This is a genomic window from Microbacterium paraoxydans (assembly GCF_018224615.1).
In the GTDB taxonomy this organism is placed as follows: domain Bacteria; phylum Actinomycetota; class Actinomycetes; order Actinomycetales; family Microbacteriaceae; genus Microbacterium; species Microbacterium paraoxydans_B.
Window position 1 is genome coordinate 337,724 of sequence record NZ_JAGTUK010000001.1, and the last position, 55,801, is coordinate 393,524.

The following is a 55,801-nucleotide window of genomic DNA, read 5'->3' on the forward strand; positions in this document are numbered from 1 at the left end:
CTGCTCGCGCGGTACCGGCCGCACGCCGACGTCTCGCGGTTCCGTGAGCGGGCCGAGGCCACACAGGAGCTGCTGCTGCGCATGTGGGACGCCGAGGCGGAGCGGTTCCGCGCCGTCGGTGGCGGCGAGACGCTGCACAGTGACACGGTCGTCGGGTTGATGCCGCTGCTCACGGGCACGCTGCCGACGTCGATCGCCGAGGCGTTGCGCGCGACTGTCGACGACCCGGAGCGGTTCGCGCTGCCCTGGGGGCTGCCCACCGTCGCGGCGTCCGATCCCGACTTCTCGGACGAGCGGATGTGGCGCGGCCCGGTGTGGGTCAACACGAGCATGCTCGTGGCGGAAGGACTGGAGGCCTCGGGCTACCCGGAGCGGGCGCGGGCGCTGCGCGAGCAGACCGTCGCGCTGGTGATCCACGGCGGCGGTCCCCACGAGTACTTCCACCCGCACACGGGCCAGAAGGCGCGGACGGCGACGACCGCCTTCGGCTGGTCGGCTGCGCTGTTCGTCGACCTCGCCGTGACGCTCTCGCGGTGAGCCGTGCGCGGGTCAGGCGGTGAAGTAGCTGCTGGTGGCGTTGTCGAGGATGCGCTGCATGCCGTTGGTCCAGTTCGCCTTGAGCGCCGTGACCGCGGCGGGCACGTCGCCGGCAGCGAGGTGCGTGGCGATCTCGGCGTGCTCGGCCGCGACCCGCTCCACCTTCACGTCTTCGGGGACCAGCAGCGACTCGTAGCGGTGGAACGAGCTGCGCACGCTCTCGATCACCGACAGCAGCCGGGCGTTGGGGCAGGCCGAGAGCATGACGCTGTGCCACTCGTCGTCTTTCGTGATCACGAGCTGGTGTTCGACGAGCTCGTCGGCGAAGGCGTCGGCCATGTCCTTCAGGCGGGCGCCGATCGCGCGGAGCTCGTCGGGCGGGCTGAGTTCCAGCGCGAGGCTCTCCAGCGCCGCCATGACGGGGGCGAGGTCGCGGAACTCGGAGGCGCTGAGGGGGACGAAGCGGAAGCCCTTGCCGTTCTCGCTCTCGATCTGCCCTTCGGACTCGAGGGCGATGAGCGCTTCGCGCAGTGGCGTGCGGCTGACCCCGAGCTCGGTGGCGAGCTGCACCTCGTTGATGCCCTCGCCGGGCTGCACGAGACCGGCACGCATGCGGGCCAGCAGCTCCTCGCGAACCTGCGAGCGCAGGTTCTTGCGTTCGATCGCCATGCCCTTCCTTCCCCTCTGCCGCCTGCCCGTCAGCCTATGGGTTGACGGGGTTCCGGCCGCGATCTAGTGTGTTGTATACAGAATACAGCGGGCCGCCGAAATGCGCCAGAGCGACCAGAAACCGACTCAGAGAGGAGCTGCCGTGCCCGATCCCCGCGCCGAGCAGCCGATCCGCCGCGTGCGCCTGGACGCGCTCGCCTTCGGCGGCGACTACAACCCCGACCAGTGGTCGGAGGAGACCTGGCACGAGGACATCCGCCTGATGCGCGAGGCCGGCGTCAACCTGGTGAGCCTGCCGATCTTCAGCTGGCCGCAGCTCGAACCGGAGCCCGGCGTGTACGACTGGGGCTGGCTCGACCGCATCATCGACCTGCTGTGGGACGCCGGCATCGCGATCGACCTCGCCACCGCGACCGCCACGCCTCCGTCCTGGCTGCTGCGCGCCCACCCCGAGATGGCTCCGTGGGACGCCGACGGCCACCGGCTCGAGTTCGGCTCCCGGCAGACCTACTGCCCGTCCTCGCCCATCTGGCGCGAGAACGTCGCCCGCATGGCCAGGGCCGTGGCCGAACGCTACGGCGAGCACCCGGGACTGGCGATGTGGCACATCTCGAACGAGTACGGCGACCACACCCCACGCTGCTGGTGCCCCGAATCGGCCCGCCACTTCCGCCGCTGGCTGCAGAACCGCTACGGCGACCTCGACGGGCTCAACGAGGCCTGGGGTGTGAACGTGTGGGGACAGCGCTACACCTCCTGGGAGCACATCGAGACGCCCAAGCGAGCCCCCGGCCCCGTCAACCCCACCAAGCTGCTCGACTTCGAGCGCTTCTCCTCCGACGCGCTGCTGGAGCTCTTCCAGCTCGAGATCGACGTGCTGCGCGAGGTCACCCCCGACATCGCGGTGACCACGAACTTCATGAGCATGTTCCGCGACCTGAACTACTGGGACTTCGCCGCCGTGGAAGACGTCGTGACCGACGACGCCTACCCCGACCCCGCCGACCCCACCTCGCACGTCGGTGCCGCCCTGAACTACGGGCTCATGCGAGCGCTCAAGGGCGGACGGCCCTGGCTGCTGCTGGAATCCTCCGCGAGCGCCACGAGCTGGCGCGACGTGAACGTGCCCAAGGCCCCGGGCAAGATCCGTGTCGAGAGCCTGCAGGCCGTGGCCCACGGGTCGGACGCGGTGATGTTCTTCCAGTGGCGCCAGGCCAGGTACGGCCAGGAGAAGTTCCACTCGTCGATGCTCGGTCACCGCGGCGAGCGGTCGCGCAGCTTCCGCGAGACCAAGGCCCTGGGCCTGGAACTGCAGAAGCTGGAGGCCGTCCGCGGCACCCGGGTGCGCTCGCGCGTGGGACTCGTCGTCGACTGGGACTCGTGGTGGGGGTCCAGCGCCGCCGAGTCGCTGCCCTCCCAGCGCCTGCAGTGGGCGCAGCAGGCCCGCGCCTGGCACCGCGGGCTCTACGCGCTCGGGCACCCGGTCGACGCCGTGCGCGCGGACGGCCCGTTCGACGCCTACGACGTGGTCGTGGTGCCCAACCTCTACATCGCCGAACCCGAGCAGGCGGCCGCGCTGACCGCGTTCGCCGAGCGCGGCGGACACGTCGTGGTCGGCCCGTTCTCCGCAGTGGTGGACCGCACCGAGAAGGTGCACCCCGGGGGAGCGCCGGGACCGCTGCGTCCGCTGCTCGGCGTCGAGGTGGACGAGCAGTGGCCCCTCGCCGACGGCTGCACCGAGCGCATCGCCTACCGCGGGGAGCAGCTGACCGTGCCGAGCTGGAGCGAGTGGATCGAGGTCGACGATGACGTCGACGTGCGCGGTGTCTACGCGACCGGCGAGCTGCGCGGGCTGCCCGCCGTGACCCGCCGCCCGGTCGGCCGCGGATCGGCCTGGTACGTCAGCGCCATGCTCGACCACGACGGCATGCTCCCCCTGTTCCGCGACGTGCTGCACACCGCGGGGCTGCCCGCGCGCGACCGCGTCGCCCTCGACGTGGAGGTGGTCACGCGTGCCGACGACACCACCGACTACACCTTCTGCCTCAACCACGGCCGCGCCCCCGTCGCTCTGGAGATCCCCGGCACCGCCATCGACCTCCTCACCGGCGAACGGCACACCGGCCGCCTCGACCTCGACCGCTACGGCGTGGCCGTGCTCGCCGCGCCCCGGTCGGACCGCATCCCCACCGCCACCCCGATCCCCGTGAAGGAGGACGCATGACCGAGCCGTTCGTGCATCCGTACATCCCCAACACCGCCCCGGCCTCACGCGCCGCCATGCTCGCGGCCGTCGGTGCCGCGTCCGTCGACGAGTTCTACGCCGACGTGCCGGAGGCGCTGCGGCTCGGGCGGCCGCTCGACCTTCCCGCCCCGTACGTCGCGGAGCAGGACCTGGCGTCGCACGTGCGTGGGCTGCTCGCGAAGAACCGCTCCACGCAGGAGCGCCTCAGCTTCCTCGGCGCGGGCACCTACAACCACTACGTGCCCGCGGTGGTCGACGAGGTGATCGGGCGCAGCGAGTTCCTCACGGCGTACGCGGGGGAGCCGTACGAGGACCACGGGCGCTTCCAGGCGCTGTTCCAGTACCAGTCGCTCATGGCCGAGCTGCTGGAGATGGACGTGGTGAACGTGCCGACGTACGACGGCTACCAGGCGACCGCCACCGGGCTGGCGATGGCCGGACGGCTCACCGGACGCGCCCGCGTGCTCGTGGCCAGCGACGTGCTGCCCGCCAAGGTGTCGAAAGTGCACGACTTCGTCCGCGCGCACCTCACGCTCGAGCACCTGCCCACGCGCAACGGCACCGCGGACGTGGATGCCGTGCGCGCCGCCCTCGGCGACGACGTGGCCGCGGTCTGGGTGGAGACCCCCAGCGCCACGGGTGCCGTGGAGTCGGCGCTCGGCGAGATCGCCGACGCCGCCCACGCTGCGGGCGCGGTGCTCGTGGTGGGGACCGACCCGATCGGGTACGGCGTGCTCGCACCGCCCGCGCTCGCCGGAGCCGACATCGTCACCGGCGACATCCAGTCGCTCGGCCTGCACCAGTGGTTCGGCGGCGCCCACGGCGGCTTCATCGCGGTGCACGACGACCCGGCGTTCGTGATGGAGATGCCGTCGCGCCTGTTCGGCCTGGCCACGACCGACGTGCCGGGCGAGTACGGCTTCGGCGACGTCGCCTACGACCGCACCTCCTTCGCCCACCGTGAGGAGGGGAAGGAGTGGGTCGGCACCGCCGCCGCCCTGTGGGGCATCGCCGCCGGGGTGTATCTGTCGCTGATGGGTCCCGCCGGCATGGCCGAGCTGGGCGAGGTGCTCCTCGCCCGCACCCGCTACGCGCAGCGGGCGCTCGCCGCGCTGCCCGGTGTCTCGCTCGACGACGACGCCGTGCACCTGCGCGAGTTCACCGTGACCCTGCCCGTCCCCGCCGCCGACGTCGTGACCGCGCTCCGTGCCCGGGGCATCGAGCCGGGGGTCGTGGTGGGCGCGCACCGCCTGCTCGTGTGCGTGACCGAGCTCACGTCGCAGCACGACATCGACCGCCTGGCCTCCGCGCTCGCCGCCGTCGTGGCCCCCGAACTCGCCGAGGAGACGAAGTGACCCTTCCCGTCGCACCCAAGCCCGCCCTCCGCCGCTTCCAGCAGGCCCGCTGGGACGAGCCGATCGTCTTCGAGCTGTCCACCCCTGGCGAGCGCGGCGTGCTCGTCTCCGCCGTGGAGCCCGGCGTGCGCGCCGAGGTGGGCGACGTGGTCGCCGTGCTTCCCGACGCGCTGCGCCGCCCGGCCCCGCCCGCGCTGCCCGAGATGGGGCAGATGCGGGTGCTGAAGCACTACCTCCGCCTGTCGCAGGAGAACCTCGGTGCCGACTTCAACGTCGACATCGGGCAGGGCACCTGCACCATGAAGTACGCCCCGAAGATCAACGACCAGCTCGCCGGCACTCCGCAACTGACCGCGATGCACCCGCATCAGGACCCCGCCGATGCGCAGGGCGTGCTGGAGATCGTGTGGCGCCTGGAGCGGATGCTCGCGGAGATCTCCGGCATGGACGAGGTGTCGCTGCACACGCAGGGCGGCTCGGCGGCCATCTGGTCCAACATCGCGATGATCCGCGCCTACCACGAGGCCAACGGCGAGGCCGAGCAGCGCCGCGAGGTCATCACGACGATCTTCAGCCACCCGTCGAACGCCGCCGCCGCCAAGGCCGCCGGGTACGAGGTCATCACGGTGTACCCCGACGCCGACGGCTACCCCTCGCTCGACGCACTGCAGGCCGCGCTCTCGCCCCGCACGGCCGCGATCATGGTGACCAACCCGGAGGACACCGGCATCTACAATCCGGCGATCCGGGAGTGGGTCGACGCCGCGCACGCCGTGGGCGCCCTCGCGTCGTACGACCAGGCCAACGCGAACGGCATCCTCGGGATCACGAGGGCCCGCGACGCCGGCTTCGACGTGTGCCACTTCAACCTGCACAAGACCTTCGGCACGCCCCACGGCTGCGGCGGGCCGGGCTCGGGCGCCAACGCCGTGAGCGCCGCGCTCGCGCCGTTCCTGCCGGGGCCGCGCGTGGTGCGCGCCGACGACGGGACGTTCGCCGTGGCGGAGGCCGGGCCGCAGTCGATCGGCGCGGTCGGACCGTTCTTCGGCGTGATCCCCGCGCTCGTCAAGGCCTACTCGTGGATCATGGCGCTCGGCGCGGACGGGCTGCTGGCCGCCGCCGAGACCGCCGTGCTCAACAACAACTACCTGATGGCGAAGGTGCTCGCGATCCCCGGGGCCTCGGCGCCGTACGCGACCGGCCGCCGTCGCATCGAGCAGGTGCGCTACTCGTGGGAGGAGCTGCACCGCGAGACCGGTGTCACGTCGGAGGAGATCGGCGTGCGGATGACCGACTTCGGCATGCACTACTGGACGAGCCACCACCCCTACGTGGTGCCGCAGCCGTTCACGCTGGAGCCGACCGAGTCGTACTCGATGGCCGAGCTCGACGAATACGCCGCGACGCTGGCCGAGGTCGCGCGCGAGGCCAGGGAGACGCCGGAGGTCGTGCGCACCGCCCCCCACAACCAGACCGTGCACCACACGCACCACGACGACCTCGACGACCCGGAGCGGTGGGCCATCACGTGGCGCGCCTACCGTCGCAAGTACCCGTCGGCGGGCGCGGGGCAGAGCGTCGCCGCGGAGGCCGCCGCGTCGTGATCGGACTCGTCGTCAACCCGGTCGCCGGTGTCGGCGGGCCCGCGGGGCTCGCGGGCTCGGACGGCACAGCGGTGCAGCGCCGCGCGGTCGAGCGCGGGGCCGCGTCGCGCGCGGGGGAGCGGGCCGTGCTCGCCCTCGCGACCCTGGCGGCGCGGCACCCGGGGCTTGAGGTCGTGACGGCCGCGGGGCTCATGGGCGCCGAGGCCGTGCGCGCGGCGGGGCTCGTGCCGCGCGTGGTGTGGCCGGACCGCCCGGCGAGCGACCACGACGACGACCGTGCGACGGACGCCGACGACACGACGCGGGCGGTGGCGGCCCTGGCGAGGGCCGGGGTGGAGCTGATCCTCGTGGTCGGCGGAGACGGCACCCTCCGCGACGCCTGCGCCGGACTCGCCGGGCTCGGGGTGCCGGTGCCCGCGGTGCTCGGCGTGCCGGCCGGGGTGAAGATGTATTCGCCCGTGTTCGCGGTGAGCCCCCGTTCCGCTGGCGCGGTCGCCGCCGACTGGATCGACCACGGCGGACTGCCCGCCGCCGAGCGGGAGGTGCTCGACATCGATGAGTCGGCGCTGCGCCACGCGCGGGTCGAGCCCACGCTGTACGGGATGCTGCGCGTTCCCTTCCGCACCGGACGCACGCAGGCGCGCAAGGCGGCCACCCCCGCGTCGGAGTTCGCCGCGGTGCAGGCTGCCGCCCGGGGCGCCGTCGCCCGCCTGCGCCCGGGCGTGCGGTACCTGCTGGGCCCCGGCGGCACGACCGCGGAGGTCGCGCGGCAGCTCGGCTTGGAGACCACACCGCTCGGCGTGGACGTGGTGCTCGACGGTGTCGTCGTGGCCCGCGGCGCGAGCGAGCAGGAGCTCCTCGCCGAGGTGGCCCGGGGTCCCGCGCAGGCGGTGGTGACCGTGATCGGCGGGCAGGGCTTCCTGCTCGGCCGCGGCAACCAGCAGCTCTCCGCGGCCGTGCTCCGGGCGCTCGGCGACGACCCGCTGCTCGTGGTCGCCCCGGAGCAGAAGCTGCTCGACCTCCACGGCCGCCCGCTGATCGTCGACACCGGCGACCCCGAGCTGGACGCGCGACTGCGCGGTCACGTCCGCGTGGTGACCGGCGTCGCCACCCACAGCCTGTACCCCGTCTCCGCCCCCGAGCTCACGCTCGCCTGACCCGAAAGGACCCCCATGCGACTCTCGAACAAGAACGCCATCGTCACCGGAGGCGCCGGCGGCATCGGCCGTGCCACCTCGCTCGCGCTCGCCGCCGAGGGGGCAGCGGTCGCCGTGGTCGATCTGAACGCCGAGGCCGCCGAGGCCGTGGCGGCCGAGATCCGCGCGGCCGGTGGGCGTGCCGTGGCCGTCACCGCCGACGTGTCGCAGGAGCCGGACATCGAGCGGGTCGTCGCCACGACGGTCGCCGAGTTCGGCGGCGTCGACGTGGTGTTCAACAACGCCGGCATCATCCGCCGGCAGACCGCGGTCGAGATCGACGTGGACGAGTGGGACCTGGTGTTCGGCGTGAACGTGCGCTCCATTTTCCTCATGTGCAAGCACGTCGTGCCGATCATGGAGGCCGCGGGCGGCGGGTCGATCATCAACACCGGTTCGGGCTGGGGCCTCAAGGGCGGCGGGCGGGCGCTGTCCTACTGCGCCTCCAAGGGTGCCGTGGTGAACATGACCCGCGCGCTCGCGATCGACCACGGGCCCGCCGGCATCCGCGTGAACTCGGTCAACCCGGGCGACGTCAACACGGGGATGCTGCGGGAGGAGGCGCGACAGCTGGCGCAGGACACGAGCTCCTTCCTCGCCGAGGCCGCCGACCGCCCGCTGCGGCGCATGGGCGAGCCGGCCGAGGTCGCGCAGGCCGTGGTGTGGCTCGCGAGCGACGACTCCTCCTACGTCACGGGCTCGGCGCTGGTCGTCGACGGCGGCGGCATCGCCTGAGCCGCGGGCGGTCGCGCCGGGGGAGCGGGGTCGGCACCCAGGAGTCTCGCGTAAAATCGGCCCAATGACCGATGCCCCCGACGCCACCCCCGACCTGGGCCCCGGCATCGACCCCGACGACCTCGCCACCACGCTCCGCGTGCTGCGCGAACTGCACCTGATCGACAACGAGCACCCCGACTTCGTGGCCGTGCGCCAGGCGACCGCGGCGATGTTCAAAGACGTCAAGCGCGTGCGCCGCAAGCAGATCCGCGACGCGATCGCCGAGGCCGACAAGGCCGTGGTGGCCCGCACCGCGACGGGCGCTCCCGACCGCATCGACGACGAGACCCGCGGCAACGACCTCTCCTCGAGCGTGGTGGACGCCCCGATCGCCGGCGAGCTGCTCAAGCCACGCAACTGCTACATCTGCAAGCAGCCGTACACCCTGGTCGACGCGTTCTACCACCAGCTGTGCCCGGACTGCGCACGCTTCAGCCACGGCAAGCGCAACGCCCGCACCGACCTCACGGGCAAGCGCGCCCTGCTCACGGGCGGGCGCGCGAAGATCGGCATGCACATCGCGCTGCGGCTGCTGCGCGACGGCGCCCACACGACCATCACGACGCGGTTCCCGCGCGACGCGGTGCGCCGCTTCTCGGCTCTGCCCGATGCGGGCGACTGGCTGCACCGGCTGCGCGTGGTGGGCATCGACCTGCGCGACCCCGCCCAGGTGATCGGGCTCGCCGACTCGGTCGCAGCGCAGGGGCCGCTCGACATCCTGATCAACAACGCCGCGCAGACCGTCCGCCGCTCCCCCGGGGCGTACTCGCTTCTCGCGGACGCCGAGCTGCAGCCGCTGCCCGACGGCCCGCTGCCCGAGATGGAGACGTTCGGGCACACCGCCGACCCCCACCCGCAGGCGCTGCAGGCCTCGGTCGATGCGCACCCGCTGCTGTCGGTCGCGGCGCTCGGTGGCACGGTCGCGGAGCAGGGCGGACAGGCGCTCACGGCGGAAGACCTGGCGCGCCTGGCGATGGCCCCCGGGTCGTCGTCGCTGGAGAAGCACGCCGACGGCACCGCGATCGACGCGGGCGGCCTCGTGCCCGACGTGAACCGCGTCAACAGCTGGGTGCAGTCGGTCGATCAGGTCGATCCGCTGGAGATGCTCGAGGTGCAGCTGGCGAACACGACCGCGCCGTTCCTGCTGATCAGTCGGCTGCGCGCATCGATGGCCGCGTCCTCGGCGCACCGGAAGTACGTGGTGAACGTGTCGGCGATGGAGGGGCAGTTCTCGCGCCGTTACAAGGGCCCCGGTCACCCGCACACCAACATGGCCAAGGCCGCGCTGAACATGCTGACGCGCACGAGTGCGGGCGAGATGCTGGAGAAGGACGGCATCCTCATGACCGCCGTCGACACCGGGTGGATCACCGACGAGCGTCCGCACTACACGAAGGTGCGGCTGGCGGAGGAAGGCTTCCACGCCCCGCTCGACCTGGTCGACGGTGCCGCGCGCGTGTACGACCCGATCGTGCGCGGCGAGGCGGGCGAGGACATCTACGGCGTCTTCCTGAAGGACTACCGGCCCAGCCCCTGGTGACGCGTCAGGCCCAGATGTCGGCGAGGGCGACCGGGGCGCTCGTGACCGTGCCGTACCCGGAGACGACGGCGACCGCGCGGATCTGCGAGTATGCGGCGATCACGACCCGGGGAAGCGTGCTCGCGAAGTAGCCGGACGAGTTGGTCGACTGGCCCGTGTAGATGGCCTCCCACCCGGCGCCGGTGTCGCCCTGGAAGTCGAAGGGCTGCGTGAGGTCGCCTGCGCCGCTGCGGGAGAAGGTGACCGTCCCCCACGCGTAGTCCTGGTCGAGGGCGAAGGCGTTCAGGGCCAGCTCCGGGGTGCCGAGCGAGGCGGCCGCCGCGGGGGTCGCGGTGGAGAACGCGATGACCGGTGTGACCCACGCGGCGTGGATCATCGTCCGGCGTGACATGACACCGCGTGCGGGCGGCTCCTCGGTGGTCATGTCGAAAGACTAGCGGGCGGGGGTGCCGAGGTTGGCGGAGGCCCAGCGGCCGAGGTCGTCGAGGATCGGCAGGAGCCCGGTGCCGCTGGCGGTGAGTGCGTAGGAGACCGCGATCGGGGGACCGGCGTCGACGGTGCGCGCCACGAGCCCGGCTTCGGCGAGCTCGGCGAGGCGGTCGGAGAGCACGGTGTCGCTGATGCCGCCGACGGCTCGACGCAGCGTGACGAAGGTGGCCGGGCCGCCGCCGAGCGCCGAGACGATCATGCCGTTCCATCTTTTCCCGAGCACGCTGAAGGCGAGGGTGACGGCGGCGTCGCACACCTGGCGCTCTTCGTCGTTCTCGGCCATGCCCCCATCCTACCCGTGCTACGTTAACCGATGTCGCTCCGAAAAAACTAGCGACTACGAAAACGAGAGGTAGGCTCATGTCCCTGTTCCGTCTGGATGCCAGCATCCTTCCCGCGTCGTCTGCCAGCCGCGCGCTCGCCGACCTCGTCGAGGCCGAGTGGACGGCATCCCACCCCGACTCCACCGTCACCCGCCGCGACCTGGCCGCCGACCCGGTGCCCGCGACCGCGTGGGCGGACGCCGTCACCGGCGGATTCGTCGACGAAGCCCAGCGCACCCCGGCGCAGCAGGAGGCCCGTGCGCTCGCGACCCGCTTCGCCGACGAGCTCATCGGCGCCGACGCGCTGCTGTTCGCCGTGCCGCTCTACAACTACGGCGTCTCGCAGCACTTCAAGACCTGGTTCGACCTCGCCTACACCGACCCCCGCATCGACCCCACCGGCACGGCGCTGAACGGCAAGCCGGCCACCCTCGTCACGGTGCTCGGCGGCAACTACGCCCCCGGCTCGCCCAAGGAGGGCTGGGACCACTCGACCGGCTGGCTGCGGCGCGTGCTGGAAGACGTGTGGGGGCTCGACCTGCGCGTCGTGCAGCGTCCGTTCACCCTGGTGGGCGTGAACCCTGCGCTCGACGCGTTCGCCGACACCGCCCGCGAGCTCAAGGAGAACGCCGAGGCCGACGCCCGCACGTACGGCCGCGAGCTCGCCGCCACCCGCACGCCCCGCGTGGCCTGAGCCGCGCGTCGTCCGGTCCGGGCCCGTGCGGCGCGGACCGGACGGCCGCGACCTCAGCCGACCGGCGAGGGCAGTGGCGCGGGGTACGGGAACCACACCGTCACCACCAGGCCGCCGTCTTCCCGCGGTGTGAGCACGAGCGTGCCGCCGTGCGTCTCGGTGATGCGTTGCACGATCGCCAGCCCGAGCCCCGCGCCGGCGTGGTCGTCGCGCCTGCGCTCGGCGCCGCGCTGGAACGGCTCGACGAGCGTCGCGACCCTGCTCGGCGACAGCCGTTCGCCCGTGTTCTCCACCACGAGCGCCACCGCGTGCGGCATCGCGTGCGTCCGCACCGCCACGGCACCGCCCGAGGGAAGGTTGTGCACGATCGCGTTGAGCACCAGGTTCGTGACCAGCTGGGGCAGCAGCGCGCTCGACCCCAGCACGGGCGCCGCGACCCCGCCCACCTCGAGCGTGACCCCGCGCCGGTCGGCCAGCGGCAGCAGCGCCTCCACCGACCCCTCGGCCAGCAGCGACAGATCCACCAGCTCGCGCGGGAACGTGCGGCGCTCGGCGCGGCTCAGCAGCAGCAGCGCCTCGGTGAGCTCGATCGCGCGGGTGTTCACCTCGCGCAGCCGCCCGATCAGCTCGTCCACGTCGCGGTCGGGGTCGTCGCGGGCCACCTCCAGCAGTGTCTGGGAGATCGCGAGCGGGGTGCGCAGCTCGTGCGAGGCGTTCGCGGCGAACCGCTGCTGCTCGGCCACGTGCGCCTCCAGCTGCTCGAGCATGCCGTCGAACACGTCGGCGAGGTCGCGGAACTCGTCGCGCGGACCCTCCAGCCGCACCCGGTGCGACAACGACCCCTGGGCCGCGAGCCTTGCCGCGTCGCCGATGCGGTCGAGCGGTGCGAGCATGCGCCCGGCCAGCAGCCACCCGCCGCCGAAGCCGATCCCGAGCAGCGCCAGCATGACGGTCGCCGCGACCGGCACGAACGCCCGGATCAGGTCGGACCGGTTCGGCACGCGGATGTCGGCGACGATCTGCACGTCGGGCACGTAGCGCAGCAGGAACAGCGCGACGGCGGCGAGCAGCAGCACCCCGGACAGCACCACGATCCCGGCATAGCTGAGCGTGAGCTTGAGCCGGGCGCTCATGCCGCGGCGCCTAGGCATCCGCGTCGGCTCCGATCCGGTACCCCACGCCCGGCACCGTGAGGATGATCGCGGGTTCGCCGAGGCGCTTGCGCAGCGACGACACCGTGATGCGCACGGCGTTCGTGAACGGGTCGGCGTTCTCGTCCCACGCCCGCTCCAGCAGCTCCTCGGCGCTCACGACACCGCCCTGCGCGTCGACCAGCACCTCCAGCACGGCGAACTGCTTGCGCGTGAGCGCCACGTACCGGTCGTCGCGGTACACCTCGCGGCGGAACGGGTCGAGCCGCAGTCCCGCGACCTCCAGCACGGGCGGCCTCGACCTCTGGCGGCGGCGGTCGAGCGCGCGCAGCCGCAGTACCAGCTCGCGCATCTCGAACGGCTTGGTCAGGTAGTCGTCCGCGCCGATCTCGAACCCGGTCGCCTTGTCGTCGAGCCGGTCGGCGGCGGTGAGCATGAGGATCGGGATGCCGCTGCCGGAGGCCACGATCCAGCGGGCGATGTCGTCGCCGGAGGGGCCGGGCACGTCGCGGTCGAGCACGGCGATGTCGTAGGCGTTGATCGTGAGCAGTTCGAGCGCGGTGTCGCCGTCGCCCGCGATGTCGGCGGCGATCGCCTCCAGGCGCAGCCCGTCGCGGACCGCCTCGGCGAGGTAGGGCTCGTCCTCGACGATCAGCACACGCATGGCTGCGATCCTACGCACCGCGGTATATCGGCGACGTATGAAAAAGCGCATACGCCCCGGCAACCGCGCCCCTCCTTCACTGGAGGCATGAACACCCGCACCACCCCCCGACCGCCGCGGTCGCGCCGCCGTCGCCTCGGCGCCGCACTGCTGACCCTGGTCCTCGTCATCCTCGTCGCTCTCGCGGTGCAGCAGTCGCTGTCCGCCGCGTCGGCCGACGCCGGGCTCGCCGTCCCGTCGCCCGCGCCCACCCCCGTCCCCGAGCTGCCCTCCGCCGGCTCCGGAACCGACGCCGGAGCCGACCACGGCGACGCGGACGGCACGATCGCCGATGGCGACCAGCCGACCGTGTTCGACGTGCACCGCCCGGGCGTGGGCAACCTCGACCCCGCCCTGCTCGACGCGCTCCAGCGGGCGGCGACCGACGCTGCGGCCGATGGCGTGGAGCTGCGCGTGAACAGCGGGTGGCGCTCCGAGGCGCTGCAGGAGCGGATGCTGCAGGAGGCCATCGCCGAGTACGGGTCCGAAGCGGAGGCGCGTCGCTGGGTGGCCACGCCGCAGACCTCCGCGCACGTGTCCGGCGACGCGGTCGACCTCGGGCCGCTCCCGGCGCTCGACTGGCTCGCCCAGCGCGGGTGGCGCTACGGCCTCTGCCAGACGTACGCCAACGAGTCGTGGCACTACGAGCTGCGCCCCGAGGCCGCGGACGACGGCTGCCCCGAGATGTACGCCGACCCCACCGAAGACCCGAGGATGCGCTCGTGAGCGGCGTGCTGCTGGCGGCCCCGCCCGCGACGCTGTCGCGCCTGCACCCCCCGACGCTGTGGACGCTGCCCGAGGCCGTGACCCGCAACGTCCAGCGGGCGCGCGCCGCGACGGATGCCCGCATCATGGCCGTCGTCAAGGCCGACGGCTACGGACTCGGCGCCGTGACGGTGGCCCGGGCCGCGCTCGCCGCCGGCGCCACCTGGCTCGGGATCACCGCGGTAGCGGAGGCCGTGCCGCTGCGCCGTGCGGGCTTCGACGTGCCGATCCTGTCGTGGCTGAACCCCGCGGGGATCGACGCGGCACTCGCGGTCGAGCAGGGCGTGGACGTCGCGGTGGGCTCCGTCGAGGAGCTCCGGCAGCTCGTGGCGGATGCACCGGCCGGGGCCGGGGTGCGTGTGCACCTGCACCTCGACACGGGCATGGCGCGCGGCGGCTGTCCGCTCGACGACTGGTCCGCCCTGCTCGACGAGGCGCGGGCCGCACGCGGACGGGTCGAGGTCGTCGGGGTGATGGGGCATCTGCCCCGCGCCGACGAGGCCGATCCCGCGGTGAACGCCCCGGCGGTACTGCGGCTGCGGCACGGGCGCGACGCCGTACTGCGCGCCGGGTTCGGTCCCGTGCTCGTCCACCTCGCCGCGACCTCCGGCGCCCTCACAGACCCGGCCACGCACGCCGACTTGGTGCGCGTCGGGGCGGGCCTGGTGGGCATCGACCCCTCCCTCACGACCGCGCTCACGGGGGCGGCGCGATTCACGGCCCCGGTGGTGCACAGCGCTCTCGTGCCCGCCGGGACCGCGGTGGGGTACGGCGGCGCGCACGTGGCCGACCGTGCGACGCACCTCGCCGTCGTGGGGGTCGGCTACGCGGACGGCATCCCGCGTGAGCTCGCACGCGGCGCCGGGGTGGCGATCGATGGCGTGCGGCATCCGCTGGTCGGACGCGTGTCGATGGATCAGGTCGTGGTCGACACGGGCGCGGCCGCGGTGCCCAGGGGTGCGGTGGCGACCGTGTTCGGGCCGGAAGGGGGCGCCGTGCCGTCCGTGCAGGACTGGGCGGGGTGGGCGGGCACCATCCCGCACACGATCCTCACCGGTATCGGCTCGCGCGTGGAGAGGGGCATCGCATGACCACGAGGGTGCTGGTGATCGGAGGAGGGCAGAACGCGGAGCACGAGGTGTCGCTCGGGTCCGCGGCCGCCGTGGCCGCGGCCCTGCGGATGAGCGACCACGACGTGGTGTGCGCGACCATCGACCGCGACGGGGTGTGGCGCTCGGACGCGCTGCCGGTGGCGCAGAGCCCCGCCGCGTCGCTGCAGCACGCGCTCGGGCTGATCGGCGGTGTCGACGTCGTGTTCCCCGCGGTGCACGGCGTGCTCGGCGAGGACGGCGCGCTGGCCGCTCTGTGCGCGCTCGCCGGAGTGCGCGTCGTCGGCTCCGGACTGCGAGCCGGTGCGATCGGGATGGACAAGTGGACGACGAAGCTCGTGGCGCGGGCGGTCGGCCTCGGCACGGCGCGCGGACGGCTGGTGGATGCGGCCGACATCGGAGACGTGGAGTTCGACGGTCCGGTGGTGGTGAAGCCCGTGACGGCGGGCTCGAGCCACGGGGTGCGCCTGGTCGCGGAGGAGGGGGAACTGCGAGAGGCGCTGTACGAGGCCGCGCGCTTCGACCGGCGCATCCTCGTGGAGGAGGTGGTCCGCGGGCGGGAGATCGACGTCGCGGTGCTGCGCGAGAAGGGCGGCGTGCGGTGGGCGGCGCCCCCGCTCGAGATCCACGCGGCGGGCGTGTTCGACACCGCGGCCAAGTACGACGGCACGGCCCGGTTCACAGTGCCCGCGGCGCTCGACCCCGGTGACGCCACCGCGCTGACGCGTGCTGCCGTCGCGGTGTTCGATGCGCTGGGCTGCGACGGCGTGGCGCGCATGGACTTCTTCCTCACCGACCGTGGACCGGTGCTGAACGAGGTCAACACGATGCCGGGCATGACGGCCGCCTCGCAGGTGCCGCGCATGTTCGCCGCCGCCGGGGTGTCCTACGTCGACCTCGTGGCGCGGCTCGTGCGGGCGGCGCGGTGACGGGTTCCGGGCATCGCTTCCGTGCCGGGAGAACAGGGGTCGACAGGGGCCCCGCGACGGCGGATCCTGGAAGCATGACGGCGTTCACGGTGCAGGAGGCGTTCAGCGGATTCAGTGTCGACGACCTCGACGCCGCGCAACGGTTCTACGGCGAGACCCTCGGGCTCGACGTGGGGAAGAACGCGATGGGCTTCCTGGAGCTGCGCCTCGCGAGCGGCGGGGTGATCCTCGTGTACGACAAGCCGAACCACGAGCCCGCGAGTTTCACGATCCTCAACTTCCCCGTGGCGGACGTCGATGCCGCGGTCGACGAGCTGCGGGCGAAGGGCGTCGAGACCAAGATCTACCCCGACGACGTCTTCCCCTCCGACGAGCGCGGGATCGTGCGCGGCAACGGGCGCGGGCCGGACATCGCGTGGTTCCGTGACCCCGCGGGCAACGTGCTCGCGGTGATGCAGACGGCCTGACGCCGCGGCTGCACCGGGATCAGAGCCGGTCGACCGCCGTCACCGTGACGACCGCCTCCCCGGCCTCGTCCGACGCGGCGAGGTCGATCGTGGCGCTGATGCCCCAGTCGTGGTCGCCCGCGGGGTCGTCGAGGATCTGCCGTGCGGTCCAGACGGTCGGCCCCTCCGTGAGCAGCAGCAGCCGGGAGCTGCGGGCGTCCGGACCGGTGAGGATCTCGTCGTGCTCCGCGAAGTAGCCGTCCAGGGCGTCGGCCCACGCGTCGGCGCCGAACCCCGGGTCGAGCTCGGCGAGCGCGGCCACGTCCTCCCGCGCGGCGAGCTGCACGCGGCGGAACAGTTCGTTGCGCACGAGGATGCGGAACGCGCGGGTGTTGGCGGTGAGCCGCTTCGGCGCGGGCGGCACGATGGGCTCGTCCGGGGCGTGCGGGTCGAAGCGGCCGTTGTCGGTCCCGGCCGCGAGCTCGGTCCACTCGTCGAGCAGGCTGGAGTCGATCTGGCGCACGAGTTCGCCGAGCCAGGCGATCAGGTCGCGCAGGTCCTCGTCCTTGCGCTCCTCGGGGATGGTCTGGGAGGCGGCGCGGTAGGCGTCGGAGAGATAGCGGAGCACCACGCCCTCCGATCGGGCGATCTTGTAGAAGGCGACGTACTCCCCGAACGACATCGCCCGCTCGTACATGTCGCGCACGACCGACTTCGGCCGGAGGGAGAAGTCGCGGATCCACGGCTGCGCCGCGCTGAACGTCTCGAACGCCGCGTCCAGCAGCTCCTCCAGCGGTCGCGGGTAGGTGATCTGCTCCAGCAGCTCCATCCGCTCGTCGTACTCGATCCCCTCGGCCTTCATCGCCGCGACGGCCTCCCCGCGGGCGAGGAACTCCTGCTGGCCGAGCACGGCACGCGGGTCGTCGAGCGTCGACTCCACGATCGAGATCATGTCGAGCGCGTAAGAGCCCGTGCCCGTCCCGGCCGAGGGATCGGGGTCGAGCAGGTCGAACGCGGCGAGAGCGAACGGCGACAGCGGCTGGTTGAGCGCGAAGTTCGGCTGCAGGTCGACCGTGAGCCGGATGTCGCCTTCGTCGGTGCGCTGCACCACGCCCGACTCCCGCAGCGTGCGGTAGATGCCGATCGCCCGCAGCGCCAGTTCCCGCTGCCTGCTGCGGGGCTCGTGGTTGTCGTACACCAGGCGGCGCATGTGGGCGAACACGTCGCCGCCGCGTGCGATGACGTTGAGCATCATGGCGCTCGTGATCTGCATGTGCGACGTGAGGGTCTCGGGGGTCGCGTCGATGAGCTTGCGGAACGACGGCTCGCCCCACGACACGAAGCCGTCCGGCGCCTTCTTGCGGATGATCTTCCGCTTCTTCTTCGGGTCGTCGCCGGCCTTGCGGATCGCGGCGAGGTTCTCCGTCTCATGCTCGGGGGCCTGCGCCACGACCGTGCCGGCGGTGTCGTAACCGGCGCGCCCGGCCCGCCCGGCGATCTGGTGGAACTCGCGCGCGTTGAGCTGCCGCATGCGCGTGCCGTCGAACTTGGTCAGCGCGGTCAGCAGCACGGTGCGGATCGGCACGTTGATGCCGACGCCGAGCGTGTCGGTGCCGCAGATCACCCGGAGCAGTCCGCGCTGCGCGAGCTGCTCGACCAGGCGGCGGTACTTCGGCAGCATGCCCGCGTGGTGCACGCCGATCCCGGCGCGCAGGAACCGCGAGAGCGTCTTGCCGAACGCGGTCGTGAAGCGGAACTCCGCGATCAGCGCGGCGATCTCGTCGCGCTGCTCGCGCGTCGCGACCTTGGTGCTCGACAGCGCCTGCGCACGCTCCATGGCCGCGGACTGCGAGAAGTGCACGATGTACACCGGCGCCTGCCCGGTGGCGAGCAGATCGTCGATGGTCTCGTGGATCGGCGTCGTCTCGTAGAAGAAGTGCAGGGGCACCGGGCGCTCGACCCCCGTGACCGTCGCGGTCTCCCTGCCGGTGCGCCGCGTCAGGTCGGCCGCGAGCTCGCTCACGTCGCCGAGCGTCGCCGACATCAGCACGAACTGCGCCTGCGGCAGTTCCAGCAGCGGCACCTGCCACGCCCAGCCGCGGTCTGGGTCGGCGTAGAAGTGGAACTCGTCCATCACGACCAGCCCCACCTCGGCATCGCTGCCGTGCCGCAGCGCGAGGTTGGCGAGGATCTCCGCGGTGCAGCAGATGATGGGGGCGTCGGCGTTGACCGAGGAGTCGCCCGTGATCATGCCCACGTTCTCGGCGCCGAAGACGTCGACCAGGGCGAAGAACTTCTCGCTCACGAGCGCCTTGATGGGGGCGGTGTAGAAGCTCCGCCGCCTGCCCACGAGGGCCGCGAAGTGCGCCCCCACCGCGACCAGCGACTTGCCGGTCCCGGTGGGGGTCGAGAGGATCAGGTTGTTCCCCGACACGATCTCGATCAGCGCCTCGTCCTGGGCGGGGTAGAGCGTGATGCCCATCGACTCCACCCACTCCGCGAACGACAGGTACACGGCGTCCGGGTCGGCCGCGTCGGAAACGGTGGCGGGTTCGAGCCGCGGCGAGGAAGTCATGGTCCCTCGATCATCGCATCTGCGTCACACCCCGGTTCCCGTCACGCCCAGGGCGGTCAGCAGCTCGTACGCCGTGGATCTGGCGTGCACGATGACCGCCCCGAGCTGCGACTCCGCCGCCGACACCGACAGCAGCAGCTGTCCGTACGGGGCGAGGATGAAGCTCAGCAGCGCCGTCTGGCTGTCTTCCACGGAGAGCGACACGATGGCGGACAGCGTGGGCTCGGTGCCGCCGGAGATGATCTCCGCCTCGGCCCTGGCCACGCCGAACAGCGAGCCGTTCATGGCCGCGAGGTGCTCGCCCGCCTCCGGTTCGAGCCCGATCGAGGCGATGTGCAGCCCGTCGGCGGTACCGAGCACCGCCGAGGTCAGTTCGGGGAAGCGCCCCCGCAGCTGCTCCAGCCGGGTCATGGCGGACTGATTGACGATGCCCGACCACAGCGGCCAGTTGCCGGCGATGTCGGGGTGCATGCGCGAAGGGTCGTGCGGAGCGCCCTCGGCGCCTCCGTGTGATCTCATCGGTTCTCCTCCGGGAGGTCGAGTGCCGCGCTGGCGACGCGCATCACCGCGTCGCGGTCGCGGGCATCCGCCGCGAGCACGCGCGACGGGGGAAGCCCGTACTGCGCCAGCACGTCGGCGAGCGCGCGGCGGATCGAGGCGATCGACCGGTCGTGGCTGTGGCTCACCACCACGATCAGCCGGTGCCGCTCGGCCGGGAACAGCGCCAGCCACTCTGCCGCGTCGGTGGTCATGGTGTCTCGGTCGCCGCGCACCCACAGCAGGATGCGGGTGCCGGGAAGGGAGACGTTCGGTCGGGCAGCGGCGAACCGTCGCTGCCCGGGGACGCCGATGAGCGCGACCGAGACCTCGGCGGTCGGACGCCAGGTGCCGAAGTCGAGTCCGACGGTGGTGGTCGTCTTGTCTTCGTCGCTGGGCACGGTGGCCGACATCGGAACGTCGGTGTCGACCGGCGGCGCGTCGCTCAGGGAGCGCACCGCGGTGGTCTTACCGGCGCCGACGGGCCCCGCGAAGATCATGCGATATCGGGTCGGCATGTCTGCCCGCCGCCACCGGGAGCGCCTCGACGTCTTGTCCGAGGAGCGTGCCCTGAGTGGCCGGGGGCTTCCGAGGCCGTTCCCGACGGCCTCGTCGGTCAAGCCGCGAGAACCGCGACGTGGCGGTTGACGGCCGACCGGAGCATCGCCAGGTTCGTCGCCTGCCGGTCGGCCGCGAGGTACAGGAACATGCCGTCGTCGATCAGCTTGAGCAGGTGCAGCTGCGTGTCGAGCGTGAGCAGCATGTCTTCCAGATGAGCATCGAGACCGAGAGCCTCGATCGTGCGGTTCTTGTTCTTCACGATCTCGGCGTTGAAAGCGCTGGCGACATCGAGATCGAAGTCCGGTCGGGTCGAGCTCGACGTGAGCGGCAACCCCGATTCCAGGTCGACGATCGACGCTCCGATGAAGCCGTTGATGTCGCGGGCGATGTCGTCGATCAACTGCTTCAGCTCATCTTGCGTGGCCATTGTTCTCCCCAGTGTGTGGTTTTCACCGCGCACACCAGAGACCGCCCAGTGCGGTCACCCCCAGAGTGCACGCGATCAGAGAAGTGTATAACGTTACCCGCCACTGCGCGAACCCGGCCCCGCCACGCCGGACCCGGACGTCACCCTTCTCGGCGCCGCACGATCTCGGCGATCCAGAGCGGCGCGAACGGCGACGTGCAGCCCGGCGCGGTGGGGTAGTCCGCCAGCACGCGCAGCCGCTCGCCGATGTCGATCGCTCTGGCCCGGTGCTCCGCGTGGAAGATGCCGATCGTGGCGAGGGTCTCGTTCATCGCCCACTGCAGCCGGGGAGGGGCGTCGGCGAGATCGCGCTCGATGCGGTCGAGCAGGTCGTCCAGGTCGAGACCCTCCGGAGCCTTCGCGACCCGCACCGTGGTGAGCGACCACGCGGCCGCGGCCACCGTGGGGTCGGCGTCGTCGAACCACCGGGTGCGCAATTCCTCCGTCAGCGGCGACTTCTTCACGACGTAGTTGACGAACCAGTCGTTGACCTTGGGTGGTCGCGTGTCGCGCAGCAGGGCGTCGAGCTCGTCGGCTGTGAAGTCGCGCGGCCGGCAGAGGAGGATCGCCAGGAGCCGGGCGGCCGTGTCGCCGGTCGCCCACAGCTCGGTCGCGAGGACCTGGTCGGTGCCGATGCGCTTCGCCAGGGCGCGCAGGCGGCTGAGGTTGATGCCGTGGTCGTCGCCGCGCTTCTCGTTCGCGGCGCGCTGCTTCGGGTCTTCCAGCGCTGCCAGCTCGGCCAGAGCGCCCTGCACGGTCATGTCGGCCATGCTCCGAGGGTACGCGCGATCACTCCTCGTCGAGCAGCTCCCCGCGGATGCGGCGCAGGTCCTCCATCAGCGAGCCGATCAGGATCCAGTGCTGCGAGGACGGCGGCCGGATCACCAGGGGCGCGGTGAGGGCCGGGATCGCGGAGGTCAGCGCCTCGGGCTCCGGCGCGGGCGCGGACGACTGCACCGCGAGCCGCACATCGTGCCCCGCCCGGCGCAGCTGCTCCGCGATCGCGGTCACGGCGGGCTCCTCGCCCAGCCGGTCGTCGTAGTGGTCGAAGTAGGCGCGCGTCATGCCGATGGTCTGCGTGACGATGGGCGAGAGCCGGTCCAGCAGCTGCCTCAGCTCCGCCAGGTCCGCGCGGTGCGTGGAGCGGCGGGGGTTGAGCGTGAGCGACTCCTCGCCCGCCGCGATCGCCGCCTCGGCCGCCTCCTTCATCGGGCGCAGCAGTCTCACCTCGAGCATCAGCTCCTGCAGCCGGGCCGGGGTCTGCGGTGCGGGCAGGGCGTCGGCGAGACGGTCGAGGCTCGCCGCGAGCTCCCGGCCGAGCAGGCCGACGTCGCGTCGCGCCGGCTCGACCAGCACGGGCGGCACGATCAGCGCGTTCACCACGATGCCGATCACCACGCCGATCAGGGTCTCGGCGATGCGGGCGATCGCGTACTCCGGGCTCGACGACCCCAGGGCCAGCACGAGCATCGCCGAGATCGCGACCTGGTTGCCGGTGCCCGGGGAGGCGCGGAAGATCCACGCGACCAGCATCGCCACCACGATCGCGAGCAGCACGATCCAGCTGGGGGAGCCGAGGAGGAGGCCGAGGGCGACGGCGATCACCACGCCCACGATCACGCCGATGCTGCGCTCCAGCGCCTTGGACAGCGACTGGTTGACGCTGGGCTGCACCACCAGCAGGGCCGCGATCGCCGCGAACACCGGCAGCTGCCCGGGGAAGGCCCAGCCCGCGATCAGCCAGGCCGCGATCGTGGCCGCGGCCGACTTCACGACCTGCAGCAGCGGGGACCGCTGGGAGGCGCGGATCGCGGCGGGGAGGCGCATGCCTCCACGCTAGTCCGCCGGTGCCGCCCCACCGCGCTACGGTCCCGTGCCGCCCGCTGTCAACCCCGTCGCCGATCCGGCCCGCACCCTGCTGAATGGAGGGACACGAACGACGAACAGCAGAGGAGCATCCCCATGGTGCAGATCATCGAGACCATCGACGTCGACGTTCCCGTCCGCACGGCGTACAACCAGTGGACGCAGTTCGAGAGCTTCCCGAAGTTCCTCGACGAGGTCGTGTCCATCACGCAGCTCGACGACACGCACACGCACTGGAAGGTGAACGTGGGCGGCGCGGAGCGCGAGTTCGACGCCGAGATCACCGAGCAGCACCCGGATGAGCGCGTCGCCTGGAACAGCGTCGGCGGTGAGACCGAGCACGCGGGCGTCGTGACGTTCCACAAGCTCGACGACGTCACCACGCGCGTCACGGTGCAGCTGGACTGGGAGCCCGAGGGGCTGCTGGAGAAGGTCGGCGCGCTCGTCGGCGCGGGATCGCACGCCGTGAAGAAGGACCTGAAGAACTTCAAGGAGTTCATCGAGGGCCGTGGCGTCGAGACCGGCGCCTGGCGCGGCGACGTCGACGCCTGACCGGAGACCGATCGAGGCCCGGAGCACCGCAGCGCGCGGGGCTCCGGGCCTCGTCGCGTGAGCAGGACGCCGCGACCGCGCCAGGGGGATGCGCACGTCGGAGCCCCGTGCTTGCATGAGCGGATGGAGAGGGAGCGACGGTTGCGGGCCGAGGCCGAAGCGGTCGCGGCGACCGCGGTGTGCTTCGTGCTCGGTGCCGCCGCGGGGCTGATCGCGCTGCGCGGTGCGGCCCGGCCCCTCACCGGTGCCGACTCCCTCGCGATGCCGGTCGCGGCGATCGCGGGGGTGGTCGCCGCGCTCGCGTTCCTCGTGAGCACGCTGCGCCATCGCCGCGGGGAGACCTCCGCGATGCCGCGGTGGCAGGCCCTGGTGTCGCACCTGGCCGCCACGGCCCTCACCCTCGCGTTCGGCGCCGTCACCGTGATGGGCGTGCTGCTCACGGCCGAGGTGCTGGCGGTCGGGCTCCGCGGTCTCGAGCTGGGTGCGGTGGGCGGCGGTCTGCTCGCCGGGGTCGCGGCGGGAGTGGGCGGGCGGTTCGGTTTCGGCGCCGGGATCGGGCTGCGCACGGCCGACCTCGCCGGGCTCCTGTTCGGCTTCCTGGTGATCGGCACACTGTTCGCCATGGTGACGGCGGCCGATCCGCGGTGGTGGGAGCGGAACTTCTCGCAACTGGGCGTGGGGTGGGCGTTCAACGGCACGCTCGTGGTGGCCGGGCTGCTCGTGGCCACGGTCGGCGCCTACATCGGCCGCGATCTGCACCGCGTGCTCGGCGACGACGCCCTCCCGCGCATCGCCGCGATCGTGGCGCTGTGGGCGGTGGCCGGGGCGGCGCTCGCGGCCGTGGGGCTGCTGCCGCTGTCGCGGGCCCCCCTGCCGCACAACATCGCGGCGTTCGCGGCGCTCGTGCTGTTCCTGGCCGCGGGGGCGCTCACCACCGCCACGGTGCCGGGCGGTCCGCTCGTGCTCGTGGTCACCTCCATCGCGGTGGGCGTGCTCGTGGTGGTCGCGGTCGTGCTGTGGCTGCCCTTCGGGCTGTACGCGGTGACCGCGGTCGAGGCGATCGTGGTCGGCCTGGGGCTGCTGTGGATGGCGACGCTCGTGCGGGTGCTCGCGATCCTGGTGCCCGCGGAGCCGCGCCGCTCGGCCCGGCGCTCTCCCCTGCGGGCGTCCTGAACCGCGCGGGTCCCCGGGGGGAGCGGGGATCCCTAGGCGGTTCCGATCCCGCGGCATCGGGAAGATAGGGCATCCGTCCGATGCGGCGACGGCACCTCAGAGCGGAGTGTAGGGATACACCGAACCGTCGAGGAGAGATCATGTTCGAGCACCCGTATCTGACCCAGCAGGTGACCGCTCGCGAGCAGGAGCACATCGCAGCGGCGGCGGAGCAGCGTCGTCGCCTGATCGAGCGCGCGGACCAGATCGTGCCGCGGGCGGAAGGCCCGGTGCGGCGGCTGCTGCGTCGTCTCGCGCGGCGTCGCACCACCGTGGGCACCGCCGCGCGCCCCGTGGCCGAGCGGACCGGTGGGGCGTGCGAGCCCGCGGTCGCCCGGTGACCGACGCGGTCGTGCTGCCGTTCCCGCACCCCTCCCCCGATGTCGGCGGTCGGTGGGACGATGGAGGCATGGCCCCAGCCCCCAGCGCCGCGATGGTCGGGCGAGACGCCGAGCTCGCCGAGGTGCGCCGTCTGTTCGACGGAGCGCGCGGCGGTGTGCCCGCGGCGGTGCTGGTGGAGGGCGAGGCGGGGATCGGCAAGTCGCGTCTGGCGCGCGAGTTCGGTGCCGAGGTCGCGAACGCCGCCGACGTGCACGTGGGGTGGTGTCTCGACCTCGGGGCGTCGCGCATGCCGTTCGGCCCGCTGGCAGGCATCCTCCGGTCGATCGTGGCGAGCATGGGCGTGGAGCGCGTGCGAGCCGTGGTCGGCGTGGGCATCGAGGCGCTCGGGATGCTGCTGCCCGAGCTCGTCGACGCTCCCGCCGCCCGGGAGCGCACCAGCCCGGAGCGGCTGCGCGACGCGATCGCCTCACTGGTCGAGGCCGCGGCGGAGGTGTCGCCGCAGGTGCTCGTGGTGGAAGACCTGCACTGGGCGGACGACTCGACCCTGGCCATCCTGTCGTTCCTGCTGCGGGCGTGGGACCACGGCCGCATCCTGCTGCTCATCACGTGCCGCACCGACGACGTGCGCCGCGGCGACGCGGTGAGCCGTTTCATCGGGGAGGCCACCAGGGCGCGGCTGTTGGAGCGGCTCACCGTGCCGCGACTGGAAGACGAGGCCGTGCGCGAGCTGGTCGAGCAGATCACGGGCCGCGCTCCGTCGGCATCGGCGCTCGAGCGCCTGCAGGTGCGGGCGGAGGGCGTGCCGTTCTTCGTGGAGGAGATCGCCGGGTGCTCGCAGGGTCCGCTGCCGGACAGCCTCCGCGACCTGCTGCTGGCACGCTTCGACCGGCTGGGTGACGATGCGGGACGCGTGGTCCGGGTGATCTCCGGGGCCGAGCGTCCGCTGAGCCACCCTCTCGTCACGCGCCTCTCGGGTCTGTCCGAGGAGCGTCTCGACGAGGCGCTTCGCGAGGCCGCCCGGAGCGGCATCATCGTGGTGGAAGACGACGACTACCGGTTCCGGCATGCGCTGCTGCGCGAGGCCGTGCACGACGATCTGCTGCCGGGCGAACGGGCCCGGCTGCACCGCGCGTACGCCGAGGCGCTGGAGGAGCAGAGCGCGGGAGCGGCCGACCGGGGTGACGCCGCGGCCCTGGCCTACCACTGGCAGCTCGCGCAGGACGACCGTCGCGCGATCACCGCGGCCGCCGAGGCGATGCGCCAGGCCAAGGCGCAGTATGCATTCGCGAGCGCCGCCCGGTTCGGCGAGCTCGTGCTGGAGCTGTGGCCGCTCGTTCCCGACGCTGCCACGGCCACGGGTTTCGAACGGCTCGAGCTGCTGCACCTGCTCGGCTCGGTGCTGCGCAACGCGGGGGACGGGGAGCGCGCGCTCGCGGTGGCCAACGTCGCCCTCGCCGAGGTCGACCCCGCGACGGTCGACCCCCGGTTGCACGCCCGCCTGCTGCGCAACAAGGCGCTGTATCTGGTGAATCTCGGGCGGCTCGGGGCCGTGCCACTGCTGCGTGAGGCGCTGGCGATCGCCGAGGAGCACGTGCCGGACGAGGCGTTCCGGGCGGAGCTGCTCAACCAGCTCGCGGGTCGCCTCATGATCGCGGGTGACCGCGAGGACGCGATCGGGTTGGCGGACGAGGCCGAGCGCCGGGCGGCGGCCGCGGGTTCGCGCGACCAGCAGTCGGTCGCGGCCAACATGCGCGGGAGCTGCCTGGCGCACCTCGGCGCGGTGGAGGAGGGCGTGCGGGAGTTCGAGCGCGCGCGGGTGCTGGCGGAGGGGTCGACCGCCGAGATGCGCTACCGCGTGAACTACTCCGACCTGCTGACGCTGCTGGGCCGGTACCGCGAGGCGGTCGGGGTGGCCGAGGCCGGATTGCAGCGCGCGCGGGAGCTGCGCGTCGAGCGCACGTCCGGGTCGATCATGGCGCAGAACATGATCGTCCCGCTGTTGGAGCTCGGCGAGATCGACCGCGTCGAGGAGATGCTGTCGCGCGACTTCGTGCAGGGCACGCTGCGGGTGTTCCGCATGTACATGAGCATGACCCGCGTGCGGGTGCTCGCGTGGCGGGGACGGTCGGCCGAGGCGGCGGAGATGCTGCGGGAGTGGCGCCCGGCGTTCGAGGAGACGGGCGGCTCGGAGCGGCAGATCTGGTACGACCTGGTGACGATGACGGTCGCGGTGGCGCAGAGCGAGGGCGACCTCGACGGGGCGCTCGGTGCGATCCTCGCGATGGTGCAGGACGAGAAGCCGGCGCTGCTGCACCAGCGGCGGCTGCTGCTGGAGGGTGGCGCGATCATCGCGGAGCTGCGGGGACGGGGTGCGGACGTCGCGGCGGCTTCGGCCACGATTCGCCAGGCGTGGCTGGCGCAGCCGGAGCAGCTGCAGCACGACGGCTGGTGGGCGATGCTGGATGCGCTGCTCGACCCGCGTCCGGAGAGTGTGGAGGCCGCGCTGCGTCATGCGGATGGCGACGATGTGCCGGTGACCTTCCGGGTGGTGCTGCGCCTGGAGCGCGCGCGGCTGCATGTGCGGGACGGTGAGCGTGCGGCGGCGTCGACCGTGATCGCCGAGGCCGCGGAGATCGCCGAGGGACTGGGCCACGCACAGCTGCAGGCCGACGTCGCACGGTTCGCCGATGCCGCCGGGCTGCGCACCGGGACGGCGCCAGCCGAGGCGGAGCTGCTGACGGCCCGGGAGCAGCAGGTGCTCGACCTCATCGCCGAGGGCCTCAGCAACCGTCAGATCGGGGAGCGTCTGTTCATCAGCGTGAAGACGGTGAGCGTGCACGTGTCGGCGGTGTTGCGCAAGCTCGGGGTGAGCACGCGCACGGAGGCGGCGCTGGCGCGGCGGGTCGTCGACCCGGCTTCGGACAGGTCCGCCGTGGTAGCGTGACCGAGCACGTGTGTCGGATCTTCCGGCGCGGTGCAGGCCGCGTCAGCGGCCGGTTCAACAGAAAGTAGAAAACACATGGCCACTGGCACTGTGAAATGGTTCAACGCGGAGAAGGGTTTCGGCTTCATCGCTCCCGATGACGGCACGGAAGACCTCTTCGCCCACTACTCGGCTATCGCCGGCTCCGGTTTCAAGGAGCTCCGCGAGAACCAGAAGGTCGAATTCGACGCTGAGCGTGGCCCGAAGGGCATGCAGGCGGCGAACATCCGCGCTCTCTGAGCGTGCGCTGACTTCCTGAAGCCGGTCGGATCCTGCGGGATCCGGCCGGCTTTTCGCATGCCCAAGCGCCGGCAGGCGTCATCGGGGGCTGCTAGCGGGACGGTCTTCTTCGTGTCGGCGAAGAATCGCGCGTGAGGTTTGCGCCGACCAGAAAGGTCAGGAGGCCGACGACGAGGTGCGCGGCCAACGATTGCACGGCGGTTCCGGTGAGGCTGCCGGTCAACCCAAGCCACGTGAGCAACCCCCCCCAGGCGAGGACGAGCGCTGTGGCGAGGGCGGTCCCCGCCTTCGCGCCGATCCTGCCCGCGACGAGACCGAGAAGGAGGAGCGCAATGCCGACGATGACGAGGCTCATGCTGGCTCTCCTAGCATTTGTGGACCCACGGCCACCAGATTCCGGCAGGGCCGCCTACGCCGACGACGTAGTGGATGGAGATGCAGTTTCCGCCCGCGAGCTGCGTGCCGCCAACCGCCACAACGGTAGCGCAGGCCACCTGAAGGAGCTTTGCGAAGGCGACCTTGGACTTGCTCAGTATGGCTGCGCACGCGGAATACCCCGATATGGCACCAAGGCTCTCCGCCCGATTCAGGTGAACCACGTCCACTGCGGCGCTTGGCCGCCCCTATCAGTCAGGATTGCGGAGAAGCGCGTCGTGTTGTCGTGTGGGGAACTCACGGCGTATGTGATCGATGAATCCTTCGCGGTTGCATACGGGCCCGACGCTGACACCATCGCATCATGTGAAGCGCCGAGTGCTATCCGCATGTCGCCCCCATCGAGGTCGACATGCACCCCAGAATCACCGGCGGCGAGCAGTCACTTTGGGGGACAGCAGCAGTCCCTGGCGAGAAGCGACTTCCCCGTTCGCGCGCGACGTGCCGCCAGCCCTCCGCCCCCGGTCGGTGCCATCGAAGTGAGGTCACCCTAACCCCTGTGTTAGATTAGGCGAGCCTTACCAAAGGCCGGGCGCCCCGCGCGCCGCCACCCCCATCCCATCCCGAAGGGAACGCCTGTGCGCACCTCTCGACTCCTCGCCATCGGCGCGGCCGCCGCGCTCGCCGTGACGCTGTCGGCCTGCTCGTCCTCCGCTCCGGAGTCCACCGCCTCCGCCGGCGGCAACCCCGCCTCCGACGACGCGTTCCCCGTCACGATCGAGCACGTCTACGGCGAGACCACGATCACCGAGAAGCCCGAGCGCGTGGCCACGGTCGCCTGGGCCAACCACGAGGTCCCCCTGGCGCTGGGAATCGTCCCGGTCGGGATGAGCAAGGCGGCCTGGGGCGACGACGACGGCAACGGCATCCTCCCGTGGGTCGAGGACAAGCTCGACGAGCTCGGCGGCGACGCCCCGGTGCTGTTCGACGAGACCGACGGCATCGACTACGAGGCGGTCGCCGACACCGAGCCCGACGTGATCCTCGCCGCCTACTCCGGGATCACGCAGGAGGAGTACGACACCCTCTCCAAGATCGCGCCGGTGGTGGCCTACCCCGACGTCGCGTGGGGCACCTCGGTCGACGACATGATCGAGCTGAACTCCACGGCCCTCGGGCTCGAGGACGAGGGCGAGGCCCTGATCGAACAGCTCCACGCCGAGGCCGACACCGCGCTCGAAGCCCACAGCGTGCTGAAGGACAAGAAGGTGCTGTTCGCGTACTTCGACCCGAGCGACCTGAGCACGATCGGCTACTACACCGCGGCCGACACGCGCCCCGGCTACCTGCACTCGCTCGGCCTGCCGTTCCCCGCGATCGTGGAGGAGAGCGAGGGCAGCGACAAGTTCAACCTCGAGGTGAGCGCCGAGGAGGCGCAGAAGTTCGACGACGTCGACCTGTTCGTGACCTACGGCGACGACTCGACCCTGGCGACCCTGCAGGCCGACCCGCTGCTGTCCAAGATCCCCGCCATCGCGGAGGGCCGCGTCGCGATCCTTCCCGACGCGACGCCCATCGCCGCCTCGGCCAACCCGTCGCCGCTGTCCATCCCGTGGGGCCTCGACGACTACCTGGCGATCCTGGCCGCACCGCTCGCGCCGTAACCCTCGGCCGCACCGCCGCCGAGAGTCACCGTGATCTCCGCACCCGTGCTCGCGCCGGACGCCGCTGCCCTGCGGCGCCCGGTGCTGGCGCGCACCCTCTGGCTGCTCGCCGGAGTCGCGGTGCTGCTGGTGCTCTCGGTGCTCTCGGTGTCGTTCGGCGTGCGGGCCGTCACGCTCGATGACGTGCTCGCCGCGCTCGCCGGCCAGTCGGACACGATCGCGCAGGCCGCGGTGGTCAAGCGCCTGCCCCGCACGGTGCTGGCCCTCCTCGTGGGGGCCGCTCTCGCGCTCGCGGGGGCCACGATGCAGGCCGTGACGCGCAACCCGGTGGCGGAGCCCGGCATCCTCGGCATCGCGAACGGGGCGTCGTTCGCGGTGGTGCTCGGCATCGCGTTCCTCGGGCTCAGCAACCCCTACGGCCAGATGGGGCTCGCGATCGCGGGAGCCGCGGCGGCCGCGGTGTTCGTGTACGCGGTCGGGTCGGTCGGACGCGGTGGGGCGACCCCGCTCAAGCTGGCTCTCGCGGGTGCGGCGACCTCGGCCGCGTTCGCCTCGCTCATCAGCGCGGTCATGCTGCCGCGGGTCGACCTGCTGCAGACCTTCCAGTCGTGGCAGATCGGCGGGGTCGGGGGTGCCGAGTGGCCGCGCATCGCGATCACGGCGCCCGTGCTGGCGGTCGGCGCGCTCATCTGCTTCGCGTGTGCGCGCGGCATGAACTCCCTCGCGCTCGGAGACGACATGGCGAAGGGCCTGGGCGAGCACGTGATGCGCACGCGCGGGATCTCGGCGCTCGGCTCGGTGATCCTGGCTGGAGCCGCGACCGCGATCGCCGGACCCATCGGCTTCGTCGGACTCATCGTGCCGCACGTCTGCCGCCTGCTCGTCGGCAGCGACCACCGCTGGCTGCTGCCGTTCTCGGCCGTGGCGGGTGCCGCCCTGCTGACCGCGAGCGACATCGTCGGACGCGTGATTTCTCCGTCGTCGGACGAGATCCAGGTCGGCATCATCACCGCGATCATCGGGGCGCCGTTCTTCATCTGGATCGTCCGCCGGCAGAGGGTGAGGGAGCTGTGAGCACCACGGAGCACACCCTCGCGCGCGTCGAGGAGTCCGCGGCCGCCCGCACGGCCAGGGTCATCGCGGGGCGTCGGGCCCGCCACCGTCGCCATGCGCTGGTCACGGTCGCGCTGGCCATGGTCGTGGTGGTGCTGTTCGCGGTCGCGCTGATGGTGGGCAACACGTTCTACCCGCTCGACGAGGTGATCCGGGTGATTCTGGGCGAGACAGTGCCCGGCGCCTCCTTCACGGTGGGCGACCTCCGGCTGCCGCGCGCGATCCTCGCGATCCTCACCGGGCTGGCCTTCGGCATGGCCGGTGTCACGTTCCAGACCATGCTGCGCAACCCGCTCGCATCGCCCGACATCATCGGCATCTCGAACGGCGCCGGTGCGGCCGCGGTGTTCGGGATCGTCGTGCTCTCCCTCAACGGTCCGGTGGTCTCGCTGCTCGCGCTGGGCGGTGCGGTCGTGACCGCCCTCGCCATCTACCTGCTCGCGATCAAGGGCGGCTTCGCCGGCACGCGCCTGATCCTCATCGGAATCGGCGTCGCGGCGATGCTGCAGAGCGTGATCTCGTACCTGCTCTCCCGTGCCGCCAACTGGGACATCCAGACCGCGTTGCAATGGCTCTCCGGCAGTCTCAACAACGCCTCGTGGGAGCGGGTGCTGCCGATGGCGATCGCCGCGGCCGTCCTGGTGCCGCTGCTGCTGTCGCAGGGGCGGTCGCTGGGGGCGCTCCAGCTCGGCGACGACTCCGCGGCTGGACTGGGCGTGCGTGTCGGCGTCACCCGCGTGGTCTTCATCCTGGGGGCGGTGGCCCTGCTCGCGTTCGCGACCGCCGCCACCGGGCCCATCGCGTTCGTCGCCTTCATGGCGGGACCGATCGCCGCACGGCTCACCGGTCCCGGTGCGACGCTGCTGCTGCCCAGCGGCCTCGTCGGCGCCGTGCTGGTGCTCGCGGGCGACCTGGTCGGCCAGTTCGCGCTCGGCGCGCGGTACCCCGTCGGGGTGGTCACCGGTGTCGTCGGCGCGCCGTACCTCATCTACCTGCTCATCCGCACCAACCGCACCGGAGGCTCGCTGTGACCGCCGCCCACACCCTGACCGCGGAGGGCGTGACGCTCTCGTACGGCGACCGCACCGTGGTCGAGGGACTCGACCTGCAGATCGCGCCGGGGAAGATCACGACCATCGTCGGGGCGAACGGCTGCGGCAAGTCCACGCTGCTGCGCGCGCTCGCCCGGCTGCTGTCACCCGTGGAGGGCCAGGTGGTGCTCGACGGGAAGTCCGTGCACGCGCGCCCGACGCGGGAGGTCGCGCGCATCCTCGGGCTGCTGCCGCAGTCGCCCGTCGCGCCGGAGGGCATCGCGGTGGCCGACCTCGTCGGACGCGGCAGGCACCCGCACCAGCGCGCCCTGTCGCGGTGGAGCACGCACGACTACGAGGTGGTCGCGGACGCGCTCGACGCGACCGGCATCAGCGACCTCGCCGACCGCAGCGTCGACGAGCTCTCCGGCGGACAGCGGCAGCGGGTGTGGATCGCCATGGCCCTCGCGCAGGAGACCGACATCCTGCTGCTGGACGAGCCGACCACGTTCCTCGACGTGGCCCACCAGGTCGAGGTGCTCGACCTGCTCACCGACCTGAGCGTCGCCCGCGGCACCACGATCGTCATGGTGCTGCACGACCTCAACCTCGCCGCCCGCTACGCCGACGAGCTGGTCGCCATGAAGGACGGCCGCGTGCACGCCACGGGGACGCCCGAGACCGTGGTGACCGCCGAGCTCGTGGAAGAGGTCTTCGGGCTGCCCAACCAGATCACCATCGACCCGGTCTCCGGGAAGCCGATGGTCACCCCCATCGGGAGGCATCATGTCCGCTGAGACGACAACGACCGAACGCCCGACCTACCTCCTCACCCGTGCGGAGGTGCGCGCCGTGGAGCGCGTCTCGCCCTCGTTCGTGCGGGTGACCCTGGGCGGCGACGACCTGCGCGAACTGGGCACGCCCGGGGCGGTGTTCGACAGCCGCATCAAGCTCGTGTTCCCGCCCGCTTCCGGCGTGCTGCCCGAGATCGACCGCACCACGGACGACTGGTGGGGCTCGTACCTCGCGGTGCCCGAGGAGGAGCGCGGCTCGATGCGCACGTATTCGGTGCGGGAGCTGCGGGTCGCGGCCGACGACACGACCGAGGTGGACGTGGACTTCGTGCTGCACCTGGAGCCCGGGCTCACCGGGCCCGCGTCGCGGTGGGCGAGCACGGCCGCGGTGGGGCAGGAGCTGTGGCTGGTGGGTCCGCGCCGCGGGGTCGTGCCGCACGGCGGTGCCGAGTACCGCCCCGGTCGCGCCGACTCCGTGGTGCTGGCGGGCGACGAGACGGCCGCCCCGGCGATCGCCCGCATCCTGGAGGACGCCCCGCGCGACCTCCGCGGTGTCGCGTTCATCGAGGTGCCGTCTCCGGCCGACGTGCTGCGGATCGACCCGCCGGCCGGCGTGGAGGTGCACTGGCTGCCCCGCGACGTGGGCGAGCCGCACGGCCTCCGCCTCATCCCCGCGGTGCTCGGCTACCTCGGCGACGCCGACGCGACCGACGAGATCCGGGTGAAGGACGTCGACACCGAGGACCTGCTGTGGGAGACGCCGGAGTACTCCGGCCTGGGCGAGGACATCGACCCCTCGACCGTGACCCCGGTCGAGCGCTACTTCTGGATCGCGGGCGAGAGCGGGGTCGTGACCACCCTGCGGCGGCACCTCGTGAAGGACCTCGGCATCGACCGCGCGCAGGTCGCGTTCATGGGCTACTGGCGCCGCGGCGTTGCGATGCGAGGCTGACGTGACCGGTATCGACGGGCGGCCCGCCCTGCAGGGCGACTCCCTGGTGCTCGGCTACGGCCGCTCGCGCGTGGTGCACGACGTGTCGCTGCGCCTGGCCCCCGGACGGGTCACGGCACTGATCGGACCGAACGGCAGCGGCAAGTCGACCGTGCTGCGCGCCCTCGCCCGCCTGCACCGCATCGACGGCGGCACGGTGCGCGTGGGCGGTGAGGAGCTGCGGGACGCGGCCGCCCTCTCCGCGAAGGAGTTCGCGCAGACCGTGGCGATGCTGTCGCAGTCGCGCCCCCACCCGTCCGGCATCGAGGTGTCCGACGTGGTGGCGTACGGGCGGCACCCCCACCGCGGCCGCTTCGCCGGGGTCACCGAGGCCGACCGGGCGGCGGTCGCCCGGGCACTCGAGCTGACCGGACTGTCGGGCATGGCCGGGCGCCCCGTGGATCAGCTGTCGGGCGGGGAGCTGCAGCGCGTGTGGCTCGCGACCGCTCTGGCGCAGGACACCGGGGTGCTGCTGCTCGACGAGCCCACCAACCACCTCGATCTGCGCTACCAGGTGGAGACGCTCGACCTGGTGCGTGAGCTCGCCGACGAGCACGGCACCGCGCTCGGGGTGGTGCTGCACGACCTCGACCACGCGGCCTCGGTCGCCGACGACGTGGTGCTGCTGCACCGCGGGCGCGTGCACGCCGCGGGCACCCCCGCCGAGGTGCTCACGGGCGAGAACCTGTCCGCCGTGTACGGCCTGCGCATCGACACCGCGATCGACGAGGAGACCGGCCTGGTGCGGGTGCGCCCGCGAGGCCGCCACCACGCCAGGCACCGAGCCGGCTCCGCATCCTGACCACCCACCTGGAGGAACACCCGATGAAGAAGACCCCCCTGGCCGTGCTCGCCCTCGGTGGCGCGCTCACCCTCGCGCTCGCCGGCTGCGGTACCACGCAGACGCCATCCGCCTCGGGCAGCGCTGCCCCCGTCTCCACGAGCGAGGGATGTGCCGACGACGCCACCTCGACCTCGACGGGCGCCGTGTCGGTGACGGACGACCTCGGCCGCACGGTCGAGCTGGACAAGCCGGCCGAGCGGGTCGCGGTGCTGGAGTGGCAGCAGATCGAGGATGCGCTGACCCTGTGCGTGACGCCGGTCGCGGTGGCCGACGCCGATGGCTACTCCACGTGGGTCTCGGCGGAGGAGCTGCCGGACGGCGTGGTCGACGTGGGCACGCGTCAGGAGCCGAACCTGGAGACCCTGTTCGGCACCGACCCCGATCTGGTGATCGTCGAGGTGCGCGACGCGGACGACCCCATCGTGGAGCAGCTGGAGGCGTACGACGTTCCCGTGCTCGCGACGGTCGGCGCCGACGCGAAGGACCCGATCGCGAAGATGCTGAACACGTTCGACCTGATCGCCCAGGTGACGGGTCGCGAGGAGCGCGCCGAGGTCGTGGCCGAGGAGTTCCAGCAGCACCTGGACGACGCGAAGGCCGAACTGGCCGACCGTGAGCTGGCGACGCGCGACTTCGTGTTCTTCGACGGCTGGGTCGACGGCGGCAACGTGGCGCTGCGGCCGTTCGGTCAGGGCTCCCTCGTCGGCGAGATCGGCGAGCAGCTCGGCCTCGTGAACGCCTGGACCGGCACGGTCGACCCGGTGTACGGGCTGGGGCAGACCGACGTGGAGGGTATGACCACGGTCGGCGACGCCAACCTGTTCTACACCGGCACGGAGGACCCCGACTCGGAGTACTACATCGACGCGCTGGCCGACAACCCCGCCTGGGCCTCGCTGCCCGCCGTGGCCGACGGCCGGCTGACCGCATTCCCCGCGGGTGTCTGGACCTTCGGCGGCCCCCGCTCGACCGAGCAGATCGTCGACGGCTTCGTCGAGGTGCTCTCGAAGTGACCGAGACCCTCCGCCTCGACGGTGCGACGGATGCCGCGGCGCCGGAGCGTGCCGCGCCCTCCGCCTCCGTCGAGACGGGGGGCCGGGGGCCCGCGGCGCTCCTCACGGGGGTCGGGGTCCTCGTCGTGCTCGTGCTCGTGCTGCTCGCGGTCGCTGGCTGGCACCTCACGCAGGGCACGAGCGGGGCCGTGCTGCCCCCGGCCGACGTGCTGTGGGGCTCGCGGATCCCGCGCCTGGCCGCGGGCGTCGCGGTCGGCTTCGCGCTGGGCGTGGCGGGCATCCTGCTGCAGTCGCTCGCCCGCAACGCCCTCGCCTCGCCCGACACGCTGGGCGTGACCGCCGGTGCCTACCTCGCTGTCACGGCGCTCGCCGCGTTCGGGATCGCCGTGCCCGTGTGGGCCTCCGGGGCGGTGGCGTTCGCGGGCGGCATCGTGGCGGCCGGGATCGTGCTGGGCCTCGCGGGCGGCGCCGGCTCGTCCACCACGCGGCTCATCCTCGCCGGCACGGCCCTCGCCCTGGCGTTCCAGGCGGCGACCTCGACGCTGCTGATCCTGTTCGATGAGGAGACGAAGGGCCTGCTGGCCTGGGGGAGCGGGAGCCTGTCGCAGCTGGGGCTGACCGCGTTCCTGCAGGCGGCTCCGGTCGTGGTGGTGGTCACGGTCGTCGCGCTGCTGCTCTCCCGGCGGTTCGACATCCTGGCGCTCGGCGACGACACCGCCTCGTCGCTGGGCGTGCCGATCCGCTCCACGCGGGCGATCGGCATCCTCCTCGCGGTCGCGCTCACGGCCGTGTCGGTCACGCTCGCGGGACCGATGGGCTTCGTCGGGCTGTGCGCGCCGGTGCTCGCGCGACTGCTGTCCCGCGTGGTGCCCAGCCTGAACCGGCACCTGCTGCTGATCCCGGCCGCCGGGCTGCTCGGGGCGGTCGTGGTGATCCTGGCGGATGCGCTGCTGCGGGCGCTGATCGGTGCCGAGGCCGCGATCCTCATCCCCACGGGCGTCGCGACGACCCTGCTGGGCGCGATCGTGCTCGTGCTGATGGCCCGCCGTCTGCGCGACGCCGGTCCCACCCGTGAGCCGCCGCGCGTGCGCTTCGGGGTGCGCAGCCGTCTGCGCTTCCGCGTGACCCTGGCGGTCGTGGTGTGCGGGGTGGCCGGCGTGCTGCTGCTCGGTCTGCTCGCGGGGCACACGTGGTTGCTGACGGGCGACATCGCGCTGTGGCTGCAGGGACAGGCGGCCCCGCCGATCGCGTTCGCGCTGGATGAGCGGGCGCCGCGGATCGTGGCCGCCGTGGTGGCGGGCGGGGCGCTCGCGCTCTCCGGTGCGCTGATCCAGGGTGTGAGCCGCAACCCGCTCGCCGATCCGAGCATCCTCGGGGTCACGGGCGGCGGCGGGCTGGGCGCGGTGCTGGTGATCACGAGTGTCGCGTCGTCCACGGGCGGCATGATCGCGGGAGCCGTGACGGGCTCGCTGCTGGCGTTCGCGCTCGTGTACCTGCTGTCGTGGCGGGGCGGCCTGAGCGCCGACCGGTTCCTGCTGATCGGCATCGGGGTGTCGTACTTCACGGTCTCGCTGACGACCTTCTTCCTGCTGCGCTCGAACCCGTGGGACACCCCGAAGATCTACACGTGGCTCTCCGGCACGACGTACGGGCGTGCGTGGGAGCAGATCGTGCCGCTCGCGATCGTGCTGGCGATCGCGGTGCCGTTCGTGGTGATGAGCCGCCGCGAGCTCGATGTGCTGTCGCTCGACGAGGACACCCCGCGCCTGGTCGGCATCCGGCTTGAGCCGGTGCGGCTGACGCTGCTGGCCGTGGCGGCGGTGCTGGCCGCGCTGAGCGTCACGGCGATCGGGGTGATCGGCTTCGTGGGGCTGGTGGCGCCGCACGCCGCCCGGGCGCTGGTGGGGGCGCGGCATGCGCGGGTGATCCCGGTGGCGGTGCTGCTGGGCGGCCTGCTGGTGGGTGTGGCCGACACGGTCGGGCGCACGGTGATCGCGCCGGCGCAGCTGCCGGCCGGGCTGGTGGTGGCGCTGATCGGTGCGCCGTATTTCGTGTGGCTGCTCTGGCGGTCGCGCGACGCCTGAGCCGAGCGACCGCGCCCGTCCGGAATCGGAAACGCACCCCCGGAGCGTCCGGGGGTGCGTTCCTGCGTTCGCCTGGGGGCGCCGGGGTTACTTCGCGAGGAAGTCCTTCAGCGCGGCGTTGACCTCGTCGGCGTGGGTCCACAGCAGGCCGTGGGGCGCGCCCTCGACCTCGACGTACTCGGCGGCGGGGACGGCCTGGCGGAAGCGGCGGGCGGTCGCGTCGATCGGGAGGATGTTGTCCTTCGTGCCGTGCAGGATGAGCGTGGGCTTGCCGGACTCGGCCACGGCCTTCACGTCGTCGCGGAAGTCCTCGATCCAGGTGGGCACCACGGCGTAGGCGGCGACCGGGGCGCTCGTGACGGAGAGGTTCCAGTTGGCGTCGACGACCTGCTGGCTGATGCGGGTGCCGAGGTTCTCGTCGAGGTTGTAGAAGTTCTTGTAGAACTCGGTGAACCACGCGTAGCGGTCGCCCTTGGCGGCGGCCTCGATCCCGTCGAACACGTCCTGCGGGACGCCCTCGGGGTTGTCGTCGCGCTGCACCAGGAAGGGCTCGAGCGAGGCGAGGAAGGCGAGCTTGGCGACGCGCTCGTGGCCGTAGCGGCCGACGTAGCGGGCGAGCTCGCCGGTGCCCATCGAGAAGCCGACGAGCACGACGTCGCGCAGGTCGAGGGTCTCGAGCACGGTGTTCAGGTCGGCGGCGAACGTGTCGTAGTCGTAGCCGGTGCCCACCTTGGAGGACTGCCCGAAGCCGCGGCGGTCGTACGTGATGACGCGGTAGCCCTGGGCGAGCAGTTCGCGCGTCTGGCGCTCCCAGCTGTGGCCGTTGAGCGGGTAGCCGTGGATGAGGACGACGGGCTGCCCGCTGCCCTGGTCTTCGTAGTACAGCTCGATCGGGGTGCTGTTCTCGTTCCCGACGGTGATGTAGCCCATGATCCTGATCCTTTCGGTTCCGGTGAGAACGGTCGTTCTCGCTCGATGTGTCCACCATAAGAGAACGTCCGTTCTCATGTCAAGTAAACTCCTGGGTATGACCGAAGACGAGGCACGCGAGCGCATCCTCTCCGCCGCGGAGGAGCTCTACTACCGCAAGGGCTACGCGGCCGTCGGCATGGACGAGCTCCGGGCCGCGGCCGGCGTCTCGCTGCGGCGCCTCTACTCGCTCTTCCCCGCCAAGACCGACATCGTCTCGGCCGTGCTCGCCCGCAGGCACGCCGAGTGGGAGTCCGGTCTCTCCGCCGCGGTCGCCGCCACCGGCGACGACCCGCGCGCCCGGCTCCTCGCGGTCTACGGCTACCTGGAGGACTGGTTCTGCAGCGACGGCTTCCGGGGCTGCGCCTTCATCAACGCGTTCGGCGAACTGGGCGGCACCAATCCCGAGGTCGCCGCGATCGTCCGCGCCCACAAGGCGTCGTTCCAGGAATACATGGCCGCCCTGGTCGCCGAGACCGGAGCGCCCGCCGCCCTCGCCGCGCAGCTGTCGATCCTGGCCGAGGGGGCGCAGAGCACCGCCGCGATCTCGGCCGACCCGCAGGCCGCGGTACACGCACGCCGGGCCGCCGAGGTGCTGATCGACGCGGCGTTCGCCACCGTCTGACGCGCGGTCGCGACCGCGTCACTCGCCGTCGTCGGCGGCCCGCCGCGCGGCCGCGTCCCACGCCTCGCGCACGCCTCGCAGGTGCTGCTCCGGCTGGAACGGGTGCGAGGCCGAGACCGTGCGCAGCGAGCGCTCCACCACGATGCCCGGGTGATGCACGAGCTCGCGCAGCATGGCCGCCATGCCCTTCACGTCGGGCGAGCCGCACAGGATGCCCGCCTCGGCCAGCCCCTCCCGCAGCCGGGGGTCGATGTAGAGCACACTGCGGGCCGCCCGGAACGCCTCGGCCACCACGACCGGCTGCGGGTCGAGCCCGAACGAGGTGACGGCCAGCAGGTGCGAGTCGCGCATCAGCGGCTGGATGCCCTCCGGCTCGACGCGGCCGAGGAACTGGATGCTGCTCCCGCCCTCGGGTGACGTGCTCGCCGCCGCCTCGCGCGCCTCGGCGAACAGCGGCCCGTCGCCCGCGATGCGCGCCACGAGCGAGCCCGGTGCCAGATCCTCGCCCGCCTTCCTCACGGCCCGCACGAACTCGAGGATGCCCGACTCGAGCGTGAGCCGCCCGACCCACAGCACCTGCAGCGGCAGCTCGACCGACGGGAGGGGCACACCCGGCGTCGTGCGCGGCGGCATCGGGTTGGGTACCACCTCGACCTCGGGGAGGCCGGCGATCCGCAGCGCCTCGGCCTGGTGCGCGGACGGCGAGATCACGGCGTCCGCCTCCATCGCGGCGTCGAGCGTCACGCTGCGCACCGCGGCGTCGACCGCGCGGGGCGTGTCGGGCAGGGCCGTACGCGGAGCGCGGCCCCGCAGCACGCGCGAGAGCCCGCGCACGGCGGCGGCGGCGAGCCGGTCGAACCGCCGCAGGTCCGGCCCCTGCCAGAAGAACGTGTGCACCGTGTGCACCACCGGGATGCCCAGTTCCTGAGCCACCCGGGTGGCGGCCGCGGTGAGACCGAACTCCGAGTGCACGTGCACCACGTCGATCGACCTCTCCCGGAACAGGCGGCGCAGCCGGGAGCGCAGTCCGCGGGTGTTGCGGATCGCCGGCATGTCCACGCCGGGAACGACGAACGCCGCGGCGATCAGGATGGGCGCCTCTCCCGGGGGCACGGGTCGCGGGGCGCTGCCGGGTTGCGCCGCTCCGATCACCACGACCTCGTCTCCGGCGGCGCGCAGCAGCTCCGCCTCGCGCAGCACGACGGCCTGCGCATCCCCGATGCGGTCGAGCGCGTAGTCGCAGACGAGTGCGATCCTCACGGCGATCACCCCCCAAAGCGTGCGGAACAGAGTGCTGTCAAACGTAACATATTACCTGACGGATGGCGGACCGGAGGCTCAGATGTCTCACTTGGTTAGCGATCTGCGCGAGGGCTGTCAAGGCCACTGCGGGCGGCGCCCCTTCGCCTTAGAGTCGCGGCATGGAGACTTCGACGAAAGGCATCCTCCGCCAGAGCCTCGTGATCGCGGCGGCCGTGTTCATGCTCATCGCCGCGTCGGTCGGCGCCGGCGCGTTCGGCGGGGCCTCCGTGGACGAGCTGCAGAACGGCGCCCTGTCCGCGCAGGGGTCGTACCTCGCGCCCGCGGGGCCGGCGTTCTCGATCTGGTCGCTCATCTACCTCGGGCTGCTCGCCTACACCGTGTGGCAGGCCCTGCCCGCGCGTCGGCAGGACCCGCGGCAGGAGGCGGTCGGCGGCTGGATCGCGCTGTCGATGGTGCTCAACGGCCTGTGGCTGGTGACCGCGCGGTACCTCACGCTCTGGCTCACCGTGCTCGTGATCGCGCTGCTGCTCGCCGTGCTCGCGCGGGTGATCGTGCTGCTCGGCCGCTTCCCCGCCCGCAACACCGTCGACCGCGTGCTCACCGACGGCGCGAACGGCCTGCACTTCGGGTGGGTCACGATCGCGACGGTCGCCAACGTCGCCGCGTGGCTCACGCAGACCCTACCGGCGGAGGCGGAGCGCCAGGCCGAGGTCTGGGCCATCGCGGTGCTCGCCGCCGTGCTGGTCATCGGCGCCGCGAGCGCCTGGTTCACCGGTCGCCTGGCACCCGCCCTCGCCACCGCGTGGGGGCTCTCGTGGCTCGCGGTCGGACGGCTCACCGGCGAACCGCAGAGCACCCCCACCGCGATCGCCGCGATCGTGGTGGCCGTGGCCCTGGTGCTCGTGGGGGTCGTGGCGGTCGTGCGCCGCCGTCGCGCGGCCCCGCCGACCCTCGCACCTCAGAGCACCAGCCGGTAGCCCATCCCCGCCTCCGTGAGCAGGTGCACGGGCGACGACGGCTCGCTCTCCAGCTTCTTGCGCAGCTGCGACATGTACAGGCGCAGGTAGCCCGAGTCGGACACCTGCGCACTGCCCCAGATCTCCTTCAGCAGATCCTGCCGCGTGACCAGCGCCCCGGGGTGCCGCGCCAGATGCTCCAGCATGCGCCACTCGGTGGGCGTGAGGTGCACGCGAGTGCCAGCCCTGGTCACCGTCTTCGTCGCCAGGTCCACCACGACGTCGCCGAACGCCACGACCGACTCGCCGTTCGCGGCCACCGCGCGCCGCGAGAGCGCCCGCAACCGCGCCAGCAGCTCGTCCACCTGGAACGGCTTGGTGACGAAGTCGTCCGCCCCGGCGTCGAGCGCCTCCACCTTGTCGGCCGAGCCCGTGCGACCGGACACCACGATGATCGGCACGGTCGTCCACCCGCGCAGGGCCTGGATCACCTCGATGCCGTCGAGCCGCGGCATCCCGAGGTCGAGCATGATGAGGTCGGGGTGCGACTGCGCGGCCGCGGCGATCGCGGCGGCGCCGTCCGCGGCGACCACCACCTCGTAGCCGTGCGCGGCGAGCGTGATGCGCAGCGCCCGCACCATCTGGGGGTCGTCGTCGGCGATGAGGAGCTTCACTCCGTGCCCTCCGTGTCGGCAGACCCTGCGGCGAGCGGCAGGGAGATGACCATCGTGAGTCCGCCACCCGGCGTGTCCTCGGGTGTCAGGGTACCGCCCATGCCCTCGGTGAACCCGCGCGACAGCGCGAGCCCCAGGCCCAGGCCCGTGGTGTTGTCGGTGTCGCCGAAGCGCTGGAACGGCTGGAAGATGCGGTCGCGGCGCTCCGGGGCCACGCCCGCGCCACGATCGACGATGCGGATCTCCGCGCGGTCGCCCAGACGGCTGGTCGACACCAGCACGCGGCTGTCGGCGGGGGAGTGGCGGTGCGCGTTCGCGATCACGTTGACCAGCACACGCTGCAGCAGCACCGGATCGGCAAACAGCGGAGGGAGGGCGGGGTCGAGCGCCAGGTCCACCTCGGAGGGGCCGAGCCCCAGTTCGTCCACGGCCGCAAGCACGGGGCCCGCCGCGTCGACGCGCAGGGACGACACCGCGAGCACGCCCGCCTCCACCCGGCTCACGTCGAGCAGATCGGTGACCAGGGCCGACAGGGTCGCGAGGCTCTCGTCGGCCGTGGCGAGCAGTTCCGCGCGGTCAGCCGCCGACAGCTCCTGCGCGGCGCGGAGCCCGCCGATCGCCGCCACCGCCGAGGCCAGCGGGCGGCGCAGATCGTGGCTCACGGCGGAGAGCAGGGCGCTGCGCACCTGATCGGTCTCGGCCAGGGCCTCCGCCTCGCGCGCGGTCGCCCGCAGATCGGTGTGCTCGATGGCGGCGGCGAGCTGCGCCACGATCGCGTCGAGCAGCCGGCGCTCCGGGTTCGCGAGCGGCTCGCCGTTCAGCTCCAGCAGAGCCCTCGGCCCGCCGCCCGCCGCGCCGACCGGCAGGGTCGTGGCGCGCCCGTCCGGCACGGGCTCGCCGTCGCTCGCGAGCACCTGCCCGTCGGGTGTGAGCAGCCGGACCCCGCTGAGCCCGAACGCTTCGCGCGTGCGGCTCACGAGCGCCAGCACGGCGTTGTCGCCCCGGAGCACGTTGCCGGCGACGGCCGCCAGCAGCTCCGCCTCGGCCGTCGCGCGCTGCGCCGTCCTGGCCCGCCGCGCGGCCTGATCCACGATGATGCTCACCAGGATCGCGATGACCACGTAGAGCGCGAGCGCGAGGGCGTGCAGCGGATGGGCGATCGTGATCGTGAACAGCGGGGCCACGAACAGGAAGTCGAGCGTGATGCCCGACAGCACCGCGGCGAACACGGCAGGGCGGATGCCGCCGATCAGGGCGACCACGACCACGAGCAGCTGGTACGCGAGCACCTCCGCGGTGATCGACTCCGGGCTGCGGAAGGTGAACATGAGCCACGACAGCAGCGGCCCGAACACGAGCGCCACGCCGAAGCCCAGGGCCTGCCGCCGCCAGCCCAGCGCGCCGCCGGTGATGCGGGGGAGCGCGAGGCGCCCGCCCGCCGCCGCGTGGGTCACGATGTGCACGTCGATGTCGCCCGAGCGGCGGATGACCTCGGCACCGATGCCCGGTCCGGTGAGTGCCGCGGTCAGGCGTCCGCGCCGGCTCACGCCGATCACGAGCTGGGTGGCATCCGCCCCCTGCGCGAACTCCACGAGCGTGCCGGGGATGTCGTCGCCGACCACCTGGTGGTACGTGCCGCCGAGCGACTCGACGAGTGCGCGCTGCGAGGCCAGGGCGCCGGGCGTCTCGTCGCGCAGCCCGTCCTGCGAGGTCACGTGCACCGCGAGCAGTTCCCCGCCCGCCGACCGCGCGGCGATGCGGGCTCCGCGGCGCAGCAGCGTTTCGCCCTCCGGACCGCCGGTCAGTGCGACGACCACGCGCTCGCGCGCCTGCCACGAGCCCTCGATTCCCTGCTCGGCGCGGTACGTGCGCAGGGCGCTGTCGACCTCGTCGGCCAGCCACAGCAGTGCGAGCTCGCGCAGCGCGGTGAGGTTGCCCAGGCGGAAGTAGTTCGACAGTGCGGCGTCGATCCGCTCCGCCGGGTACACGAGCCCCGCCGACAGCCGGTCCCGCAGCGTCTGCGGGGCGAGGTCGACCACCTCGATCTCGTCGGCGGCGCGCACCACGGCGTCGGGGATCGTCTCCTGCTGCGCGATGCCGGTGATCTTCTCCACCACCGCGTTCAGCGACTCGATGTGCTGCACGTTCACGGTGGTCACGACGTCGATGCCCGCCCGCAGCAGCTCCTCCACGTCCTGCCAGCGCTTGGCGTGTCGGGAGCCGGGGGTGTTGGTGTGGGCGAGCTCGTCCACCAGCGCGATCTCCGGGGCGCGCGCGAGCACGGCGTCCAGGTCGAGCTCGGTGAGCGTCACCCCGCGGTGCTCGTCGACGCGTCGCGCGACCTCGGGGATCCCCGCGGTCAGGGCCGCCGTGGCCGCCCGGCCGTGGGTCTCCACGACCGCGATCACCACGTCGTGGCCCTCGTCGAGCAGGCGCCGGCCCTCCGCGAGCATCTCGAACGTCTTGCCCACACCGGGGGCCGCGCCCAGCAGCACACGGAGGCGCCCGCGGCGCGGATGCTCCGGCGGGCGCGGCGTCCGCTCTGCGCTCATTCACCCTCCCGGTCGTCCAGTGCGAGGTTGAGCTCGGCGACGTTGATGCGCTCCTCGCCGAGGAAGCCCAGGTCCCGTCCTTGAATCCTAGACTCCACGAGCGCACGCACCTCGTCCTCGGGCAGGTCGCGCGCCGCCGCCACGCGCGGCACCTGCAGCAGGGCGTACGCGACGCTGATGTGCGGGTCGAGGCCGGAGCCGGAGGCGGTCACCGCGTCGGCCGGGACCTGGGACGGGTCGACCCCCTCGCGCTTCGCGATCTCGGCCTTCCGTGCGGCGATGGTGTCCACGAGGTCGGGGTTCTCCGGGCCCAGGTTGCTGCCGCTCGAGGCGGCGCCGTCGTAGCCGTCGCCCGCCGCCGACGGCCGGGACTGGAAGTACTGCGGCAGGGCCTGGCCGTCGGCGTCGGTGAAGGACTGCCCGATCAGGGCGCTGCCGCGGTCGTCCGGCAGCATCGAGCCGTTCGCCTGCGCCGGCAGCAGCAGCTGGCCGATGCCGGTCACGAGCAGGGTGTAGCCGACGCCGAGCACGAGCGTGAGCACGAGCATCGCGCGGACGGCGACACCGGCGGTGCGCATCGTGGTGCGAGTGGTGGAGGACATGGGGTGCCTTTCGGACGGGGATCAGAAGCCGGGGAGGAGGCTCACGACGAGGTCGATGAGCTTGATGCCGAGGAACGGGGTGATCACTCCGCCGAGGCCGTAGATCAGGAGGTTGCGCTGCAGGATCTGCGAGGCGCTCGCCGGGCGGTACGCCACGCCGCGCAGCGCGAGCGGGATCAGGAACACGATCACGATCGCGTTGAAGATGATCGCGCTGGTGACGGCCGAGGCGGGCGAGTGCAGCTGCATGATGTTGAGCGCGGCCAGCCCGGGGAACACGCCCATGAACATCGCCGGGATGATGGCGAAGTACTTGGCGATGTCGTTCGCGAGCGAGAACGTGGTGAGCGCGCCGCGCGTGATGAGCAGCTGCTTGCCGATGCGCACGATGTCGATCAGCTTGGTCGGGTCGGAGTCGAGGTCGACCATGTTGCCCGCCTCCTTCGCCGCCGAGGTGCCCGTGTTCATCGCCACGCCGACGTCGGCCTGCGCGAGCGCCGGGGCGTCGTTCGTGCCGTCGCCGGTCATCGCGACCAGGCGCCCGCCCTGCTGCTCGCGGCGGATCAGCTCGAGCTTGTCCTCCGGGGTGGCCTCCGCGAGGAAGTCGTCCACCCCGGCCTCCTCGGCGATGGCCTTCGCGGTGAGGGGGTTGTCGCCCGTGATCATGACCGTGCGGATGCCCATGCTGCGCAGCTCGTCGAAACGCTCGCGGAGGCCGTCCTTCACGATGTCCTTCAGGTGTACGACGCCCAGCACGCGGCCGTCCGTCCCCGGGGTGCGCACCGCGACGACCAGGGGGGTGCCGCCGCTGGACGCCACCGCGTCGGTCCGAGACGTGAGCTCCGCGTCCGCACCGTCGAGCCCGAGCCACGCGGCCACCGCGGAACCGGCGCCCTTGCGGATCTCGGTGCCGTCGGCGAGGTCGAGTCCGCTCATGCGGGTCTGCGCGGTGAACGGCACGACGACCGCGTCGGCCGGGGCGTCCACGCGGATGCCCCTGGTGGCCGCGAGCTCCACGATCGAGGCGCCCTCGGGTGTGGGATCGGCGAGCGAGGACAGGGCCGCGACGCGCAGCAGCTCCTCGCCCTCCGTGCCCGGCAGCGGCAGCACCTCGTGGGCGCGGCGGTTGCCGTACGTGATGGTGCCGGTCTTGTCGAGCAGCAGCGTGGTCACATCGCCCGCGGCCTCGACCGCCCGGCCCGACATCGCCAGCACGTTCCGCTGCACCAGCCGGTCCATGCCCGCGATGCCGATGGCCGACAGCAGCGCGCCGATCGTGGTCGGGATGAGGCACACGAGCAGGGCGATCAGCACCGGGATGCTCACGGGCGACGCGGCGTAGGAGGCGATCGGGTTCAGGGCGAGCACCACCACGACGAAGATGATCGACAGGCTCGCGAGCAGGATGTTCAGCGCGATCTCGTTCGGGGTGCGCTGCCGGCTGGCGCCCTCAACGAGCGCGATCATCCGGTCGACGAAGGTCTCGCCCGGCTTCGAGGTGATGCGCACCACGATGCGGTCCGACAGCACCCGCGTGCCGCCGGTCACGGCGCTGCGGTCGCCGCCCGACTCGCGGATCACCGGGGCGCTCTCGCCCGTGATGGCCGACTCGTCGACCGTCGCGATGCCCGCCACGATGTCGCCGTCGCCGGGGATCAGCTCGCCCGCCGACACGATCACGACATCGTCGCGCTGCAGCTCGGCCGACGACACCTCCACGGTCTCCGCGCGCTCGGCGGCCGCGTCGGTCCCGGCGTCGTAGCGCACGACCCGACGGGCCATCGTGCTGGTGCGGGTTTTGCGCAGGCTCGCGGCCTGCGCCTTGCCGCGCCCCTCCGCGACCGACTCGGCCACGTTGGCGAACAGCACCGTGAGCCACAGCCACACCGCGATGCCCCACGTGAACGCCGCGGGCACGGGCGAGCCGCCCGAGTCGGCCGGGCCGCCCAGGAACGGCTCGGCGACCGCGAGCACGGTGGTGAAGGCCGCGCCCACCCACACGAGCAGCATCACGGGGTTGCGCACGAGAGCTGCGGGGTTGAGCTTGCGCAGCGCGCCGGGCAGCGCCTGCACGAGCTGCGACCAGCCGAACGAGCGCGGTGCCGGGGTGGCGGCGGCGGGAGCCGTGTCGCCCTCGGGGGCGGACGGGGTGGTGAGGAGGGTCATGATCAGAGTCCTTCGGCGAGCGGACCCAGTGCGAGCACCGGGAAGTAGGTGAGGGCGGTGACCACGACGGTCACCGTCAGGAGCAGGCCGACGAACTGCGGCCGATGGGTGGGCAGGGTGCCGGTCGTGGCCGGGATGCGCTCCTGCGCGGCGAACGAGCCTGCGAGCGCGAGCACCAGCACGATCGGCAGGAAGCGGCCGAGCAGCATCGCGATACCCAGGGCCGTGTTGAACCACGGCGTGTTCGCGGTGAGCCCGGCGAACGCGGAGCCGTTGTTGTTGGCGGCGGAGGTGAACGCGTAGAGCACCTCGCTCATGCCGTGCACGCCCGGGTTGAGGATGCTGGTCGACTCCACGTCCTCCCGGATGCCGGGGATCGCGAAGCTCAGGGCCGTTCCGCCGAGCACGAGCGCCGGCACCACGAGGATGTACAGGCTCGCGAGCGTCATCTCCCGCGGCCCGATCCGCTTGCCCAGCCACTCCGGCGTGCGGCCGACGAGCAGCCCGCCGACGAACACCGCCACGATCGCCAGCACGAGCATGCCGTACAGGCCCGAGCCGACACCGCCGGGGGCGACCTCGCCGAGCATCATGTTCAGCATCGGCATCATGCCGCCCAGGGCCGTGTACGAGTCGTGCATCGAGTTGACCGCACCCGTGGAGGTGAGGGTGCTGGCGCTGCCGAACAGCGCGGAGCCGAGGATCCCGAAGCGCTGCTCCTTGCCCTCCATCGCGGCACCGGCCAGCTCCGGGGCGGCGCCGCGCCCGGCGAGCTCGAGCGCCGACAGCGCGAACGTCGAGGCGAGGAAGATCGTGCCCATCACGGCCACGATCGCGTAGCCCTGACGGTGGTCGCCCACCATCCGGCCGTACGTGCGCGGCAGCGCGAACGGGATCACCAGGATCAGCAGCACCTGAAGCAGGTTGGTCCACCCGGTGGGGTTCTCGAACGGGTGGGCCGAGTTGGCGTTGAAGAAGCCGCCGCCGTTCGTGCCGAGCAGCTTGATGGCCTCCTGCGACGCGACCGGTCCGCCGGGGATGGTCTGCGTGCCTCCCGACACCGTGGTCACGTCGGTGAAGCCCGCGAAGTTCTGGATCACGCCGCCCGCGAGGAGAGCCACCGCGCCGATCAGCGCGAGCGGGAGCAGCAGCCGTCCGAGCCCGCGGGTCAGGTCCACCCAGAAGTTCCCGATCGTCGCGGAGCCGCGGCGCGAGAGACCCCGGACGAGGGCGATCGCGATCGTGAGCCCGACCGCGGCCGAGACGAAGTTCTGCACCGTGAGACCCGCGAGCTGCACCGTGTAGCCCATGGTCTGCTCAGGCGAGTACGACTGCCAGTTGGTGTTGGCCACGAACGACGCGGCGGTGTTGAACGCCAGGCCCTCCGGCACCGCCGGGAGCCCGAGGGACTGGGGCAGGAACGCCTGGAGCCGCTGCAGCGCGTACACCAGCACGAGCCCGACCAGCGAGAACAGCAGCACGCTGCGGGCGTAGGCGCGCCACGTCTGCTCCGAGCGCGGGTCCACCCCGATCACTCGGTACAGGCCCCGCTCCACCCGGAGGTCGCGGCCCGACGTGTACACGTGGGCGATGTAGTCGCCGAGCGGACGGTAGAGCAGCACGAGCACGACCACGACGGCCGCGACCTGGAGCACCCCGTAGAGGATCGTCGCGTCCATCAGAACCGCTCCGGGGCGACCAGGGCCACCACGAGGTAGACGACGGCCGCGACGGAGAGCACCGCGGCGATGATCTGGAACACGATCATGCGCGGTCCACCGCCTTCGCGACGAGGGACACGAGGGCGAACAGCGCGAAGGTCAGCGCGAGGTAGATGATGTCGAGCACGCCCCCGATACAACCGCCGCGCGAGGCCGCGACCGTCGATCCTCACGGTTCCCCTACGCCACCTCCGCCGATGCATGCGGGTTTCTCACGGTCGGCCCTATGCTCACGAGGTGGGAACGCGCGGACACCGGATCGGACCAGGGGCGGTGCTCGTGCTCGCCCTGGTCGCGGTCGCGGCGGTCTGCGTGATCACGGGGCTGCTGCCCGGCGCAGACGCCGAGGCGCTCGGCCTCAGGACCGCGCCGGTGCTGGGCTTCGTCGTCGCGATCACGATCGTCGCGGAGCTCGCCCGCGACGCCGCCGTGTTCGACGTGGTCTCGCAGCGGCTCGCGCGATGGGGTCGCGGACGCGTGGTGCTGCTGTGGCTGCTGGTGATCGCGCTCGCCGTGGTGAGCACGGTGTTCCTGTCGCTCGACACGACCGCCGTGATCGTCACGCCCGTGGTGGTGGTGCTGGCGCAGAGCATCGGGGTCCCGCCGATCCCCTTCGCGCTCGCGACCGTGTGGCTCGCGAACACCGCCTCCCTCGCGCTGCCCGTGTCGAACCTCACCAACCTGCTCGCCGCGCGGCAGATCGGCGACGGGCCTGCCGCGTTCTTCGCGCTCAGCTGGGCGCCCACGCTCGTCGGCATCCTCGTGCCCGTGCTCCTGCTCACCCTGGTGCACCGCCGCACCGTGTTCTCCCGCTACCGCACACCGCCGCCGCGCCGCCCCGCCGACCCCGTGCTGTTCTGGACTGCCACGGGGGTGCTGGTGGTGCTCATGCCCGCGCTCGCGCTCGCGCACGACGTGTGGATCCCGGCGACCGTCGCCGCGGTCGCTCTCGTCGCGGTGTTCGCGGTGCGACGCCGTGGCGCACTGCGGTGGGGACTCGTGCCGTGGCAGGCGGTCGCGCTCGCCGCGGCGCTGTTCGTGCTGGTGGAGACGCTGCACGCGCGGGGGCTGCTCGATGCGCTCACCGCGCCGATCGCGGGCGGTGGGTTCGGCGATCTGCTGCGACTCGCGGCCCTGGGGGCGGTGAGCGCGAACGCCATCAACAACCTCCCCGCGTATCTGGTGCTGGAGCCCGCGGCGGGCGACCCCGTCGCGCTGATGGCCCTGCTGATCGGGGTGAACCTCGGCCCGCTCATCACGCCGTGGGCCTCGCTCGCGACGCTGCTGTGGCACCACCGCATCACCGCGCTCGGCGTGGAGATCCGCTGGAGCCGCTTCATGCTGTGGGGCACGGTGGCCGCGGTGCCCACCGTGATCGCGGCTGTCGCGGTGCTGGCCCTCGTCGCGGGCTAGCGGGCGGCGTCAGGGCGCGGGGGGCCACTCCTCCGCGAGCAGGCCGTAGTTCATGCCGTCCATCCACTCGCCGGAGCGGTGCAGCGCGGTCTTGCGGCTGTGCTCCTCACGGCGCATCCCGAGCCGCTCCATGAGGCGCCACGACGGCTCGTTCGCGGCGAAGCACCCCGCGTGCACCCGCCGCAGACCGAGCGGGCCGAAGCACGCGTCGATCACGGCACGCACCGCCTCCGTCGCGTAACCGCGGCCGGCGTACGCGGGATCGAGCACCCAGCCGAGCTCGGCCTGCACGCCCTTCGCGCCGTCCGCCACCTCGAGCTGCGCCCAGGCGTCTTCGATGCGCACCATCAGGTCGCCGATGGGCGTGGGCGCCCCGCCCTCCTCGGCGTGCAGCTCGATCAGGTACAGCGACGACAGCCGGGCGGGATCCTGGTGGCGTTCACGGAACGCCTCGAGCGTGTCGGGCGCCAGGCCCAGCCAGCGGTTCACCTCCGGCTTCCTGCGCCACTCCCACAGTGTGTCGATGTCGGCGGGGGTGCACGGGCGGATCTGCAGTCGGGGCGTGCGGACGGGCCAGGGAGCGCCTTCGGTCATGCTCACAGCCTAGGGCGACGGCTCGCGGCGGGCTCGCACGGACTGCCGCGTGCGGACGGCGAGTGCGGCGCACGCGATCACCGACAGGCCACCCAGGACCGTGGGCCACCCGATGCGTTCGTGCAGCAGCAACGCGGCCCACGCGATGCCCATCACGGGCTGCACGAGCTGGATCTGGCTCACCTGCGCCATCGGCCCGATCGCCAGGCCGCGGTACCAGGCGAAGAAGCCGAGGAACATGCTGACGACGGCGAGGTACGCGAAGGCCAGCCACTGGACCGGGGTGGCGGCGGGCGGCTGCGCGACGGCGGCGACGATCGCGAGCGCGGTCATGGCGGGCGCGGAGAGCACGAGCGCCCAGGAGATCGTCTGCCACGACCCGAGTTCGCGCGCCAGCAGCCCGCCCTCCGCGTAACCGACGGCGGCGGCGAGCACGGCGCCGAACAGCAGCAGGTCGGCGACGTGGAAGGTGCCGAACCCGCCGTTCTGCACGGTGGCGAACACGACGGCGCACAGGGCCCCGGCGACCGCGAAGACCCAGAACGACGGGGTCGGGCGCTCGCCCGTGCGCACCACGACCGCGGCGGCTGTGGCGGCGGGGAGCAGTCCGATCACGACAGCGGCGTGACTCCCGGGCGTGGTGGTGAGGGCGAACGAGGTGAGGATCGGGAAGCCCACGACCACGCCGCCGGCGACCACCGCGAGCCGCGCCCACTGCCGGGTCGTCGGGATGCGCGAGCGCGCGACCGTGAGCACGACGATGGCCAGCAGGGCCGCGACCACGGCGCGCGCCGAGCCGATGAACAGCGGAGACAGGCCGCCCACGGCGACGCGCGTGAAGGGCAGCGTGAAGGAGAAGGCGATCACGCCGAGGAGTCCCCAGGCCGGTCCCGCGTACCTGGATAGCGCTGTCGAATCGGAGATGGTAGCGCTACTGTGTTCTTTCATGAGTCAGGATAGCACCGAGCGCATCGTCACCGGATTGCGGGAGTGGCTCGCGACCGCCCCGCCCGGCGCGCGCCTGCCGTCGAACCGGGCGCTCGTCGCGCAGCACGGCGCCAGCCCGGTCACGGTGCAGCGGGCCATGCGGCAGCTCGCCCGCGCGGGCCTGGTGGAGTCGCGGCCCGGGGTCGGCACGTTCGCCAGGGCCGTGCGCCCTCCTCAGGCGCCCGACCTCGGCTGGCAGACCGCGGCTCTCGGCGCGGCGCCCGTGCGGCTGTCCGGGCTCTCGGCCACGCAGCGCACGGCCGCGCCCGACAGCATCGCGCTGCACTCCGGCTATCCCGCCCCGGAGCTGCTGCCGGAGCGGCTCGTGCGCCAGGCCCTCGTGCGCGCCTCCCGCACGGCCTCGGCGGTGACGCGCTCGCCGGCCGCCGGTCTGCCCGAGCTGCAGGCGTGGTTCACCGCCGAACTGGCCGCAGCGGCTCCCGGAACGGTCGCGGCCCCGTCGCCCCGCGACGCCCTGATCGTGTCGGGCAGCCAGAGCGGCCTCAGTTCGATCTTCCGTGCGGTGGTGGGGGCGGGGCAGCCCCTGCTGATCGAGTCGCCCACCTACTGGGGAGCGCTGCTCGCCGCCGAGCAGGCCGGGGTGCGGCTGGTCCCGGTGCCGTCCGGTCCGCACGGCCCCGACCCGGACGAGGTCGAGCGTGCGTTCGTGCAGACGGGGGCCCGCGCGTTCTACGCCCAGCCGACGTTCGCGAACCCCACCGGTGCACGGTGGCCGGCCGACACCGCCGCGGCCGTGCTCGAGACCGTTCGCCGCCACGGCGCGTTCCTGGTGGAGGACGACTGGGCGCACGACCTCGGCATCGACGCGGACGTCCGGCCACTGGCGGCCTCCGACGACGACGGACACGTGGTGTACGTGCGCTCGCTCACCAAGAGCGTGTCGCCGGCGCTGCGCGTGGCGGCCGTGATCGCGCGCGGCCCGGCGCGGGAGCGGATCCTCGTCGACCGCGCGGCGGAGGCGATGTACGTGAGCGGGGTGCTGCAGGCGGCCGCGCTCGACGTGGTGACGCAGCCGGCCTGGCGCACGCATCTCCGAGGATTCCGCGAACAGCTGCGCACACGGCGCGACCTGCTGCTGTCGAGCCTCGCCGCGCACGCCCCCGGGGTCACGGTGGAGCACGTTCCCGCGGGCGGCCTGAACCTGTGGGCGCGGCTGCCCGACGGCACCGACGTGGCCAGGGTCGTGCGGGAGTGCGAACTGCGCGGTCTTCTCGTCGCGCCGGGCGGCGAGTGGTTCCCGGCGGAGCCCGCGGGGCCCTACCTGCGGCTCACGTTCGCGAACGCCGATCCCTCCCGGTATGCCGAGGCCGCGAGCATCCTGGGGGCCGTCGTCGACGAGATCTGACCCCTCACTTCCGTGGCCAGAGTTTCCGGCGCAGGGCGGGGAGCAGCAGGGCGACCGCGACGAGCAGGGAGATCGCGACATTGAGCAAGAAGATCGGATTGCGTCCTGCGAGAAACTCGTACACCACGGCGTTCCCGGCAGCGCTGGCCACCGCGAGAGCCAGCACGAGATACAGCCGTCTTCTCCACTGGACAGTGCGCGCGCTCATCTCATCCTCCTGCGAGAATGCAGCCTGTTCCCGCGCCGTAAAGGGCCCCGACAACGCCGCCCGCCAGAGTTCCCCAGAATGGCATCACGCTTCCTGCTGCGGCGGGGGCACCGGCGCCGGGAAGCAGCCCTGCGAGCGCTCCCGCAGCACATTTGCTCAGGTCTGGATCTGCGGTGATGGCGTACACGTACTGCCCAGATCTGTGCTCGACGATCTGCGTCACAGTCGTGCCGGACACCTCGAAGTGCGTGGGGACCGGCGCTCCTGTCGCGTCGTAGGCCCACGGCGCCGCGATCGTTCCGACCAGCGATACTTGGTCGTCGGCCGCGACATCGAGAAGGGCGAGCGACCCGGCGGGAAGGCTGATGATGAGGTCGGCTCCGGTGACATTGAAGGAGTACGCCGTCGGCGCGGTCGGCTCCGCGATGTTGATGAGCATGCGCTCGCCGGACGCACTCGCTTGGTTCGTGATCCCGTAGTCACCACCGTCTGCACTCGCGACCGGGTAGATCGACACCACGGGCCCGTCAACTTCTGGCGTCGCGCCAGCGTTGGCGGAAGCCTCGCTGGTCGAGTCCTTGGCGGACTCGCCCGAGGAGTGGGCGGTCTCGTCTGCCGACGCCGGTAGTGCGGAAGCGAGCGCGATGGCACAAGACGCGAGTGCGGCGATCGCAGCTCTTTTGCCGACACTGTTCTGGGTGTGGTGTGTATGTTCCATGACGTTTCCTTCTCATCTTTGAGAAGAGCCCACCTACCTCATATGACGACGCAAGAACCCCGTCTGACTACTATATCTCACAAGAGGATCCTCGCTTCGTTAAGCACGGGGCCGCGTCGGGAGAGGCGCCCACGCATGAGATGCCTGAACTCGCGCGATCACGAGCCGACGCGCACGCGGGCCCGGGTGAACTCACTCCTCGGACGGGGGACCGGCGGGGCGATGGGCGCGACGGCCGGACACCACGACCGGGCGACCGGCGCGCTCCTGGCCGGGCAGCGGCCGCGAGCGGCGACCGTAGATGAGCTCGGACGAGTCGAGCAGCCACGGCACCAGCGTGATCGAGACCCCGTGCACGAGCATGAGCTGGTTGGCGAGGCGCTTCGCGCGGCGGTTGTGCAGGAACGACTCCCACCAGTGGCCGACGATGTATTGCGGCAGGTAGACCGTGACGACCGAGGAGCCGTGCTTCTCGCGGTACTGACGGATGAACTGGGTCACCGGCTGCGCGAACGAGCGGTACGGCGACTCGACGATCACGAGCGGCACGGGCACGAGGTGCTCGGCCCACTCCCGCTGCAGCGCCGCCGCGTCCTCCGCGGACACGGCCACGTGCACCGCGAGCGTCTTGTCGTGCTTCGCGGCGATCGCGTAGTCGATGGCCTTCATCACGGGCTTCTGCAGGTGGTTGACCAGCACGATCGCGACGTCGCCCGACGCGCCGAACCGGGTCGTGTCGTCGATCGCGATCTCGTGCTCCACGTCGCGGTAGTAGCGCTTGACGCCGATCATCAGGAACGCCAGCACCGGGATCGCGAAGAACACCAGGTAGGCGCCGTGCGTGAACTTCGTGATCGTCACGATCACCAGCACGAGCACGGTCAGCGTGGCGCCGGCCGAGTTGATCAGCAGCCCGACGCGGGCCGAGCGGCGGTCGGTCGCGGCGGCGGCGTCACGCGATGCCGCCGCCGGTTCTCGCAGCACGCGCCGCCAGTGGCGCACCATGCCGATCTGCCCGAGTGAGAACGATACGAACACGCCGATGATGTACAGCTGGATCAGTGTGGTGAGACGCGCCTGGAACACCACCAGCACCGCGATCGCGGCGATACCCAGCAGGATCATGCCGTTCGAGAACACCAGTCGGTCGCCGCGCGTGTTGAGCGACTTGGGGGCGTAGCCGTCGCGCGCGAGCACCGCGCCCAGCAGCGG

Annotated in this window: 54 protein-coding genes (2 of these 54 cut by a window edge); 29 read left to right on the forward strand and 25 right to left on the reverse strand. The window is 72.3% G+C overall.

The window, feature by feature from the left end; translation table 11 throughout:
* Positions 1–537, forward strand: partial view of an amylo-alpha-1,6-glucosidase gene (locus tag KE274_RS01620; RefSeq protein ID WP_211540447.1) — the end only. It extends 1,209 nt beyond the left edge of the window; the window shows 537 of its 1,746 coding nt (coding positions 1,210–1,746); its start codon lies beyond the left edge, outside the window; the stop codon is at positions 535–537.
* 12 nt (positions 538–549) lie between these two features.
* Here KE274_RS01620 and KE274_RS01625 read toward each other — a convergent pair whose 3' ends face one another.
* Complete coding sequence (locus KE274_RS01625) at positions 550–1,206, reverse strand: GntR family transcriptional regulator (RefSeq protein ID WP_211540448.1); 657 nt, start codon at positions 1,204–1,206, stop codon at positions 550–552.
* Between the two features lie 142 nt (positions 1,207–1,348).
* On the opposite strand from KE274_RS01625, the gene KE274_RS01630 reads away from it, so the two are divergent.
* From KE274_RS01630 to KE274_RS01655, 6 genes are all read left to right on the forward strand, one after another.
* Positions 1,349–3,430 (forward strand): beta-galactosidase, encoded by a 2,082-nt coding sequence (locus KE274_RS01630; protein ID WP_211540450.1) that lies wholly within the window; start codon positions 1,349–1,351, stop codon positions 3,428–3,430.
* Entirely contained in the window at positions 3,427–4,806 is a 1,380-nt protein-coding gene (gene gcvPA, locus KE274_RS01635) for an aminomethyl-transferring glycine dehydrogenase subunit GcvPA (protein ID WP_211540456.1), read from the forward strand. Before KE274_RS01630 ends, gcvPA begins: the two co-directional genes overlap by 4 nt.
* The gene (gene gcvPB, locus KE274_RS01640; protein WP_211540458.1) at positions 4,803–6,410 is read left to right on the forward strand and encodes an aminomethyl-transferring glycine dehydrogenase subunit GcvPB; all 1,608 of its coding nucleotides are present in this window, start codon (positions 4,803–4,805) and stop codon (positions 6,408–6,410) included. The genes gcvPA and gcvPB overlap by 4 nt, the downstream gene beginning before the upstream one ends.
* A complete protein-coding gene (locus tag KE274_RS16725) occupies positions 6,407–7,567 on the forward strand; it encodes an ATP-NAD kinase family protein (protein WP_211540466.1) in 1,161 nt (386 codons plus the stop codon). Before gcvPB ends, KE274_RS16725 begins: the two co-directional genes overlap by 4 nt.
* A 15-nt stretch (positions 7,568–7,582) precedes the next feature.
* Complete coding sequence (locus KE274_RS01650; protein WP_211540468.1) at positions 7,583–8,341, forward strand: SDR family NAD(P)-dependent oxidoreductase; 759 nt, start codon at positions 7,583–7,585, stop codon at positions 8,339–8,341.
* 64 nt (positions 8,342–8,405) lie between these two features.
* The gene (locus tag KE274_RS01655) at positions 8,406–9,923 is read left to right on the forward strand and encodes an SDR family NAD(P)-dependent oxidoreductase (protein ID WP_211540471.1); all 1,518 of its coding nucleotides are present in this window, start codon (positions 8,406–8,408) and stop codon (positions 9,921–9,923) included.
* A 4-nt stretch (positions 9,924–9,927) separates the two neighbouring features.
* On the opposite strand, the gene KE274_RS01660 is transcribed toward KE274_RS01655, so the two are convergent.
* Together KE274_RS01660 and KE274_RS01665 are read right to left on the reverse strand one after the other, a co-directional pair.
* Positions 9,928–10,347, reverse strand: coding sequence for a hypothetical protein (locus KE274_RS01660; RefSeq protein ID WP_211540474.1), 420 nt, complete (start codon positions 10,345–10,347; stop codon positions 9,928–9,930).
* A 9-nt stretch (positions 10,348–10,356) separates the two neighbouring features.
* On the reverse strand, positions 10,357–10,695 hold the full coding sequence (locus KE274_RS01665) for a winged helix-turn-helix transcriptional regulator (protein WP_211540476.1): 339 nt from the start codon (positions 10,693–10,695) through the stop codon (positions 10,357–10,359).
* 77 nt (positions 10,696–10,772) lie between these two features.
* On the opposite strand from KE274_RS01665, the gene KE274_RS01670 reads away from it, so the two are divergent.
* Complete coding sequence (locus KE274_RS01670) at positions 10,773–11,429, forward strand: FMN-dependent NADH-azoreductase (protein ID WP_211540480.1); 657 nt, start codon at positions 10,773–10,775, stop codon at positions 11,427–11,429.
* Positions 11,430–11,482: 53 nt separating this feature from the next.
* Here KE274_RS01670 and KE274_RS01675 read toward each other — a convergent pair whose 3' ends face one another.
* Together KE274_RS01675 and KE274_RS01680 are read right to left on the reverse strand one after the other, a co-directional pair.
* Positions 11,483–12,562, reverse strand: coding sequence for a sensor histidine kinase (locus KE274_RS01675; RefSeq protein ID WP_283091311.1), 1,080 nt, complete (start codon positions 12,560–12,562; stop codon positions 11,483–11,485).
* Between the two features lie 10 nt (positions 12,563–12,572).
* On the reverse strand, positions 12,573–13,244 hold the full coding sequence (locus KE274_RS01680) for a response regulator transcription factor (RefSeq protein ID WP_211540487.1): 672 nt from the start codon (positions 13,242–13,244) through the stop codon (positions 12,573–12,575).
* 87 nt (positions 13,245–13,331) lie between these two features.
* Between KE274_RS01680 and KE274_RS01685 the strand changes: the two genes are divergently transcribed.
* The 4 genes from KE274_RS01685 to KE274_RS01700 all read left to right on the forward strand — a co-directional run bounded on the left by KE274_RS01685 (position 13,332) and on the right by KE274_RS01700 (position 16,553).
* The gene (locus tag KE274_RS01685) at positions 13,332–14,009 is read left to right on the forward strand and encodes a M15 family metallopeptidase (RefSeq protein WP_211540490.1); all 678 of its coding nucleotides are present in this window, start codon (positions 13,332–13,334) and stop codon (positions 14,007–14,009) included.
* On the forward strand, positions 14,006–15,139 hold the full coding sequence (alr, locus tag KE274_RS01690) for an alanine racemase (RefSeq protein ID WP_307872119.1): 1,134 nt from the start codon (positions 14,006–14,008) through the stop codon (positions 15,137–15,139). Before KE274_RS01685 ends, alr begins: the two co-directional genes overlap by 4 nt.
* On the forward strand, positions 15,136–16,086 hold the full coding sequence (locus tag KE274_RS01695) for a D-alanine--D-alanine ligase family protein (RefSeq protein WP_211540492.1): 951 nt from the start codon (positions 15,136–15,138) through the stop codon (positions 16,084–16,086). The genes alr and KE274_RS01695 overlap by 4 nt, the downstream gene beginning before the upstream one ends.
* A gap of 74 nt (positions 16,087–16,160) precedes the next feature.
* Positions 16,161–16,553: a VOC family protein gene (locus tag KE274_RS01700; protein ID WP_211540495.1), complete on the forward strand. Its 393-nt coding sequence runs from the start codon at positions 16,161–16,163 to the stop codon at positions 16,551–16,553.
* Between the two features lie 19 nt (positions 16,554–16,572).
* Here KE274_RS01700 and KE274_RS01705 read toward each other — a convergent pair whose 3' ends face one another.
* The 6 genes from KE274_RS01705 to KE274_RS01730 all read right to left on the reverse strand — a co-directional run bounded on the left by KE274_RS01705 (position 16,573) and on the right by KE274_RS01730 (position 22,498).
* Positions 16,573–19,107 (reverse strand): DEAD/DEAH box helicase, encoded by a 2,535-nt coding sequence (locus KE274_RS01705; RefSeq protein ID WP_211540498.1) that lies wholly within the window; start codon positions 19,105–19,107, stop codon positions 16,573–16,575.
* Positions 19,108–19,131: 24 nt separating this feature from the next.
* Positions 19,132–19,626, reverse strand: a complete 495-nt coding sequence (locus KE274_RS01710) for a roadblock/LC7 domain-containing protein (RefSeq protein ID WP_211540506.1) — start codon at positions 19,624–19,626, stop codon at positions 19,132–19,134.
* A complete protein-coding gene (locus KE274_RS01715) occupies positions 19,623–20,162 on the reverse strand; it encodes a hypothetical protein (protein ID WP_211540508.1) in 540 nt (179 codons plus the stop codon). Before KE274_RS01715 ends, KE274_RS01710 begins: the two co-directional genes overlap by 4 nt.
* 98 nt (positions 20,163–20,260) lie before the next feature.
* Positions 20,261–20,632: a hypothetical protein gene (locus tag KE274_RS01720; RefSeq protein WP_211540510.1), complete on the reverse strand. Its 372-nt coding sequence runs from the start codon at positions 20,630–20,632 to the stop codon at positions 20,261–20,263.
* A gap of 140 nt (positions 20,633–20,772) precedes the next feature.
* Entirely contained in the window at positions 20,773–21,441 is a 669-nt protein-coding gene (locus KE274_RS01725; RefSeq protein ID WP_211540511.1) for a DNA alkylation repair protein, read from the reverse strand.
* A 19-nt stretch (positions 21,442–21,460) separates the two neighbouring features.
* Positions 21,461–22,498: an FUSC family protein gene (locus KE274_RS01730; protein WP_211540512.1), complete on the reverse strand. Its 1,038-nt coding sequence runs from the start codon at positions 22,496–22,498 to the stop codon at positions 21,461–21,463.
* Positions 22,499–22,633: 135 nt separating this feature from the next.
* Here KE274_RS01730 and KE274_RS01735 point away from each other — a divergent pair, with 135 nt between their 5' ends.
* From KE274_RS01735 to KE274_RS01755, 5 genes are all read left to right on the forward strand, one after another.
* Entirely contained in the window at positions 22,634–23,089 is a 456-nt protein-coding gene (locus KE274_RS01735) for an SRPBCC family protein (RefSeq protein ID WP_211540515.1), read from the forward strand.
* A gap of 123 nt (positions 23,090–23,212) precedes the next feature.
* Positions 23,213–24,262 (forward strand): hypothetical protein, encoded by a 1,050-nt coding sequence (locus KE274_RS01740; protein ID WP_249185816.1) that lies wholly within the window; start codon positions 23,213–23,215, stop codon positions 24,260–24,262.
* A 140-nt stretch (positions 24,263–24,402) separates the two neighbouring features.
* On the forward strand, positions 24,403–24,642 hold the full coding sequence (locus KE274_RS01745; protein WP_211540517.1) for a hypothetical protein: 240 nt from the start codon (positions 24,403–24,405) through the stop codon (positions 24,640–24,642).
* A gap of 68 nt (positions 24,643–24,710) precedes the next feature.
* A complete protein-coding gene (locus tag KE274_RS16620; RefSeq protein WP_211540520.1) occupies positions 24,711–27,587 on the forward strand; it encodes a helix-turn-helix transcriptional regulator in 2,877 nt (958 codons plus the stop codon).
* A gap of 75 nt (positions 27,588–27,662) precedes the next feature.
* On the forward strand, positions 27,663–27,866 hold the full coding sequence (locus KE274_RS01755; protein ID WP_025104028.1) for a cold-shock protein: 204 nt from the start codon (positions 27,663–27,665) through the stop codon (positions 27,864–27,866).
* Positions 27,867–27,957: 91 nt separating this feature from the next.
* On the opposite strand, the gene KE274_RS01760 is transcribed toward KE274_RS01755, so the two are convergent.
* Positions 27,958–28,221, reverse strand: coding sequence for a hypothetical protein (locus tag KE274_RS01760; RefSeq protein ID WP_211540522.1), 264 nt, complete (start codon positions 28,219–28,221; stop codon positions 27,958–27,960).
* 658 nt (positions 28,222–28,879) lie between these two features.
* Here KE274_RS01760 and KE274_RS01765 point away from each other — a divergent pair.
* Genes KE274_RS01765 through KE274_RS01800 form a run of 8 tightly spaced genes read left to right on the forward strand, consistent with a single transcriptional unit; the run spans position 28,880 to position 37,775 of the window.
* Positions 28,880–29,905, forward strand: a complete 1,026-nt coding sequence (locus KE274_RS01765) for an iron-siderophore ABC transporter substrate-binding protein (RefSeq protein WP_211540524.1) — start codon at positions 28,880–28,882, stop codon at positions 29,903–29,905.
* 30 nt (positions 29,906–29,935) lie between these two features.
* On the forward strand, positions 29,936–30,979 hold the full coding sequence (locus KE274_RS01770; RefSeq protein ID WP_211540526.1) for a FecCD family ABC transporter permease: 1,044 nt from the start codon (positions 29,936–29,938) through the stop codon (positions 30,977–30,979).
* Entirely contained in the window at positions 30,976–32,049 is a 1,074-nt protein-coding gene (locus tag KE274_RS01775) for a FecCD family ABC transporter permease (RefSeq protein ID WP_211540527.1), read from the forward strand. Before KE274_RS01770 ends, KE274_RS01775 begins: the two co-directional genes overlap by 4 nt.
* Positions 32,046–32,846: an ABC transporter ATP-binding protein gene (locus KE274_RS01780; protein ID WP_211540529.1), complete on the forward strand. Its 801-nt coding sequence runs from the start codon at positions 32,046–32,048 to the stop codon at positions 32,844–32,846. The genes KE274_RS01775 and KE274_RS01780 overlap by 4 nt, the downstream gene beginning before the upstream one ends.
* On the forward strand, positions 32,836–33,795 hold the full coding sequence (locus KE274_RS01785) for a siderophore-interacting protein (protein WP_211540531.1): 960 nt from the start codon (positions 32,836–32,838) through the stop codon (positions 33,793–33,795). The genes KE274_RS01780 and KE274_RS01785 overlap by 11 nt, the downstream gene beginning before the upstream one ends.
* Before the next feature lie 10 nt (positions 33,796–33,805).
* Positions 33,806–34,636 carry an ABC transporter ATP-binding protein gene (locus KE274_RS01790; protein WP_431806719.1) on the forward strand — a complete coding sequence of 277 codons (831 nt, stop codon included), beginning with the start codon at positions 33,806–33,808 and terminating at the stop codon, positions 34,634–34,636.
* Between the two features lie 23 nt (positions 34,637–34,659).
* Positions 34,660–35,691: an ABC transporter substrate-binding protein gene (locus KE274_RS01795; RefSeq protein ID WP_211540541.1), complete on the forward strand. Its 1,032-nt coding sequence runs from the start codon at positions 34,660–34,662 to the stop codon at positions 35,689–35,691.
* A complete protein-coding gene (locus tag KE274_RS01800; protein WP_211540544.1) occupies positions 35,688–37,775 on the forward strand; it encodes an iron ABC transporter permease in 2,088 nt (695 codons plus the stop codon). The genes KE274_RS01795 and KE274_RS01800 overlap by 4 nt, the downstream gene beginning before the upstream one ends.
* Positions 37,776–37,862: 87 nt before the next feature.
* Here KE274_RS01800 and KE274_RS01805 read toward each other — a convergent pair whose 3' ends face one another.
* Positions 37,863–38,705, reverse strand: a complete 843-nt coding sequence (locus KE274_RS01805; protein WP_211540547.1) for an alpha/beta fold hydrolase — start codon at positions 38,703–38,705, stop codon at positions 37,863–37,865.
* A 97-nt stretch (positions 38,706–38,802) separates the two neighbouring features.
* Between KE274_RS01805 and KE274_RS01810 the strand changes: the two genes are divergently transcribed.
* Positions 38,803–39,369 (forward strand): TetR/AcrR family transcriptional regulator, encoded by a 567-nt coding sequence (locus KE274_RS01810; RefSeq protein ID WP_211540553.1) that lies wholly within the window; start codon positions 38,803–38,805, stop codon positions 39,367–39,369.
* Positions 39,370–39,387: 18 nt separating this feature from the next.
* On the opposite strand, the gene KE274_RS01815 is transcribed toward KE274_RS01810, so the two are convergent.
* A complete protein-coding gene (locus tag KE274_RS01815; protein WP_211540556.1) occupies positions 39,388–40,629 on the reverse strand; it encodes a glycosyltransferase family 4 protein in 1,242 nt (413 codons plus the stop codon).
* Between the two features lie 161 nt (positions 40,630–40,790).
* On the opposite strand from KE274_RS01815, the gene KE274_RS01820 reads away from it, so the two are divergent.
* A complete protein-coding gene (locus tag KE274_RS01820; RefSeq protein ID WP_211540564.1) occupies positions 40,791–41,609 on the forward strand; it encodes a tryptophan-rich sensory protein in 819 nt (272 codons plus the stop codon).
* Here KE274_RS01820 and KE274_RS01825 read toward each other — a convergent pair.
* The 6 genes from KE274_RS01825 to kdpF are packed head-to-tail and all read right to left on the reverse strand — an operon-like array spanning position 41,591 to position 49,350.
* Positions 41,591–42,262, reverse strand: a complete 672-nt coding sequence (locus tag KE274_RS01825) for a response regulator (RefSeq protein WP_211540566.1) — start codon at positions 42,260–42,262, stop codon at positions 41,591–41,593. The genes KE274_RS01820 and KE274_RS01825 overlap by 19 nt on opposite strands.
* The gene (locus KE274_RS01830; protein ID WP_211540568.1) at positions 42,259–44,814 is read right to left on the reverse strand and encodes an ATP-binding protein; all 2,556 of its coding nucleotides are present in this window, start codon (positions 44,812–44,814) and stop codon (positions 42,259–42,261) included. The genes KE274_RS01825 and KE274_RS01830 overlap by 4 nt, the downstream gene beginning before the upstream one ends.
* The gene (gene kdpC, locus KE274_RS01835; RefSeq protein ID WP_211540571.1) at positions 44,811–45,416 is read right to left on the reverse strand and encodes a potassium-transporting ATPase subunit KdpC; all 606 of its coding nucleotides are present in this window, start codon (positions 45,414–45,416) and stop codon (positions 44,811–44,813) included. The genes KE274_RS01830 and kdpC overlap by 4 nt, the downstream gene beginning before the upstream one ends.
* 21 nt (positions 45,417–45,437) lie before the next feature.
* Positions 45,438–47,582 carry a potassium-transporting ATPase subunit KdpB gene (gene kdpB, locus KE274_RS01840; protein ID WP_211540579.1) on the reverse strand — a complete coding sequence of 715 codons (2,145 nt, stop codon included), beginning with the start codon at positions 47,580–47,582 and terminating at the stop codon, positions 45,438–45,440.
* A 2-nt stretch (positions 47,583–47,584) separates the two neighbouring features.
* Complete coding sequence (gene kdpA / locus KE274_RS01845; protein ID WP_211540582.1) at positions 47,585–49,261, reverse strand: potassium-transporting ATPase subunit KdpA; 1,677 nt, start codon at positions 49,259–49,261, stop codon at positions 47,585–47,587.
* Positions 49,261–49,350: a K(+)-transporting ATPase subunit F gene (kdpF, locus tag KE274_RS01850; RefSeq protein WP_211540591.1), complete on the reverse strand. Its 90-nt coding sequence runs from the start codon at positions 49,348–49,350 to the stop codon at positions 49,261–49,263. The genes kdpA and kdpF overlap by 1 nt, the downstream gene beginning before the upstream one ends.
* Before the next feature lie 190 nt (positions 49,351–49,540).
* On the opposite strand from kdpF, the gene KE274_RS01855 reads away from it, so the two are divergent.
* Positions 49,541–50,716 (forward strand): SLC13 family permease, encoded by a 1,176-nt coding sequence (locus KE274_RS01855; protein ID WP_307872121.1) that lies wholly within the window; start codon positions 49,541–49,543, stop codon positions 50,714–50,716.
* 9 nt (positions 50,717–50,725) lie between these two features.
* On the opposite strand, the gene KE274_RS01860 is transcribed toward KE274_RS01855, so the two are convergent.
* Both KE274_RS01860 and KE274_RS01865 read right to left on the reverse strand, forming a co-directional pair.
* Positions 50,726–51,310: a GNAT family N-acetyltransferase gene (locus KE274_RS01860; RefSeq protein WP_211540596.1), complete on the reverse strand. Its 585-nt coding sequence runs from the start codon at positions 51,308–51,310 to the stop codon at positions 50,726–50,728.
* A gap of 9 nt (positions 51,311–51,319) precedes the next feature.
* On the reverse strand, positions 51,320–52,258 hold the full coding sequence (locus tag KE274_RS01865) for a DMT family transporter (RefSeq protein WP_211540598.1): 939 nt from the start codon (positions 52,256–52,258) through the stop codon (positions 51,320–51,322).
* Between KE274_RS01865 and KE274_RS01870 the strand changes: the two genes are divergently transcribed.
* Entirely contained in the window at positions 52,257–53,663 is a 1,407-nt protein-coding gene (locus tag KE274_RS01870; protein ID WP_211540600.1) for an aminotransferase-like domain-containing protein, read from the forward strand. The genes KE274_RS01865 and KE274_RS01870 overlap by 2 nt on opposite strands.
* 4 nt (positions 53,664–53,667) lie before the next feature.
* On the opposite strand, the gene KE274_RS01875 is transcribed toward KE274_RS01870, so the two are convergent.
* The 3 genes from KE274_RS01875 to KE274_RS01885 all read right to left on the reverse strand — a co-directional run.
* On the reverse strand, positions 53,668–53,871 hold the full coding sequence (locus KE274_RS01875; RefSeq protein ID WP_211540602.1) for a hypothetical protein: 204 nt from the start codon (positions 53,869–53,871) through the stop codon (positions 53,668–53,670).
* A gap of 1 nt (position 53,872) precedes the next feature.
* Positions 53,873–54,589: a hypothetical protein gene (locus KE274_RS01880; protein WP_211540605.1), complete on the reverse strand. Its 717-nt coding sequence runs from the start codon at positions 54,587–54,589 to the stop codon at positions 53,873–53,875.
* Positions 54,590–54,781: 192 nt separating this feature from the next.
* Positions 54,782–55,801, reverse strand: partial view of an APC family permease gene (locus KE274_RS01885; protein ID WP_249185943.1) — the 3' portion only. It continues 936 nt past the right edge of the window; the window shows 1,020 of its 1,956 coding nt (coding positions 937–1,956); its start codon lies beyond the right edge, outside the window; it ends in the stop codon at positions 54,782–54,784.

What these genes read in the sequence shown, in the direction of transcription:
- KE274_RS01625 (WP_211540448.1), bottom strand. Translation starts at nt 1,206, where the DNA reads ATGGCGATCGAACGCAAGAACCTGCGCTCGCAGGTTCGCGAGGAGCTG.
- gcvPA (WP_211540456.1), top strand. Translation starts at nt 3,427, where the DNA reads ATGACCGAGCCGTTCGTGCATCCGTACATCCCCAACACCGCCCCGGCC.
- KE274_RS01650 (WP_211540468.1), top strand. Translation starts at nt 7,583, where the DNA reads ATGCGACTCTCGAACAAGAACGCCATCGTCACCGGAGGCGCCGGCGGC.
- KE274_RS01655 (WP_211540471.1), top strand. Translation starts at nt 8,406, where the DNA reads ATGACCGATGCCCCCGACGCCACCCCCGACCTGGGCCCCGGCATCGAC.
- KE274_RS01660 (WP_211540474.1), bottom strand. Translation starts at nt 10,347, where the DNA reads ATGACCACCGAGGAGCCGCCCGCACGCGGTGTCATGTCACGCCGGACG.
- KE274_RS01665 (WP_211540476.1), bottom strand. Translation starts at nt 10,695, where the DNA reads ATGGCCGAGAACGACGAAGAGCGCCAGGTGTGCGACGCCGCCGTCACC.
- KE274_RS01670 (WP_211540480.1), top strand. Translation starts at nt 10,773, where the DNA reads ATGTCCCTGTTCCGTCTGGATGCCAGCATCCTTCCCGCGTCGTCTGCC.
- KE274_RS01675 (WP_283091311.1), bottom strand. Translation starts at nt 12,562, where the DNA reads ATGAGCGCCCGGCTCAAGCTCACGCTCAGCTATGCCGGGATCGTGGTG.
- KE274_RS01680 (WP_211540487.1), bottom strand. Translation starts at nt 13,244, where the DNA reads ATGCGTGTGCTGATCGTCGAGGACGAGCCCTACCTCGCCGAGGCGGTC.
- KE274_RS01685 (WP_211540490.1), top strand. Translation starts at nt 13,332, where the DNA reads ATGAACACCCGCACCACCCCCCGACCGCCGCGGTCGCGCCGCCGTCGC.
- KE274_RS01695 (WP_211540492.1), top strand. Translation starts at nt 15,136, where the DNA reads ATGACCACGAGGGTGCTGGTGATCGGAGGAGGGCAGAACGCGGAGCAC.
- KE274_RS01700 (WP_211540495.1), top strand. Translation starts at nt 16,161, where the DNA reads ATGACGGCGTTCACGGTGCAGGAGGCGTTCAGCGGATTCAGTGTCGAC.
- KE274_RS01705 (WP_211540498.1), bottom strand. Translation starts at nt 19,107, where the DNA reads ATGACTTCCTCGCCGCGGCTCGAACCCGCCACCGTTTCCGACGCGGCC.
- KE274_RS01710 (WP_211540506.1), bottom strand. Translation starts at nt 19,626, where the DNA reads ATGAGATCACACGGAGGCGCCGAGGGCGCTCCGCACGACCCTTCGCGC.
- KE274_RS01715 (WP_211540508.1), bottom strand. Translation starts at nt 20,162, where the DNA reads ATGCCGACCCGATATCGCATGATCTTCGCGGGGCCCGTCGGCGCCGGT.
- KE274_RS01720 (WP_211540510.1), bottom strand. Translation starts at nt 20,632, where the DNA reads ATGGCCACGCAAGATGAGCTGAAGCAGTTGATCGACGACATCGCCCGC.
- KE274_RS01725 (WP_211540511.1), bottom strand. Translation starts at nt 21,441, where the DNA reads ATGGCCGACATGACCGTGCAGGGCGCTCTGGCCGAGCTGGCAGCGCTG.
- KE274_RS01730 (WP_211540512.1), bottom strand. Translation starts at nt 22,498, where the DNA reads ATGCGCCTCCCCGCCGCGATCCGCGCCTCCCAGCGGTCCCCGCTGCTG.
- KE274_RS01735 (WP_211540515.1), top strand. Translation starts at nt 22,634, where the DNA reads ATGGTGCAGATCATCGAGACCATCGACGTCGACGTTCCCGTCCGCACG.
- KE274_RS01740 (WP_249185816.1), top strand. Translation starts at nt 23,213, where the DNA reads ATGGAGAGGGAGCGACGGTTGCGGGCCGAGGCCGAAGCGGTCGCGGCG.
- KE274_RS01745 (WP_211540517.1), top strand. Translation starts at nt 24,403, where the DNA reads ATGTTCGAGCACCCGTATCTGACCCAGCAGGTGACCGCTCGCGAGCAG.
- KE274_RS16620 (WP_211540520.1), top strand. Translation starts at nt 24,711, where the DNA reads ATGGCCCCAGCCCCCAGCGCCGCGATGGTCGGGCGAGACGCCGAGCTC.
- KE274_RS01755 (WP_025104028.1), top strand. Translation starts at nt 27,663, where the DNA reads ATGGCCACTGGCACTGTGAAATGGTTCAACGCGGAGAAGGGTTTCGGC.
- KE274_RS01760 (WP_211540522.1), bottom strand. Translation starts at nt 28,221, where the DNA reads ATGAGCCTCGTCATCGTCGGCATTGCGCTCCTCCTTCTCGGTCTCGTC.
- KE274_RS01785 (WP_211540531.1), top strand. Translation starts at nt 32,836, where the DNA reads ATGTCCGCTGAGACGACAACGACCGAACGCCCGACCTACCTCCTCACC.
- KE274_RS01795 (WP_211540541.1), top strand. Translation starts at nt 34,660, where the DNA reads ATGAAGAAGACCCCCCTGGCCGTGCTCGCCCTCGGTGGCGCGCTCACC.
- KE274_RS01805 (WP_211540547.1), bottom strand. Translation starts at nt 38,705, where the DNA reads ATGGGCTACATCACCGTCGGGAACGAGAACAGCACCCCGATCGAGCTG.
- KE274_RS01810 (WP_211540553.1), top strand. Translation starts at nt 38,803, where the DNA reads ATGACCGAAGACGAGGCACGCGAGCGCATCCTCTCCGCCGCGGAGGAG.
- KE274_RS01820 (WP_211540564.1), top strand. Translation starts at nt 40,791, where the DNA reads ATGGAGACTTCGACGAAAGGCATCCTCCGCCAGAGCCTCGTGATCGCG.
- KE274_RS01830 (WP_211540568.1), bottom strand. Translation starts at nt 44,814, where the DNA reads ATGAGCGCAGAGCGGACGCCGCGCCCGCCGGAGCATCCGCGCCGCGGG.
- kdpC (WP_211540571.1), bottom strand. Translation starts at nt 45,416, where the DNA reads ATGTCCTCCACCACTCGCACCACGATGCGCACCGCCGGTGTCGCCGTC.
- kdpB (WP_211540579.1), bottom strand. Translation starts at nt 47,582, where the DNA reads ATGACCCTCCTCACCACCCCGTCCGCCCCCGAGGGCGACACGGCTCCC.
- kdpA (WP_211540582.1), bottom strand. Translation starts at nt 49,261, where the DNA reads ATGGACGCGACGATCCTCTACGGGGTGCTCCAGGTCGCGGCCGTCGTG.
- kdpF (WP_211540591.1), bottom strand. Translation starts at nt 49,350, where the DNA reads ATGATCGTGTTCCAGATCATCGCCGCGGTGCTCTCCGTCGCGGCCGTC.
- KE274_RS01860 (WP_211540596.1), bottom strand. Translation starts at nt 51,310, where the DNA reads ATGACCGAAGGCGCTCCCTGGCCCGTCCGCACGCCCCGACTGCAGATC.
- KE274_RS01870 (WP_211540600.1), top strand. Translation starts at nt 52,257, where the DNA reads ATGAGTCAGGATAGCACCGAGCGCATCGTCACCGGATTGCGGGAGTGG.
- KE274_RS01865 (WP_211540598.1), bottom strand. Translation starts at nt 52,258, where the DNA reads ATGAAAGAACACAGTAGCGCTACCATCTCCGATTCGACAGCGCTATCC.
- KE274_RS01875 (WP_211540602.1), bottom strand. Translation starts at nt 53,871, where the DNA reads ATGAGCGCGCGCACTGTCCAGTGGAGAAGACGGCTGTATCTCGTGCTG.
- KE274_RS01880 (WP_211540605.1), bottom strand. Translation starts at nt 54,589, where the DNA reads ATGGAACATACACACCACACCCAGAACAGTGTCGGCAAAAGAGCTGCG.